The organism is Acinetobacter sp. P1(2023), assembly GCF_028367635.1.
Classification (GTDB): domain Bacteria; phylum Pseudomonadota; class Gammaproteobacteria; order Pseudomonadales; family Moraxellaceae; genus Acinetobacter; species Acinetobacter pittii_E.
This window is the reverse complement of record NZ_JAQNDD010000002.1, coordinates 1-57,671: the sequence shown is the minus strand read 5'-3', so window position 1 is coordinate 57,671 and position 57,671 is coordinate 1. Positions and strand designations below refer to the sequence as shown.

The window sequence follows — 57,671 nt, the reverse complement described above, 5'->3', positions numbered from 1 at the left end:
TGTGATGATTTTTAAAAATATTAAAAGCAAATAATGATTAAAAAAAGCCTCCATCGAGGCTTTTTTACTTTACTGATCACGCCAAGGTTTCAAAAAACGCTTTACATACTTTTTAAAAGGCCAAGTAAACTGTTTTATAAAACTATTTGGGATTTTATAACCCACTGTGCCATACACACTCGCCAAATGACTAGGCATATATACGCTTTTAAAAATAACATCGTATAGGGGAATAAAAGCGGCGTAATTTTTATCAATGGCAGGTTTTTCTGAAGAATGATGCCAATGATGGAATTCTGGCGTTGCGATAATCCAGCGCAAATATGGAAAACGAAAACGTACATTGGAATGAATGAAAATAGCGTGAAACGAAATGAAGACTAAATAGGCAAAAACAGCCGAAGTATGAAAACCCAGCAGGAAAATCGGTAAAGTAGCAATGAAGCGAGTCATGAGCACTTCAATGACATGCAAACGAGAAGATGCTAACCAATCCATATATTCAGTCGAATGATGAATTGCGTGAAAGCGCCATAAGAAATTAACCTCATGCATAGCTCGATGTAACCAGTACACCGTAAAATCGACCACAATGAGCAACTCAATAAATTGCAGCCAAATTGGTTGAGCTTGTACATAAGGAACAATTGGATTATCAGGCAGATGCGTAATCCAATATTGAATTGGCATGACGGTTAAAAAGCTAAATAATTGAATGCCAATATGGCTGACCATGAAATATTTCATATCGGTCACCCACCCTACTCTTAATATTTTTTGTTCAGGATTTTTAGCAAAAAAACCTTCAAGTGGAATAAAAATGAACGCTAAAATAAATAAGGTCAGTACAAAATAATCGATACCTGCATAAAACGGTACACTTGGTAAAACGGGTGCTTCAATTACACCACAACCCACAACCGCTGCCACAAGTGAAAAACATAACCCATAAAAACCATATCGGTTTTGACGAATAATTGCACTAAATGCACCAAAGCCAGCGCTAATAAGAATGCCTGTGATCAGCCCATAATAAAAAAGATTATAGTGTTTTGCGTAAATAGGACGGAGTTCTGGGGTGGTTAATACACTGGGAAATAAAAAACATAATGCACCAAATAGACAAAGTAAGCTGAGTGACATTGAAATAAAAGCGCTAATTTTCCCTAATCCTGCGTTAAGTTCTAAATTTTCAAATTTTGCTCTTAATTGATCGGTCATAATTCATATAAAGTTCTTATTGTGTATAACGCGAATGCTATCAAAATTTAATAATAAATTGGAAAGAACTTTAAATTCTCAAATATTCCCCATTCTACTGAAAATGAGATTTGAAATAGCGTTAACTAGTTTTATAAAACCTCAAATATTTGACCGACAGATTGAATCAACCATTTTCTGGCAATAATATCATCACTACGATTAAACCAGTTCAAGCTCACTTTAAAAGAATCCATGGCAAAAGGTAATTCAAACATTTGGACATTACCATGGGCTAAATAGTGCCGAGCTGCTCGCGATGGTAAGGTCACCAACATATCCGAACTCTGCACAACCCCTTGTAAAACACTAAAATGTGGAACCTCTAAACGAATTCGTCGCTTTAAATCCATTGTTTTTAAATATTGCTCAACTTGGATATGCCCTGTTGATGATTTGATAGCCACATGATCTTCTTGCAAATATTGCTCTAACGTCAGTTGCTGCTGTAGCCTTGGGTGGTCAGCTCTAGCAATGCATACATATCTTTCTTCAAATAAAGTACGCGTTTCTATTTTAGGCATTATGGTCTGCGTACTATTAAATACGGCTAGGTCTAAAAAGCCATCAATAAGCCACTGTTCAACCTTAGACGACTGAATCTCTTCAATCTCAATTTGAATATAGGGTGCTGTTTTCTGCAAAAAAGCCATAAGACTAGGCAAGAGACAAATTTCCCCTGCGTCAGAGAGTCCAATTCGAAAAGTTTTATTTGAATTTTCAGGACGAAATTCCTGTGCTTGAGCGATCGCTGATTCAATATTAAAAATTGCTTGATGAAAAATTGGATAAAGCTCATGCGCAACTTTTGTCGGTTCGACCCCACCTCGGCTTCGGGTAAACAACTCATCATTTAACTGACGGCGTAAACGATTCAAATTATAAGTCACAGAAGGCTGACTCAAATTTAATTTATCAGCAGCTTTACTAATATGCCGAGACTCATAAATACAGACAAAAACTTTAATCAAACCTAAATCCATGGTTCTGATCCTTCAAATACTCTAAACAAAGACTTTAACTTCTTTGTTTAGAGTTTAGTTCCTTTTATAGGAAAAAATGCTTCATTCTTATGGAGATATACTTGAATTTAGCATTACGCGTTTAGTTCGATTGCAAATACTTATGGCAATAACACTTAAGGTTGCCAGCACACAAGGGATGGCTAGAGCGATAAAATTATATTCAATGGGTAGATGCAAACTTAAAAGCCAGCCGCATAAAATCGGACCTAAAATCGCCCCGATACGGCCTACTCCTAAAGCCATACCAATGCCAGTACTGCGGATTGGTGAAGGATAAAACTGAGCCATATAAGCTAGCAATAAAATTTGCCCGCCAATAGATGCCGCTCCAGCAATGGCAACACAGAGATATAAAATGACCATAGGTAAAGCATAGCTCAACAAGTAGAGCGACACTGCACCTGCAAAGAAGAGTGAACAAATGACCTTGCCTAGGTGAAAACGATCAGCAAAGTAGCCTCCACCGATTGCACCCAGCATCCCACCCAAGTTTAGCGCCAGTAAAAAAACAAGACTGGTTGATAAATCATATCCAGCCTCGACCATGAGTTTGGGTATCCAGTTACCGAGCGCGTACACCATAAGTAAAGCCATAAATACACTCAGCCAGAAAAATACAGTGACTAAAGCACGGTTATCGGTAAATAGAGCAACCAAAGGTCGAGTGGCAGTTTGTTGGTTTTCTTGGTGTAATACAATGCTTGTATGATCAGCTATGTTTTGTTGTGGTGCTAATTGTTGAAGTAAACCACGTACCTCATTCCATTTTTTCTGGCGAACCAGATAATCGATTGATTCGGGTAAAAATTTCCAAATAATAGGTAATGAAATGAGTGGAATGCCCGCCAAAATAAACATGATTTGCCAACCAAATTTAGGAACCAACCACATGCCTAAAAGCGCTGAGCTCATCCCGCCAATCGCATAGCCGCTAAACATGAGTGATACTAAAGTTGATCGTAATTTCTTTGGGGCGAATTCGGTCATTAAAGCAATAACGTTCGGCATTACTCCGCCCAAACCAAGACCAGCAATAAAACGGTAAATAGCAAACTCTTTAGGACTGTTGGCAAAACCACATAACACCGTAAAACCACTAAAAATAAGGACACATAGCATAATTAAACGCTTACGGCTAAAGCCATAAGACTCTAATTTATCGGCTAAGCTACCGAAAATCATGGCACCAAACATCATGCCAAATAATGCAACACTGCCCAGCAATCCAGCAGTCATACTATCTAACTGCCAATGTTGCATAAGCTTAGGCAATGCAACACCATAAATGACTAAGTCGTAGCCATCAAAAATAATAATAAGCGCACTCAGCAAGATCACACGCCAATGTAATGGTGTTAATCTTGCGTCATCAATCAATTGATTTGCATTTAGTTTTTCCATAATTGCTTTCCTTAGCAAATTGCGTGTAAAACAAAAATTTATTTAAATCGTTGCCATTTTTAATTGATGTAATTGTTGCTTTGCTTCTGCAACATCCTGTTCTAGGTCGTGTTGCCATAACCAATCAAACCGATGTTCAAGATGTTCACCAATTTCGGCAAATGTTGGGTACTGAGTCGAATAACACTCATAAATTTCGCCAGATTCACGAGAAGTTTGCTGAACACGACAAGCACGTTTTAAACGGAGCTTTTCATATATTGAAGACACATCGGTTAACTGATCTGCGTGTAAGTTTTTTGTCGACAATAATGCTGCAAGGATTAATGCATCTTCAAGACCTTGTCCTGCTCCTGCACCTTGATGGGGTAACATCGCATGTGCCGCGTCACCCATAACAATCACATGACCAGAGGCACTTTGATAAGTTGAAAGTTCTTCAATTTCATGTAAAGCCCAAATGGTAGGTTGTTCAATTAAACCCAGTAATGTTTGGCAGCTTTCGCTCCAGTCTGAAAAATCAGAAAGCATTTGAGCTTTATCTACAGGTTTGGTCCACGGTGTATCAGCTGGGAGTACCGTATCTTCACGGTTTGAGCAGAAAGCAACGATATTAATTTGCTCCCCCTTACGAATGGGAAACGTTAAAATATGTTTGTCTTTGCCCAATAACATTTGGGGAATATCCGCTAAATCTGTATCGCTGTTTATTTGCTGCAAAGCTTCTTTAAATGAAGCGTGAGAAATAATGCCACGATAAGCCCAAGTTCCTGAGAAACGTGGATGAACAGGTAGTAAATCGTGAGTAGCTAAAACATATTGGCGAGCCACAGAGCGGATACCGTCAGCCCCGATTAAATAATCGCACTCATATTGACTACCATCATTAAAGTGCAAAATCACCTGATCATTTTGTTCTTCAATTGCTTCTAGGCGTTTTGAAAAATGAACATTTTGCGTAGGCATGTGAGGAATAATGGCATCTAGAAAATCAGCACGATGAACAGATGACTGCCCTACACCTGTCGCGATAGATGCAGATAAATATTCATCGGTATAACCATTGCGCCATTGAAACCAAACATCTTGAAATGGGGGCGATACTTTATCTGCAATTGCATGATATTCGTTGGCTAAACCTAACAGTTCAATGGCTTTGACTGCGTTAGCACCAAAGGAAATTCCTGCCCCAATTTCAGAAAACTGAGGTGCAGATTCAAACATTTGCACGTCTAAATGGGGGCGTTTACTTAAATTACTTGCTAAAGCCAGACCAGCAATACCACCACCAACCACGGCAATTCGAATATGTGTATTCATGTGTTTGTTCCTTAAACATCATTATCGTTTTCACATATTCATTTTTGAGAAGTTGGCTTATAAAGTCCAATTAGTATTTTTTTTGTTCAATTATTTAAAAATTAAATAATAGCCAATTGGACGGCCTCTATAAAGCTTAGAGACCGTCCATGCTAATCAATTATTTTTGATAGACTTTATGGTGTGCCTGGCGGGGTTCCAATAGCATGTTTCATTGGAGCTTCATAAGTCGTCTCAGCAACCGGTGAAACGCGCCAAATCGTATTGCCTACATCATCTGCAACTAATACGGCACCTGAAAAATCAATTGCTACACCCACAGGACGACCATACGCTTTGCCTTTATCACTCAGGAATCCGGTCAAGATATCTTGTGGTGGACCAGAGGGTTGACCACTTCTAAATGGTACAAAAACAACTTTATAACCACTGTGAGGCTTACGGTTCCAAGAGCCATGCTGGCCTATCAATGCGCCTCCTCTAAATTGTGGCATGAGTTCAGCTGTATAAAATGCAAGGCCCAAAGAAGCGGTATGGTTACCAAGTGCATAGTCGGGTTTAATTGCACGAGCAACCATTTTCGGATTTTGTGGTTTTACTCGCACATCTACATGCTGACCATAATAGCTATATGGCCATCCATAAAAACCACCGTCTTGGACTGACGTCATATAGTCAGGTACTAAGTCACTACCAATTTCATCGCGCTCATTAACAACAGTCCAGAGTTTTCCACTTTGAGGTTGCCAAGCCATACCATTTGGATTACGCAGGCCTGTGGCAAATGGACGTGACTGACCGCTTGCAATATCAAACTCTGTAATTTGTGCACGGCCTTTTTCTTGATCTAAACCATTTTCAGCAACGTTACTGTTAGAACCGACGGTAATGTAGAGCTTTGTACCTGCCGTGTTAGCAATGACATTCTTAGTCCAATGGTGATTTAAAGGACCGCCCGGTAAATCTAATACTTTGGTTCCACTGGCTGTAATTTGAGTTTCACCCTCTTGATAAGGGAAACGTACAAGCGCATCCGTATTGGCGATATATAGGTTATTACCTACCAATGCCATGCCAAATGGAGAATTTAAGTTTTGAAGAAATGCTGTTTTCTGATCGACAACTCCGTCTCCATTAGTATCACGAAGTAAGCTAATACGGTTTGCACTTGGATGAGATGAGCCTGCTCGCTTCATCACAAAAGACATAATTTTACCTTTAATGCCTTTGCTGTCTTCTGGTTTAGGCGGAGCATCCGTTTCAGCAACCAATACATCGCCATTCGGCAATACATAAAGCCAGCGCGGATGCTCAAGTCCTTTTGCAAATGCTTTTACCTTTAAACCTTCCGCGGGTTTTGGCATTACCCCACTCGGCCAGCCTTCTGCAGGTGCAATATTAACAGTGGGAAACAAACTTGATTTAGGTTCAGGTAATTTTGGATCTGGACCATAACTCTCAGTAATCGGATATTGTGAGGATGAAGCGCATCCAGCTAATGTAACTAAAACCGTAGTGCCTAAAACTGGCAGTAAAAAACGTTTAATCATGATTTATCACCATTTCTTTTTTGATGTCATAGAAATAGCGTAATTTATGTCTGCAATTAAACAAGCAACTTTAATGGAGTCTTTTGTTTATCGCTTGCAAAAAAGCTTCTTTATTTTTCGGTGAAATCATAACCGTTGCGATTTTTCCATTTTTCATATAATAAATTTTGAGTCGATCTAATGAGAGCGCTGGAGATGAAAGTGGATTATGAGTAGGTTCTATTTGGGTAATATCATTAATATTAATTTTCCATCGGAATACCAAGCTTTGAATCACTAGAGTACCGTTTTCTACCACATAGTAAGTATTAAAGATGGGAAGCCAAATAATAAAAATGACTAAACTATAAATGATAAGATGCGGAAAATTTGAAGCTAAAGAATAATGATGATTTGCTTCATAAATTTTTATAACAATATTGGCAGTGATAACAATAAATATTAACAAAAGCCACCAATCAATTTTTGATCTAAATTTCAAAATTTATCCTCCATTTTTAAATTAGTTCTTAGCAATTTATTCATTCTAATTTATTTAATTTATATATTCTTAAATTAAAGCAAAACTCACCGCCTCTTTGGCATGAATAGTGGTTGTATCAAATAAAGGAACCGAGAATTTAAGCTCACCAATCAACATACAAATTTCAGTACATCCCAAAACAATCCCTTCAGCTCCTTCAGCTATGAGCCTTTCTACAATAGCGATGTACTGTTGCTGTGAATCTGGGTTGATCACACCTAAACAAAGCTCTTCATAAATGATGCGATGGACGATCTTTCGGTCGGCTTCATTTGGAATAACGACATCAATTCCATAATCTTGTAATCGGGCTTTATAAAAATCTTGCTCCATTGTAAAAGCTGTCCCTAACAGTGCAACTTTACCAATGTTTTGACTCAAAATTTCTTTTGCAGTTGCATCAGCGATATGTAAGAAAGGAATCGTAATTGAATCTTCAATTTGTGCTGCAACTTTGTGCATGGTGTTAGTACACACCAAAATACAATCTGCCCCTGCTTTTTCTAAATTTTGTGCTTGCTCAGCTAAATATGCGCCAGCCTCTTGCCATAAACCCTTCGCTTGCAAGGCTGCTATTTCTTCAAAATCAACACTATTAATAATGACCTTAGCAGAATGCAATTTTCCTAATTTACGATGAATCATTTTATTGATTTGTTGATAATAAAGCGCTGTAGATTCCCAACTCATTCCACCTAATAAGCCGATTGTTTTCATTGTTTAACCTTTCTATTTATTCAAAACTTATCTATATCTCTTATGAGTAAAGCCCAGCTAGAATAAAATTGCTGTTTTGATACTAAAAACTTTAAATGAAGTTAAAATATTTTGAGTAAATTTATACTTGATAAAAAACACATGAATATAGATATATTTAATGATAATTATGAACACATTGGAGTTGCTGATAAAAAATTAGCTCATCAATTAGGTCTATGGCATAGAGTGTTTACTTGCCTTGTATACAACCCATCAACTCAATATGCTTATTTTCAGCTTAAAAATTCTGATAACTATACTTTTGATAGAAAAAATTTTCTTGATATTTCAATTGGTGGGCATTACGAGGCAGGTGAAACCATTGAACACGGAATAAGAGAGTGTGAGGAAGAGTTAGGAATTGAAATAGAATTCGATCAACTTATCCCTCTAGGAATTAGACAGACTGCTTGCCATATTGCAGAAAATTATATTGCAAATGAATTTCAACATATCTTCTTACTCCCTTTAAATATTAAATTATCTGAGCTAAAACCAAAAGATAATGAGGTAGTAGGATTTGTAGAAGTTCAAATATATGATTGTATTGATTTACTTCAACATAAAGTTAATACAATACAAATAAAACAGAGTATTAAAATCAAAGAAGACTTATGGGAAGTAAGTACTAGAACCATTACATTAAAAGACTTCCCTCCAAATTATTTAGCCATTGATAAAATAATAGAGAGATTGCTCATCGCAGCTACGAGACAAATTTCTGGTGAAAATAGAGACAATATTTATTGGTGAGTTAAGAGTCAATTTAATGGAAGTTTATTCATGCTTATACATCACAATGAGAACTCTATGTTAGAGACAGAACGTTTAATTTTAAAACCATTCATTGATAAAGATTCACCTACTATAATCGAGATGTTTCAAAATAAAGATTTTATGGCCTTTTCGCCTTACGGTGCTTTATCTATTGAAGCCGCTAAGAGACGATTTTTAGAAATTTTAGAGCACTATAAAAACTATAACTTTGGCAAAATGGCTATAGTTTCAAAAGATACACATAAAATTATTGGTTATTGTGGTTTTGAAATATGTGAAGTTGATGGTCAAACGGAAGCTGAGCTAGGTTTCAGACTTATTAAGAGTGAAAGAAATAAAGGCTATATTGTTGAAGCTTCACTTAAGTTACTAGAAGACATGAAAAGTCGAAATTTTAAGCATGTAATCGCTTTTTCAGAAAAAGATAATTTACCTGCCCACAACTTATTAAATAAACTTGGTTTTGAGAAAACAAACTCATCTAGTTACATGAATATGGATGTTATCTTTTTTAAAAAAGATCTGTAATTTCTTTGATAAAAATAAAGTATTACTATAAAAAACTTTAAGTTAGTGAAGATCTATTTGCCTCAAAGAAACCAGCATTAAACCCAAATCATATGACTGAAGAATTCACGCAAACTTCACGACCAGCTCTTTAATTTAATCTTATAAAGTTGACTTGGATATCGACATGAAAATTATAACTACAGCCCTAGGGCTGATTACCTTAATCGGTTTAACGGCGTGTAAAAGTGTACCTAGTTATTCAGGTGACTATGGCAAAGCTGAACAAAAAATTACTGGAATAAAATTAAATGACCAACAAGCGCTAGATATTGGCAATCGTTTTGTTGCCGCATTTAATACGCTTGGTACCCCTTCTTTTGTGAATAATGCCAGCAATCTTTACGCTGATCAGCTCTATATCAACGATACACTCTCGCAGTTTTCTCAAAAGCAAGATCTCATTAAGCATTTTGAAGGCATGAATGCCCGAGTGAGTAATGTCACTGTAAAACTCATTAGTGCAACCCATCACCAAGATACAGCCTACATCCATTGGTACATGACCTATGACTTTAAAATACTAGGCCGCTCAAAAACCATGGCTTCTTATGGAATTAGTGAAATTAAGATTAATGAGCAACAAAAAATTATTTTCCAGCAAGATTATTGGGATCCAGCGAATGGCCTTTACCGTTCTTTACCAATATTTGGAGGAGTATATAAATGGGTATTACCGTTCAAAAAAGTCGAGTCTTGATATTTCTAGGAATCTTAATTGTATCTCAGGTGAACGCGGCTGAACTAAAAAAATGCAGTTCAGCACCTTTATTGGTGACAAGTAAGAATGTAGGAAATGTGAGTTACTTTGCTGAAGATTGCTTCAAAAATTGGCAGAGCCAAAGCATCAAAATGGACTTTAGCTATAACCGCGATATTCCCGAGTGGGCATTTAAACGTGCAGCAAGCCACTTTTTAAAGAAAAATGTTAATGGCTTTGATGCTAAATCTCCACTGAATCATATTAATGAGCTATATAGGCCAATTAAGAGTGGAGATCTTTACAGTCTCTACTATCAACATGAGAACCAAAAACTAGAACTGAAATTAAACCAAAAACTACTCGGTTCTTTAAACAATCCGAATGCAAATCAATATTTTAAAATCTGGTTTGGTAGCGAACCATTTAATGCTAAATTAAAACAACAACTATTAAATTAATGGCTTAATAAAATCTCATGGGTAATCACTTTATCCTCATGGTTGAGGACCATTTTGAACTTGCAGCAACGGTCTGCGAATTTCTTGAAGTGCATGGTTATGTTGTCGATCATGCACGTAATTTAGATGCTGCACGGACTTTTCTCAAATCGCAGCATTATCATCTTTTGTTGCTAGATATAAATTTGCCCGATGGTTCGGGTTATGACCTATGCAACTGGCTACGCACTGAACAAGGCGTTGATATTCCTGTTCTTATGCTCACAGCAAGAGATACTTTAGATGACAAACTTAAAGGTTTTACTGCTGGCACAGATGATTATTTGGTAAAACCTTTTGATTTTAATGAACTAGTGATGCGGATTCGTGCATTAATAAAAAGAGCAGCTGGCGAAGTCACTCACCATAAAATTCAAATTCACGACTTAATTCTTGATAGCGCAACTCAAACCGTGGTTCGTGCTGGAAATAATATCGAGTTACCCCCTATTCAATTCAAACTATTAAAAATTTTGATGCGCCAGTCTCCAAAAGTGGTGACCAAGCAAGAACTGATGATGGAATTATGGGGCGACGAAGAGCCTGAAAGTGATGCGTTACGCAGTCATATCTATAACTTAAGAAAAATGGTTGATAAACCTTTTGACCCAAAGCTATTACATACAGTGGCAGGTGTCGGTTTAAAAATTGCTTTGGAAGATTCCGCGACTTAACTTAAATAGACCACAACAATTAAGCCTGTGGTTGGCTCCAAATCGAGTTCAGGATGAGTGGTTAAATAATATTGTCGATCAAACAGCTCCACTCTCCATCCTAATTGCTTGCAAAGCTTTTGTACCAATTGCAAACCAATGCCATGACCTTTAGCCTTTAAGGAAAGTTGTGAATCGCTGAGCTCTTGCACCTTTACATCGTTAGGTAAAGAAATTCCAATTCCATTATCTGCAATAATTAGGCTGTTTTTTTGTTGAATAATGTCGATTTGTGAGCCTTGAGAATAGTTCAGCGCATTACGTAAAATATTACCTAAAACCATTTGAGTAATGGAAGGATATAACCAGCGTGGCTGTTCAGAAACATCAGGTTGAATATTAATCTGTATCCCTTTACCTGCACTCACCGCTTCTAAACTTTCAACAAGATCCTTTACCGTTTTCGATAATAAATTTTTCTCAGACGGCAAGCTTTTTACCGTATTCCGAGCAATCGCCAGTAAGGTATCGACGAGCAACTGCATATCTTCAATTGTGTTATGAAGACGAACTAAAGATTTATCGTCTCCGTATTTCGCCTGACACAGTTGCACATTACCCTTTAAGATTGTGAGTGGAGTGCGTAACTCATGGCTCACATCTCCAGTAAATTCTCTTTCACGTCGAATAAAATCACTTAAAACTTGATGATATTTTTCTAAAGCTTGTTTGAGATATTCGGCTTCCATGTTGCCATTGGTATTAATATCTCTAAAAGGAGATGCCTGAGTATCTTGATGTGCCCAATCAATATTTTCTAAAGCATTCGCTAACCGTGTAATTGGAGAAAAATAGCGTCTTGCTCTTCGATTTGACCACCACAAAAAGCTATATAAAACCGACAAGCTGAACATCAGCGGTGCAAGGCCAAATAACCAGATCAGCTTATTAACATTGCTTTCGCCAAATACCAACAGAACATGCTGACCATTACGTTCACCGTATACCGTCATCCGCTCTTTACCATCAACGAATACTCGGTGCACGCCACTTTCTAAATGCATGCCGCGAAAAGGTTGAGGAGCGACCTGAGTATTCCATCGATATCCATATAAATTTTTGGTATCAGGTAAATCTGCATCCGGGTTACGTTCTATACGTGTCCAGTAATGTTCCATTTCCTGCTCTAAAGCAGTTTTAAGTAAGGAGCCTTTAATGACCCAAGCACTACAAGCCAACCCGACCACGATCGATAGTGCAATCAGACCAATCTGCAACCAATAATATCGATTGAACATTTGGGCTAATGGATGACTAGCTTTGCCATCATGTCGAGTTCTTATCATATCTTTATCGCCGGGATAGGCTATAGAAATTACAATGCTCTCTTTTTAAATAAAAAGTGACCAATGACCCATTCTTGTCCTTGCTCAAAACCGAATAGCTCAGCACAAGCCATGAAAAAAATACGCCAGCGTTGCCACCAAATATTGGCATCTTTTCCATAGATTTTTTTTAACAGTGGTTTCAGTTCGACTTCTTGGTTATCCATGTTATCAAGCCAAGCATTTGCCGTTCTCATATAGTGCTCACCCGACCATTGCCACTGTTGAGCCAACTCTAAATGCTCTTGAAAATGTAAAAAAGTTGAAGTCGACGGCATTAAACCGCCAGTAAAGAAATACTTGGACATCCAATCATAATCTGATTTCACTTCAAAAGGATAATGTAAAAAGCGATGGCAAAAAATATGGCACCAGAGTAAGCCATCTGCTTTCAACCATCCCTGAATTTTTTCAAAAAGACGTTGATAATTACGGACGTGTTCGAACATTTCAACCGACACAACACGATCAAACTGCGCTTGGTCTAATTCAAGTACATTTACATCACAGGTAAGCACTTCAATATTGGTTAAACCTCTCAATTGTGCTTGTCCCAGAATATGATTTTTCTGAGTTGCAGAATTTGAAACAGCGGTAATCTGTGAACGTGGATAGTTTTCTGCCATCCACAAAGTTAAAGACCCCCAACCACAGCCTAACTCTAAAACGTGTTGACCATTTTTAAGTTGCGCTCTTTCACAATAAATCTGAAGAGCGAGCTCTTCTGCTTGATCTAAAGTTGTAGTTTTAGTCGGGAAATAGCAAGCACTATATTTGAGTCTTTTTCCAAGCACCGTCTGAAAAAACTCGGTCGGCAATTCATAGTGCTGCTCGTTTGCCTTATCCGTTTCAACTGCAATTTCGCTCCGTTTTAGCATATTAAGCACATCCATATAGCGCTGTGCCCCTTGCTCAGGGTCATAACGGCCTTCTTGGATTAAGCGCTTTTTACTTAAAGCACGAATTGCAGCTCGAATTGCATGATCTGGAACTACACCACTTTCAACAATTCTCAAAGACTGATGAACAATAAAATCCATATGCGCACCTATTTTTTGGGTTTTCGCGGAATAAATATTGATGTTTTTTGTTGATAATCAAGATAATTTTGACCGCGGCTTTTAATTGCTTGTTTTTCACTAAATGGAATACCCGTGACGTAATATAAAAATAGCCACATCAGTAACGGATAAATCCACAATAAATATTGGCCTGCCGCTAAACCAATGATTGGATAGGCAAACCAATGTAACCATTCAAAAAAATAATTTGGGTGACGTGAGTAACGCCATAAACCCTGATCCATAGTTTTGCCATGATGTTCTGGATTTAATTTAAATCGATATAACTGCTGATCAGCGAGCTGCTCTCCAATGAAAGCAATCGCCATAATTACAGCTGCAATCACTAAAGTGACTTTATATCCACTACTCCATTCAGTTGCTTCTACATTGAGGAGTGTCCACATTGGTAAAAAGAACAAACACACTAAAAGTGTTTGAAAGATAAAAAATAAAAAGAAGCCAACATGCTGAAACTTTCCCATGGCTTGACGCATGTTTGCATAACGACTATCTTCTTTTTGTTCAGATTGATAACGTCTTAACAGATGCCAAAATAATCTTAGAAACCATAAGCCGCTAAAAATACCAATAAACAGACGTACTTCAACAGGAGCAACTGAAATGAGTAAAGAAGACACAATAATGTTTAATGCCAGACAGAAACTCCATGCGGCATCTACAATTCCAGCTCGGCCATTTGTGGTAGCAAGTAACCAACTTATCAACATGATAAATAAGTCTAGAATCAGTAAATTCAAAAACATCAGCAGTCTCCTTACTTGAGCTGTTTGAGTTAGTAACTGCTACTTTCAAACAACAAGTGAACATTGCTTATCACGCCTTCTTTAAAACCACCCTCGCAATAACATAAATAGAAATCCCACATGCGAATGAAGTTTTCATCGAAACCCAGAGCCAATACTTCTTCTCGTGCGGTTAAAAACCGTGCTCGCCAGTGATGAATTGTTTGTGCATAACTTAAACCGATATCATTTAAATGCTTTAGCCTTAAACCACTTTCAGAGGCGGTTTGAGTTAATACACTCACGCTAGGAATAAAGCTACCAGGGAAAATATAGCGCTTAATATAATCAACTGTATTTAATGCTTTTTTATATCGAAAATCTTCAATGGTAATGGCTTGAATAAAGGCTAGACCTTTTGGTTTTAACAGTGTTTTACATTGATCAAAATATGTCGGCAAATATTGCGCTCCAACAGCCTCAACCATTTCAATTGAAACAAGCTTGTCGAACTTTCCTTCAAGTAAGCGGTAGTCTTTGAGTTGCACATCAATTCGATGTGCCAAACCCGCTTCATTTACACGGATAACGGCTTCATCATATTGAGCTTGTGAAATGGTAATGGTGGTCACTCTACAGCCGTAATGCTCAGCCGCATAAATTGCAAAACCGCCCCAACCGCTTCCAATTTCAACCAAATGATCCATTGGTTTTAAATCTAACTTTTTACAAATGATCTCTTTTTTTAGATCTGATGCTTCTTCGAGTGTCATATTTTCATTTTCAAAAACTGCACTCGAGTACATTAAAGATGGATCTAAAAATAATTTAAAAAAGTCGTTGCTTAAGTCGTAGTGCTCAGCAATATTTTTACGGCTGCCACTTATAGAATTCTTTCGATTTTGATACCAAGCCTTAAGAAAAAACTGGCTCGCTTGAGCAATAACATTTTGATTAAGTTGGTCTAGTACATCTCGATTACGTGCCAATATCTGAATCAACTCTACAAGTTGCTCGCTGCTCCAGTCACCACGGATATAGCCTTCCGCAGCCCCTAAAACACCATTTTTCAAAATGAGATCCATAAGCAAAGGATTGTGAACTTCAATTACAGCATGCAAGTCTGATACTTCACCAACCGTACCACTCCACGCGCCCTGAAAAGTAATCTGTCCATGACGTAATTTAAGAAGACTTTTGAGCAGTAACGGTAGTGAGTCATCTTCACCATAAAGAAATGTTTTTATCATGTCTTATCTACCTTTATCTTTTTAGGATGACGATAAAATGGAACTTTTTTTCGCCACAACTTAAATGCCTCTACATATATTGAAAACAGCATTTTAAAAGGCGCTAGGCTGTTATTAAGAGCATATCGATATTGCTGTGAAGGAAATGTGATGGGCACAAGTTCAAAGCGCATAGTGGCATCAAAGAGTTGTTTTTGATCTTCAAAGAGCTGCATGTGAATGACATTTTGCTGATCTGAAAAACTAAACCGCCATTGATAAGTCAACTGCATGGGCATGAACGGCGAAACATGAAATGATTTTTCAAAATGAAAATCAAAACTCTGATAATCATCCATATTTCTTTGTTGTTTTGAGCAGTCGTGTATATAAACTTTTCGTTCATTCCACGGGGTATTGGTAATTTCACTGACAATAAATATGGGTTTTCCAGTTTTATTTAAAACAAAATAAAATACGACCGAATTAAACCTAAAACCCAAACAACGAGGCAAAGCCAAGACTCTGATTTGCCAGTCTGGCCGAAGATGTGAGTTGTTATTTTGCAGTATCGCTTTCTCGACTCTATCTCTTATAGAACCGCGATACATATTTAAAAAATCTTTTTCAGATAGTGTTAGTACATTCCAATGATCAGTCGACCAAAGTGAGCAATCTTTTGTAATATCATCTAATTGATCTGGATCGAACCATAAATAATTCAAGGTCGATGTGAATTGATGCGGTTTCGGGCTATAGCGTCTGTGACGAATAAGTGCAGGAGCGATAGCTAGTTTATTTAATAACATTTGAAAGCTCCTTACCTATTTTTATAACGCTAAAAGTTGCTCTACAACACGTGCTGCACTGCGGGCACCATCTTCATGGAACCCCCAGCCCCAATACGCTCCACAGAACGAAGTCCGATTTTGTCCATTAATTTCTTGCCAACGAGATTGAGCTTGAATCGCTCTTGCATCAAACACAGGATGACGATATTTACGCTCAACCAAGATGTCTTCAGTTTTAATTTTCATATTCGGATTTAACGTAGAAAAAATCTGAGTAGCACAGGATAAATTCTGTAAATTGTTCATCCAGTAGGTAAAACCATAATGTATGTCGGATACTTCGTTTTGGACTTGAGATGTAGGAGTTACATGTACATGCCAGCTTGCCCACTGCAAACGGCTTTTAGGCATAATTGAAAGATCACGGTGAACCACCATTCGATTATCTTGATAACCAAATTGGCTTAAGATTTCCTGTTCAAGCGAAGAACTATCTTTTATTAGGGTTAGGCTATCGTCAGCATGGCTTGCAAAAATCACCCAGTCGTATTGGGCTTGCCCCTCAACGGTTTCAATCAAAACTGTTTCGTGCGAACGGCTTACAGCTTTTACTTCTGCAAATTTCCACTCAATGGATGGACAATTCTTTTGAATAGCACGAATATAACTTGCTGAACCGTGTTTAACCGTTTGCCATTGCGGCCGCTCTTTTAGCTGTAACATGCGGTGATGTTGAAAAAAGCTCACCACAAATCGATATGGAATTTGTCCTACTTGCTCAACCGGAGCCGACCATAAGGCACCGCACATCGGATAAAGATGCTCATAACGGAACTCATGACTATATTTATGGAGGTCCAAATACTCTTCAATCGATAAATTAGGATCAATATCTGTAACATCTATATCTTTATTATCATCATAAAAACGCAGCAAATCTGAGAGCATTTGCAGGAATTTACGGTTTAAAAAGTTCTGCGGACGGGCAAAGAGCGACCACTTTTTTGAAGGATTGTATTGAAGTCCACTGACCAGATTATTCACTGAAAAACTCATATCGCTACTTTGAGTCTCTACACCTAATTTTTTAAGCATGTCGGTAAATAACGGATAGTTGTAGTCATTAAAAACGATAAAACCACTATCTACCGCGACTTTAGCACCTTCTATCTCTAGCTCGTGAGTGTCAGTATGACCACCAAAATAGTTATTTTTTTCAAACACAGTGACCTGATGTTGTTTTGATAATCTCCAAGCTGCGTAAAGTCCAGATATACCTGAACCAATAATGGCAATTTTCATAACACTTCACCGTTTTCAATTTTTTCTATCGATAAATTTTTAATCTTTTTATATTGATAAACCTTGTCTGGTACTGGCTTTAATCCCCATACCAAACCAAATAAAGACATCAGTTTGAGCACATAAAACGTAATATCAATCTGCCACCAATGAAAACCTTGTCGTACACTTCCCGCATAAAAGTGATGGTTGTTATGCCAGCCTTCGCCCAAGGTAATTAAAGAAAGTAGGAAGTTATTACGACTGTCATCTGGAGTATTAAACTCACGTGAGCCATAACGATGAGCGAGTGAATTAATACACAAGGTTGCATGCGTTAATAGAACAGTGGAAATCACAAATCCCCACACTAAAAGCTGTAAGCCATTGGTACCCAACTCAGGAAAATGTTGTGCAAGCCATGAACCTAGGCCATAAATTGCTAAGGCCGTCAAAATCACAATAGGCAAACTAAATCGGTCCAGCCAAATCAGCTCAGGATATTTCAACCAGTCTTTAATGACTTTTTTTCGAGTGGCAAAATTTTGCTCATTTAAAAACCAACCAACATGGGAATACCAAAAACCTGCTTTCGCTGAATGTGGGTCCTGATCGGTGTCGGTAAAGTGATGGTGATAACGGTGATGTGCTGCCCACCATAATGGTCCGCGCTGTGCACTCATGGTTCCAATGAGTACAAATATGAATTGAACAATACGTGATGTCTGAAAAGTTTTATGCGAAAGATAGCGGTGGAAAAAAGCAGTAATTGCAAACATGCGAAGAAAATAAAACCCCAGCATGAAGAACACAGCGAACCAAGATACGCCCACCCAAAACGCTGCTAAACAAGCGATATGTAATAAAATAAAAGGAATAATTCTTAACCATTGAATTTTCTTTTCAATGACATATTCGCTAGAAGCACCCACTTGCGCATTTCCTGAATCTGACCAGCTATCGATCCAGCGCAGAAAAAATTTAGACATTGATTCTTCCTGATCTAAAGCATTTCTTTTGGTTCTAATTTAGAGAATGCGCAATGAATTTTATGTGAAGTTCACTCGGTTACGAGATAAATATAAGCATCTACGCAACTAGCATTCACTATTTAGACTGTGTTGTCTTAACGAGTTTAGAAACGTCGTAGCCATAGCTTTTTGCGGTTTGCAGATAAGATTGATATGTCGCCTCATCAAGTTGAGGGCTACGAGAAAGAATCCATAAATATTTATGGCTTGGACCACCCACTAAAGCGACCTGATAATTTGGGTCAACTCTTAAAACCCAGTAATCCCCTTTTGTAAAAGGAATCCATCTAAGACCAGAAGGTAAAAAGCTCACCTTCAATTTACTGTTGCCTTCATTTTGCGGATAGGCAATCCCTTCAGATGAAATCATTTCGCCTTTTTTAGTCGTACAAGTATTTAAAACACCAACGCTTTTGTGCGCGTTAATAGAATAGTTTGCAGTTGTATTGGCTACGCAATTACGCTGAAAAAACATGGGTAAATGCGCAATCTCATACCACTTACCTGCATATTTATTAATATCGATAGATTCAACAGCGACAGGTTTCGTATTTGTGTCGGCGTAAGTGCTCAAAGGAAGCATTAAGCTCACCGCTGCAAGGCTGCTGCTGATGACAAGTGACTTAAATAATAATTTCATGATTGCCCTCTTTTGTTTGTTTCATATGTTTAAACATACTTTAGAGGGCTGTGAACAAAGTGTGAATTTTACAAATTAAGGAATATTAATAAAGATTTAATTATATTTCTTTACAGCATCTGCAACTGGAAAATCAAGCTCAAAACACACCCCCTCGACCGTGTTATAAACTCGATAGAGGCCATGATGTAGATCCATAATAGAAGCAACAATCGACAAACCTAATCCACCTGTTTGATTCTCATCACTTCGACTTGAGTGACATTGGTAGAATCTTTCAAAAAGATGCTCAAGTTGATGATCAGCAATTGAAACACCACCCGTTACCACAGTCAGGCTGACCCATTGCTTATGCTCAATCATCTTATGTTTAGTTGCGATATAAATAGTCCGCTTGTCACCACCGTGAACCAGCGCATTTAAAATCAGGTTATAAACTGCTCTTTGAAATAGCTCAGGATCTGCAAATAAATTTTTAGCCTCTAAGTTAAAACTAAAATGACACTCTTGTTCTTCAGCTTGATATTCAAAAATCTGACATAGGCCATCTATGACGTCTTGAACGTTTATTTCTTGTTTGTTTACAAGAACCATTTTCTGATCGGCTCTTGCCAAGAAAAGCATGCTATCAATCATGCGTTTTAATCTGTGGTAATCATCTAAATGAGACACCAGTAAATCTTGATATTGCTCAACCGAGCGTTCGCCAGTTAAAGCAATCTCGGTTTGCCCAATCAGATTATTTAAAGGCGTACGGAACTCATGAGCGATATCTTCAGAAAAACGGTTGAGCTGCGTATAGCCCTTTTCGATACGCTCAAGCATGTGGTTTATATCTTTTGAAAGTAGCTCAACTTCTAAAGGAGAATTTGATAGGTTTAATCTTTTCTGGAGCTGATTTACGTTAATAGAATGAGTTTGCTTGCGAAGCTGTTGCAGCGACCGTAAACCTAAATGACACGCTAAAATGCAAAGCACAAAGATTGCAAACACGCCCCCGACCACATACATCAAGAGACTTTCTTGAAAAGGTAAAATAATATTGATGCGTTCCAACCACTGTTTACCTGCAATGAGCAGATAAGGCTCGTTATTAATCTTTATGGTTTTCCAAGCAATTCGTGTTGAATATGAGTTGTTGGCTAAATCTTGAAATTGAAGACTGTTGCGCTGTGCAAGTTCAGGTAACTGAATATGCAGTGGATTGATATTAATTAAAGTTTTGTCTTTATGAATGAGCAGAAACAAATTGTCTTGGTTGCCGAGCATGTTTTGATACAGTTTAGGGCGCGCAATGATTTGCTCTACATTTTCGCTATCTTGCAGCAAAATTTCCAAACGGTTAATTCTGTCTGCTAAAGCTTTATCTTGCTGCTTTAATAAAATCTGGTTAATGCCCAAATAGGTCATAAAGCCGACTGAACATAAAATTAAGGCAGAACAAAGCGTGACCAATAATGTAATACGGACTTCCAGAGAACGCAGAAATTTAAATTTCATAAGCTAACCGAAATTTTATAGCCCAAACCACGTATGGTATGAATGAGTTTTAATTCATATCCCTCATCAATTTTGCTTCGTAAACGGCGTACAGCGACATCAATAAAGTTGGTATCTGTGTCAAAGTTAATATTCCAAACTTCGGAGCCAATTTGTCTGCGCGTCACGATTTGCTCTTTGTTGAGCAACAGGTAACGCAACAAATTAAATTCGGTCTTACTCAGCTCAATTAAATTTCCGTTACGCCATACTTTATGGCTGACCACATCCATTTTTAAATCACTAATAGACAGCTCATTTTGTTGTAGATATAGCTGTCGTCTTAACAGGCTTTTAATACGTGCCAACAGTTCAATATAAGAAAATGGTTTAGCCAAGTAATCATCTGCACCCAACTCCAAACCTTTAACTCTATCTATTACCTGATCTTTTGCTGTTAAGAAAATCACCGGAATTTTTGAAAACTGGCGTAAGACCTGTAATACGCTCCAACCATCTATGTCCGGCAACATGACATCAAGAATAAGTAAGTCATATTGATCTCTCTTTAGCATTTCCAAACCTTGCAGCCCTAAGTGAACACACTCCGCTTGATATCCAGACTCTTTCAATCCTTTGACCAAATATGTGGCGATCTTGATCTCGTCTTCAATAATAAGGATACGCATTTTGTAGAGACTCATTAGAAAGATGACAACTTTGTAATGTGATTGTCATGCTTGAAATTAAGCAATTTGTTTAAGATTTTCAAAGCGACATAGAGGCAATCATCATGAAAAAATTGAACTGGCTGATGTTAACAGCCTTGCTATTCGGTAATAGTACTTTTGCACAGCCCCCTGCTTTGAATCAAGTTTATTCGTTAGATCTTAAAACTGCGCATCTGCTAGCCGACAGTGCGAAAGAGGCCTGCAAAAAACTAAATCAAAATATTGCGGTCGTTGTTGTAGATCGTGGCGGTAATCCTTTAACTGCCGAACGGCATGAGCTGGTGGGCCCGCATAATTTAATGGCTGCCGAGAAAAAAGCCTATACAGCTTTATCTACCAAAACCTCGACCTTGGTTTTAAGCCAAAACAGTAACCAAAACCCTGATGCAAAAAATTTAACCACCGTAGCAAATTTACTTTTGTTAGGCGGCGGCGTACCTGTCCGTTTTGAGAATCAAGTGATCGGCGCAATTGGCGTTGCGGGTGCTGGCGGTGCACAAAATGACAATCAATGCGCAAGCAAAGCCATTGAAACTATTTTTCATTCATAAGGAGCTTTACCATGCCTAAATCATTTATTGCTTTATCTTCGTTATTTATTGCTTCAGCTACATTTGCACAAACTAATCCGCTAAGTGTGCATGTGTTAAACCTAGAAACGGGTTTGCCCTCTTCAAAAGTTGAAGTTGTTTTAGAAAAAAACAGCAATAACCAGTGGGTTAAACTCAACCAGCAAGTGACCGATTCAAATGGTCGTATTACTGCTCTCTATCCAGAAAATAAAAAATTAGAGCAAGGTGTCTATAAAGTTACCTTTAAAACTGAAGACTGGTTTAAAAAGAACAAACAACAAACTTTTTTTGCCGAAGTACCTGTAATTTTTAAAGTGGATGGAAGCGTAAACCACTACCATATTCCGTTATTACTCAGCCCTTACGGTTATTCAACCTATCGAGGCAATTAAAATAGAAAACCCCTTTATCTGTTATGCACAAATAAAGGGGTTGATTAAAAGCGATTGATTTTACGAACAAACACCATTGCTAATAACCGATTTTTTATTTGAATCCAGCGCCACAATTGAAGAAGAAACCGTATTAATAATTTGAGTCATGGCCTCATTTGAAGCACTCACAATCGCATCCATTTTTTTAGCTTTTTGATCAATCGGCTGCTTAAACGCAATTCGACAATTCAACTGCGAGCCTGCATTAGTGATGACTTTTGCATTATTTGACTCTAATTGAGTTGGCGGTATTTGACGCTTCACCACCCAAGACACCGCAATATTAATATAACTTTTATCTACAATATCAAAATGAGAAAAGTCTGTAGAAACTCGATATAAAGGTTGGTTGTTTCCAGCAAGACCACTGCTATAACTATCAATTGCCCCTAATTTTTGCTGTAAACCCGCCGACAAGGTATCGCGTAATTGCGTACCCATAGTCGATGTCCAGCGTTCATTATTTAACACCGTAGACTTACCACTACTGTCTTGTAGCACTAAAGGCGCACGGTCCAATCGGTCTGGAATCCCGACGGGTAATACTTCAATCACCTGCACAGTTGTTTTTGTAGCCGCAGTGATTTTAGGAGACATCGTATAATAGTTTGGTGTTGGCGAACTCGAGCAGGCCGTCATGGTAACTGCCGTTAAAAACAGGCCACTCCCAAGCAGCCATTTGGCTGCTTTAGGATGCTGAAAAGATAGAGTGTTTTTATTTTTCATCATCGGTCTCTGGTGTTTTACCACGAATAATTGATTCAGGGTGTTGTTCAATATAATCTGCCATTAACTGTAATGAAGCTGCCGCACGTGTCATTTGCTGCAATGCTTTACGTACATCTTGTTGTAACGGCGCATCACTCGACAAAATAGACTCAGATGATCTTACCGTTTTACGGACATCGTCTAGCGTTGCTTGTAAACCAGGTGCAACTTTTCCATCTAACTGTTTAACCAGTTTATCGGTAGAGGCAATGGCTGTGTTCATATTGTTGAGCGTTTTACGTACATCTTGCCCAATCTCAACTAACGGGAATTTCGTTAACTTGTCAGCAATCTGAGAAACTTGTGCTTGTAAGCCACTGAGTTCGGTCTGTGTAGTTGGAATCACTACGCGATCATCACTCAAAATTTGTAATTTGGCTGGTTTAGCTTTAGGGAACTTATCTAGGGCAATATAGTTTTGACCCGTGAGTAAGTTGCCTGTTCTCATTTGAGCACGCCATCCATGTTCAACAAAGTCTTTGAAGATTTCACTATTCGGATTAAGTGCCAAACCTTTTTCAACACGTGAAGGATAAAAGACAGCATCAACACGCATACGCATCTGTTTATAGTCGTTAGTAAATTCGGCATTAATCGCTTTAACATTACCAACTTCAATGCCCATGAAGTCAATTGGCGCACCGACTGCCAATCCACGCAATGAATGATCAAAATACATAATCACACCACGAGGTTGTCCATCCGGATCTTTCAATGCATCAGATTTTGAATCCCAAAGATTAAAGCGGCTATGATTTGCTGCTGTGGTCGCATGTGAGTTTTCAGGGTATCCAAAAGCAATACCACCCGCAACAATACTTGCAAGCGACTGAGTATCTAAATTAAAGCCAGAAGCATTTAAGGTCACATCAATCCCACTTGCCTGCCAGAAACGTGCATCGGTGGTTACAAACTTGTCATACGGCGCGCGGATAAATGTTTGCAGCTCTACAGTTTTACCATCATCAGATAATTTATAGGCCGTAATTTGTCCCACATTAATTCGACGATAATAAATTGGAGAACCAACATCTAAAGATCCCAAATCGTCTGCATTTAAGAAAAATATTTTTCCGGGCACATCTGAAGATATAACTGGCGGTATCTCTAACCCAGTAAATTCAAGTTTTTTCTCCTCAGACTTGCCCCCATCCACTTCAATATATGAACCTGACAATAAAGTATCGATGCCCGAGACCCCACTCGTCCCAATACGTGGTCGCACGACCCAAAACCGTGAATCTTTTGCTGCAAAGTTACTCGCGTCTTTACGCAAATCAATTCTGGCAATCACGTGTGAGCGGTCTTCTGAAAGATCAATCTGTCGTACTAAACCAATATCCACCTGTTTATAACGGACCGTTGTTTTACCAGCAACCAGTCCCTCAGCCGTCCTAAAAGAGACGTCAATTGTAGGGCCGTGAGACAAGAGCGCTTTTATCGCTAATGAAAGCGCGATTAAAAGAGCTACTAATGGAATAAGCCAAATTAAAAGAGGCTTCCACCGACTTTTCTTTTCTTGAGGTTCTGGTAAATCATTCATGCTATCCAGTTCAATATCGGTATCACGACGATCTGAGTTACCAGGGGTTATTTCATTTTCAGACATACTCATTGTTCTTTTATTGACTTGGATTAATGGAATCATTATTCAACGGCGGGTGTTCTGCCTGAATAATCGTTGGTTTTTCTGAAGCAAAAGAAGAAGGTTTATTTGTATTTTGAGATGCGTAAAAGTTATCCCAAATAAGTCGTGGGTCAAAACTTAACGATGCAAACATGGTTAACACTACAACCGCACCGAAAGCAATCGAACCCGGCCCTGCTAAAATAGTAGCAAGTGATTGAATCTGAATAAGCGCTGTTAAGAGTGCTACCACAAACACATCAATCATTGACCAACGACCGATAAATTCAACAATTCGATATAATTTAACGCATTGCTCAGGTAAAAACTTCCAAGCTGCTGATTGTTGAAGATATACCGCTACCAATAAAAAATACAAAATCAGTAGCTTTAGCATGGGAATAAAAATACTGGCCATGAAAATGACCACAGATACCAGATAGTCTCCGCTTTTCCAAAAGTAAATGACACCACTCATGATGGTATCTTGCTGACTACCTAAAAGTGAGTCAGTTACTGTCATTGGAAGTACATTGGCTGGAATATAGAGAATAGTTGCAGCCACAACTAGGGCAAAAGTTCGATTTAAACTCGCTGGCTTACGTGAATGCAGTACGCTATTACAGCGAATACAACGTAACTCCTGATGGCTTTGGCCTAGACGTCTTTTTTCATTTTGAGCAGAATTTACGACACCACAGCAGTGACACACAATTAATGACAGGTCTTTAGCTCTTGGATATTGCTTAATTATCGAACCTTGTTGCGAGCTTTTTGTTGGGGTCACGTTTTTTATCGTTTTCATGGCAGTGACCTATCAATTTCATTCCATATATCACTCACCTTTATGGAAGTAATATAAACCAACAATACACTCAAGATCGCAAATGCCCATAAAGCAATCTCGGGAATGACTAACACCATTCCTATTAACTTTACGAGCGTGACCAAAATCCCGATTAAAAATACCTCAACCATTCCCCACACTCTCATAAAAAAAAGTGTACGTAAGGCAATCACCAAAAATACGGGTCTTCTCTTCAATATACTCACTGTACCTAACACATAGGAAAGTAATAAAAGATAGGAAAGCGGCACAATAAAAGTAGTAATTAAAATAAGTATGCCAACGAAAGCCCGATCATAATGAAACATTACCCAAACCGCACCAAGTAAGGTAGTTTCAGAGATATTTCCCTGTAATTCAATTTTTACGATAGGAAAGCTATTGGCAAGAATAAATACAATTAATGCCGTTAAGATTAAAGCCAATAATGTCGAAAAAGGCTTGGTGTGCCGATAGAGTTCAGCGCCGCAACATACGCAATAAGCTCTTTTTCCATAAGCAAGCGGGGTTCTACGATAGACTGTATCGCACTCCTCACAACCTGCTAATTCTTTAAGCCGCATAGTTATACTCTGAAATTTATAATTTTTACTGTGTCAGAACTGCTTGCTACAACGCTTGCATAAAATTCTACGTCTAAGCAATGTGCCAAACTAATCTCATTTCTTCAAGAGAAAATTGAATAACGACTCTACGGTCTAGTTTATTAAATTATATAAATAACAGAAAAGTATATAAGAAACCCCTTTCTTAAAAAGGGGCCTTAATTGATTTAAACCAAAGAAATCATCAGTAAAAAGTAATCCCAAAGCTTATCTCGATCATCTATCTGATTCTTCCCTGCAAGCTGAACCATTGCCCCATCAATCAAAAATAAAAACATATAGGCATCTTGGACTGAGGCAGTCGATTTTAGCGTTAAAAGTAGCTTATGAATTTCATTAATTAACCAGTTACGATAATCAATTACCACCTTATAGGCATTAGGATAGAGCTTTTCAATTTCAAAAATGGCTTTAAATGGCAAATGGTAAAATCCCTCTAGATGGGCATGCAGAAAATAAATCTCCTTGAGTTTATCGAGCACCATTTGCTCACGATAAGAATTGAAAATTGAAAGTACTTTTACTTTGAGTGCATCTGTTTGAAAAGTAAGGCTCATCTCGATGAGTCGTGCTTTTGAATGAAAGATGTTATAGAAAGTGGCTTTGGGAATTTTGGCCTCAGCAATAATGCGGTCAATACCCACCTTATTAAATCCATATAAATTAAATAAGTCTTTTGCTGTGTGAAGCACTCTGAGTGCTCTAAATGAAGATTCTAAATTTTTCATGTATACCGCTTAAAATAATTTTTTGTTGTATATAAAAGAGAGAAAAATGCCGTCACTCTTAAAATGAGTGCTAAATACAGGCATGCAAAAGCCGCACAATAATAGTGTGCTCGCCTATCTCTGGCTTATTGTTGCTATGTTTTAGTCGTACTGATTCTTAAGGTATCGAAACCTAAAGTCGGTTAAAACGTTTTAAAGACCAGTTGGGTATAGATGTAAAGATTTTGGCAAAGGTTGCCAACGAGAGAGAAGAAATAGTACGCATAACGGCGGACTCCTTTGTTAGTACAAGAAATCCTACCAATCACTGCTAAATGATGGTGGCAGGACGAAAGAGGGTTAGCAGACTGGCAACAAAGAAACCAGCACACCCGAAGGTGTCCCCCTTCCGCCCTACCATAGAGAAAAAGGGGGCGAACGAGTTCACGATACACAAAACTAGGTTTCGTATATCGTCTTTGTTAAATAGGGTCTGCTAAAACCCGCTGGCGATGTAGGCCAGCAGGCAAAGGATAATCGGCAAGGTTTAGAGTGTCAATGTAAGGTTGAATAGAAAATAGTTAAATAATTATTGTTTTTCATTCAATTAGATATTGAATCTTAATAATAACCAAGTTCAACTTTAAAGAAGCTAAACATTTCAACTAACAATAATATTTGCAGATAAAAATTGATTAAAACAAAAAAGCCAACTCTTTCGAATTAGCCCTAATTACCTCACGACCACGTCTGTGAAAATTGCTTTTGATTTTATTGTTCGCAACAATCTTCATCAATTTTTGTTATGAGTTTAAATTAGCCTTTCTTTATGACAATTCAATTAAAAAATACCGTAATTTTCCCAAAAATAAACTTGCTGCATAAAATGTAATTTTTGGAGCACTGCATCACAATTTAAAGAAGTGTGTATTATAAACATCTACACTGCGCAAGGTTTAAATCTACTATGCTTAAGTTATCTAATTGTATAGGGCTTATGCAAGGTTGATGCAGTGCCCGCCTTTTGCTGATGAAGTAATGAACTCAGCACTAGATCCAAATAAGCGAAAATATAAGAAATTAAAAATTAAAATCACCAAAGATGATAATCAATTGGAACTTGAGTAAGTTTATAAAAATTAAGTATTTCTTTTAAAGAGAAAAGCCCATGAACTGAGCTTTTATCCTTAGTAAAACAAACAAAATCTAAAACTCGACTTGTACTGTCACCGTGTCTTGATAGGTTCCCGCTGGAGTGGTGTCTGCATTTTCATCGACAATTTTTGTGGTAAACACATAGCTCTGCTGGGTCACTCCGTTATGTACACCCGGATTGATAGTCGCATTTAAACTCGACCAACGCTCGTTACCACTTCCCCATCGATCATTCGATGAGTTTTTAAAAATATCGTATTTTAAAAAGGTATTTCCCGTTTCTGACTTCATGGCACGCTGGTTACCATTTTGCGGGGAAAGCCCATTATTTAAACTCACATAATAAGGGGTATTTACAGAGCACCGAATTCCCATAGACGACTGAACAGGTTCAAGTTTGGAAGCAAATGCTGCCGTACCGAAGTTTACGTCTTGAGTTAAAATTCGACAGTCTGGAAGTACGGTAATTGAAAGTGAGCCAGTCGAGTCTGCTCCACTTCCCCAGTTAAAACCAATTCCCAAAGCACCACGTCTAAACCCCGGACTTTCAAAGAAAACCCCAATCCCCGCAATCGCAACTGCAGGTACAGAATAAAACCATTTTACTTGTAATGGCGAATCAGCTTGATAAACACCTGGTGAGACACTTTGCCCTGCCGGAAGTCGTATATAGAAAGGTAAATTACCATCTGGGCCACTAAAAAGATTGACTAGTGTAAAGCTACTCATGTCTTTTTCTTGACCTAAGCTAATAATTTCATTGTTACTGTCTAAAATAATGGCATTGAGCTTTTCTCCGGTTTGAGCATTGGTAAATGTATTAGACATTTGCTCAACCCGATATTTTAAATATGTCATGTTAGCCAAAGCTAAGCTAAAACCACTACACGATAATCCCGAATTAAACTGTGAAGAGTTTTCACCGTTTTCCATTAAGTAGATAGACGGAACTGAAATAGAAGATGAACCAGAAGCACTCACGCTACATGCAGCATGAGCCCAATTTCCAGTCAGCATAAGTCCAGAAAACAGACATAAATGGCTGAGTAATTTTTTTGTTTTTATATTCATGGTAAAGATACCTCATGACACGTAACAGGCTTAACCACCACAATCTGTTGCTTGGCCTGTTCTACATCTACAGAAAAATCTGCTTTACAAATACTTTGATCCGAATGTTGAACCGTTACGGTATTGTTCGGTTTTAAATTTTCTAAATAGACAATGCCATCCATTCCCACATAAGACGACTCTTGGTCCGCTCTATGCACCACAGAACCGACAGGTATAGGTTTGCCATCTGCTTGAGTCAAATAAACGTTGGCAGCAATAGACTGATGAACCGGGAACTTAATCACCACACCCGAGCCGCGTTTAGCGGAAATACGTTGTTCCACTTGGGTAATGGTAAAGTTTGAAGGTAAGTCAATTGGGTCAACACTGTATTTACCCGAATAATAAGGTGTCACGGATGGTACAAAAATATGGCCTTTTTTATTACTTCGACCAATTAAACTGTTTTCGTATCTGACCAAAACATCTGGCACTTGGTTGGTATCAACCAATGCAAAAGACTCACCCAAGCGATTCGAAGCAAATACTTCGCCTGACATATAAATGAGGGAACCAGATAAACCGAACCAGTAGTTATAGTCATGATTTCCAGACATACCAAAGTCAGTATTGATATAACCGTTGCGGTAGTTGACCCGTGCCTGATTTAGATCTTCATTATTTTCGTTATAGCGTCGGGTTAAATCGACACCGAAACCACCTTCGGATGGCACAGAACGGTTGAAGTTAATATAGCCAGTATCGCCCTGTTTATTAAATGCATAACCTGAGTTTACAGTAGCGTTTCGCTGGAACAATGGAATTGAAACTTGAAATGCAGCACTCCACTCTTTTTCAATAAAATCACGGTTTGCACTGAGTGAAACGGTTACGCCATTCATATAAGTCGGTAAAACAGGCGCCCATGACAAGTTCAAGAAACGGTTTTTAAAGTCATTTGCTTTGGTATCAATATATCCGACACCAAAAGTTCCTGAATTTTTGGTCGCAAAGTAAGTATTAGCCGTTAAACTTTCATTACTATTGACCGAAATTAAATTGCTATATTGCAGTCGTGAAAGGTCAGTGTATTCATCATCACGCTGGTTATGGTTAATGCTAAAACCAAACCGATTACGGTTATAGCTGTACCCGATCGTATATTGCTTACCCTGTAAGTCTTTCGTCCGATCATCAAACATAGACTTATCGGCTTTACTTTGGGTAAAAGAAGCACTGAGCACACCTAAGTTTGCAAGTTTGAGTACAGACCCTGCACCGAATAACTGTAGGTCTGAAGAAAGCTCGGTTCGTCCTTCTATAGTTAACCAGTCATTTACTCCATATCGGGCATCGGCAGCACTTGCAAATTTCCCATAAGAAAAATTCTTCAATCCGTAGTCTTCACGGATTTTCCCTAACGACAATGAATAGTCGAATAGTCCCGGCTTTAACAATGTATTTGCAATATAAAATGGAACGGCCGTAGTAACCTGACGCCCGACCGCATCGGTCGTGACCACAACAGCTTCCCCTTTACCATTAATAAAGGGAACATTGTTTAATATAAATGGGCCAGATTGTACTTCAGTTGAGCTGGTCTTTTGACCATTAATAATTAAGTCGACTGTGCTTGGCAATGCAGCTTGCCCAATAAACTGTGGTAATGGATAGGTAATTAAATCGGGTCGGGTTGAATAGTTTCTTTGTACCTGAAAACCACCTAGGCGAACCGAACTCCCCCACGTGGTTTTACTTCCGGTAATAATATCACCCAGCAAGAAAGAGGTAGCGTTCTTTTGATTATCAAACTGCCAAGATGTGTCATAACGACGATAGCCGTCATTGTCTAAAGACTCAGCGTTACCTTCATTTTTATACTGATTTTTGACGTAGACACCAGAGTTTTTAATTACCCCTAACGGTGAGAAAAAACGCTGCTCGGTAAATAGACTGCTGGTTGACCCACCTTGATACGGTCTATAAGTATAAAAATCATAGTTATTGAGTAGTCCTATACCCGATTGAGCAACAACTGGCTTATACCATGAGTCTTTACCCAAAACTTGAGTCGGCATCCAAGCAGGTGGAAAGTTAAGCTTAAAATATTGGTTTGATGAATTATATTCATAGCTTACATCTTTTAATTTATCTAAAGATATCCAGTCACTCGCATCGCCACTAAACCCCAAAGTTAAGATATCTTGATTGGTTAAGGCAGTCTCAGTATTGGTTAATAATTCTTGAGGAATCTGAATTTCCAACTCATCAATGAGCTTGTTTTTTTGTATAAAGTACTCATCATTTTTAACAATAACAGGGACAACTTGTTGCACTGAATATTGGTTTACAACCAAGTCAAGATACAATTTAAATAGTTGATTAATATCATTAATGTCTTTTGGTGGTGGAGGCAATTCGCCAGCAAGAACAATATTTGGAATATTTAAGCATCCACCCGACAACAAAATTAGCAAAATACTTTTGCATAAATTATTATGCCGAAGGATCATTTTGGATCCTCCATTTTGGTTATATCGATCAACTCTTGTTTTATGCCTGAGCTATCAACGCCATAAATTTTAGAAGTTTTTAATAATTCATTTGCAGTCGACTTATCAATGGCAAACTTCATGGTGCTATTTGATAAAACATAGCCAAATGCAGCCTTTCCTAAAGAAATATCATTGCCAGTTTTTGACGTTTTGAGTGCTGAAAGACGTGCAAATTTTTGACCATTGTTTTTAAGATATAACTCAGTTTGACCCTGTTCATTGTTGCGAATTGACCATTGTAATATAGGCTTAGCTAAAGGATTTTTTGCATTCGCTTTTTGGCTTTCTTCATTTAATCCACTACCTATACCTTTTCCATAAGCAAAAAGTGGAATGGAGTAACGCATTTGGAAGCTCACTTTAGAAGCATCCTGCTCGTTTCCATCAGAAAGACGAATCGGTAACTCATCTACAATTAGGCGATATGACTGTTCTTTGCCATCTGGCAAATTGGCACTTTTGGTTAAGCGAAGCATGTGCTTCTCACCTGCTTTAATCTTAGCTACAGGTGGGCTTGGTATAACATCAGATTGCTCGCTATAGTTATCTTTTGAACTATCTTGATTCCATTTAAATACACGAATTTGAACCATCGCATCGGTCTTGCCCGTATTTTGGAGCCAAACTGCAGTCGCTTTTTCGTTGGCTTCAATTTTTGGATAAATTGGCCAAATTAAAAAAGTCGCTTGAGCCATCACAGGCGTCACAAGTGATAATGTACTTGCAAATAAAAAAGTTTTTAAAATGCCATTTTTAATAAATGCAGAATTGTTCATACAAATCACCATGAAATCATTATTGAAACAGTATCTTTATAAATTCCGGCGGTATGTGATTCATTGTTATTTCCTAAATCAACGACACCATATATTTGAAAATTTGCCAGATGGTTTGTAGGTGTTGTAGCAAGAAGTAAATATGCACTCCCTACAATATATTCATTTGTTAAACTACTCGAGTTATATAACTTATAAGACAAATAATCAGACGATGAATTATTTTTCATGCGTCTAATATTATTCTCGAGGTTTTGACCACCATCTATAGATATATTTACAGGCAAGCTTTCGGTACACCGAATATTCCAAGAAGTTGCACTATTTATAATATTCGCTATTACTTTATCTTTGGATAAAGCCGAGTATTGACCAAAATCCATTTTCTGCTCAACATTATCGATCGAGCATCCATTTTCAATTTTGGCTTGAACTTTAAAACTCGAATTTAATTGAGAATCTGCTGCATATATAAATGGACTAACCGACAATAAAAATATTGCTTTAAAACAAAATTCTTTCATTTTCTTAAAACTCAATCGTAATCGGCACTATATCCGTATACTCACCCTTAGATATACGATTACCATCATGGGTTGCCTGACCAAAAACATCGATATTCTTTTTAATGTTCATATCATTAAGAATAAATACATCATTTGCTTTAATGACTTGCTTACTTAAACCATAGAGCAAGTTATAAGCAACAAAGTCTCTACCATTACTCAAAGCATGATAATAATTTTGTGAAAATGAAGCAGGAACTTTACTATCATTACTTCCAGAACCAAAGGTTATTTTTATAGTTGAAATACCAGAACATTCAATCTGCAAACCTGAATTCCCACCATTAACTAAACTTGCCTCTAATACTCCATTAAATGCAGTTGTCGTTTCACCAAAGTCAATAGTTCCTAAACTTAAATTTGCCGTATTATTTTCAACAACTTTATTATTAATAGAACAAGAAGGTAATAATTCAATTTGTGTATTTAATTTAGCTCCTATTTCTCCAGCATTCACTGAGGATATTAAAAAATATAAGAACATAAATGCTGAACCGCGCTTAAATATCATCACCCCTCCATTTAAAACAGGTTCATTCAACCTCGAACAAACCTGCTACTCAATTAATTATTTCTTTTTATATTTAGAAATTTACTGTTACTAAGAGAGTATCTTTATAATCGCCTTGTGCTTTTGGTGTACCCGTATTTGGCGCGATTGTACCGAAAATTGGTACAGCCGTAGCTTGACCACTCACCGTACTGAACTGTTGAGGTTGATTCACAACATATAGGTTTGTACGCGCAGCATCACGGTAAACGTTATATGCAACTACATCAGCAGATGCGGTATTTTTTAAAGTACGGTCTGTACGTTCACCACCATCAATTGCAACTGTGAAATCAACAGGATCTGTTCCGTCACACGTTACAGAAATATTGCCACCTGTTGCTGCAGAAGCAACTTCAGCAGTTAATACGTTGTTCCAAGTACCAGAAGTTTTACCGAAATCTAAAGTACCAAACTTGTTCATATTTCCTTCAGTTTGACTACCCCCTACAGTACAGCCTGTTGAGACATTTAATTTAACGTCAACTTGTCCTGTAACAGCTGCTTGAGTATTTACCGCATAACCAGCAACTATTAATGCTGCAAGAAGTGATTTCTGAATGTTTTTCATATTCATAACCTACATATATAATGATTAGATTTATAGAACAAAATGAATCAGACTTAATAAATAAAATATGACCAATTTGTTTTATATATAAAACAAATTAGTATTTACTATTATGTGATTCTTTTCACAATTTAATAACAATTATTTAACTTGTATACATATATTACAAAAAGACTATGTTGAGTTATTTAAAATCTTTTTTTGAACTCTTAAAAAAACACTTAACTAAATACCCACCCCTACTTTAAAAAAATGGTTAAAATTTATAAAAAATAAATATCTTTTTTTTAATCAAAAAACTTAAATTATCATTCAAATACAATTATTTATAGAATCCATAAAACTTAATATTATTTATCCACATTAAAATAGGCAGTTTGACCTATTTTAACCAACACTACACAAACAAAATTAAGTCAGTTGACCTATTTTTTTGTTTTTAATTGAGTCATATGACCTATATTAGAGAACTATCGGTCATATGACCTATATTTAGTTTAATAGAATTTAAATATTTTATTTATATTTTTTTAATTTCATGGTTTAGAATGCCTTTTTTTAAATAGTACTTACAGGCTGGATAATGATCAAAATTGATACCTTTGATACTATGCAAATAAAGAAGTCCTTTACCACATTAAAAGGACAAGAAAGAATAAAGCAAATCTTAAAAAATGCTGAACTCGTTTTTCTTACTAAGGGTTATTCAGGCTTTAGTATGAGAGGAGTGGCTAATCAATCAAATATTAGTTTAAGTACACTACAGCATTATTTCCCCAATAAAGATATTTTATTAAAGGCACTGCTTAATAAATTAATTTGTGACTACATAAAGCGAATTGAAATCTTAATCAATTTAAATGCAAATGAAGCACCTTTACATCGCTTTATGAATATTATTACTAATATAATCTATGAAATAGAAAAACCGATCATTACCAATACATTTAAAGAGTTTTTTTCAATTTCAGATCATTTACCCTATGTATATGAGGCTTTGTCAATCATACAAAAGTATAATCTTGAGCTTATATATAAAATTATTTTACCCATTCATAATGAAATATCATCAGAAGAATATAAAGAAAGAGCAATTATTATAATCACACAACTTAATGGTTATTTAGTTCAACATTCGAACAAAAATACAGATGAATCATATAAAGAATTTCTAAGAAATATACTTTTAAAAAATATATCAAGATTAGTCAGTGAACCATAAGTTTGAAAACATAGGAGTTGTTCTCCTATGTTTTCAATAAAAATCGACGTACTCTGGTCGGGTGAAATACTGACCTTATTTTTAACCATGAGAAAATAATAAAAATAATCATTAACTGACTTTCTTCAGCGTTAATGGCTTTAAAAGGCATACTAAAACACGTTTATGGTCAAATCTTTAACATGGAAGGTTGAGGAAACAACGGCGAATGGAGCGTAGGAATGACTCTCTACGTAATCATCAAAAGAGCGTAAGTTATTTTAGTAAAGCACTTTATAAAAGACAAAACCCACTTCTATTTTAACAGTTACGCTCAGCCCCGATATAGTCGCAACCGACTTATGAGTTTCGTCTTGGACCAATGGCAACATATAAAAAACTGACCGACGCATCGCGTGGATCATGCCTTAGCTTATTACTGGCGTAGAAACCCAGTTAAAGATACAGAGCATTGATAGTCATTCTGTAAAAGCTCTTCTAAACAGAACTTTTACAGATATTTTTATGCTAATTCAGGCTTTCATTATCTGAGGCGCCTTCCTTATTTAAAATCCGCCCTTCTTGTTTCGGTCGAATTAACGGCGCAGTTGGTCGTGGATGATGAGCATGTGTATATTGCAAACCAACTCCGGCATATACATCATCTGCCGCAATTTCAGTTTCAAATCGCTCATTATCAAGATCTCGAATTTCCTCGCTAATTCTTACGACTTCGTCTTCATCTACGCCAAGTTCTTGTAAAATCACTTCGCCAAACTTAATTGCAGATTCAAACGTTTCACGAATCATAAAGTCTACTTTTTGTTTGACTAAATGCAGTGAATGCTCGCGGTCATATGAACGGACTAATAATTTCGCTAAAGGAAATTCATGGCTAACGAGTTCAACAATTCGATTGGTCGTTTCCTTACTGTCTACACACACCACAATTGCCTGCGCTGTTGCAGCGCCAGAAGCATGTAAAATATCTAAGCGACACCCATCGCCATAATAAATTTTAAAACCAAATTTTTCAGCGTTTTGAATCATGTCAGTATTATTATCAATAATGGTGACATCTACGCCTCTTGCCAATAAGAGTTGACTGGTTACTTGCCCAAAGCGTCCAAATCCAATCATTAAAACACTGCCGCTTAACCCATCAGCAACATTCACGTTTTCGAGTGAAACATTGGCTTTCGTCTGAGTAAAACGTTTAAAAATAATTCCTATAATTGGCGTCAACACCATTGAAAGTACAACAATAGCGGTGAGATTAGATTTAACCGTACTATCGATGACTTGTGCACTGAGTGCGGCAGAGAAAAGTACAAAGGCAAACTCGCCTCCTTGGGCCATGAGCAAAGCGCGATCTAAGGCTTCTGTGTGAGGACTTTTAGTTATACGGGCTACTATATAAATCATGAGCGCTTTGACAAACATTAGAGCAATTACGCCACTCACAATAAGCTGCCAGTTTTGAGCGACAACTGATAAATCCAATGACATACCCACGCCAAGGAAAAATAGGCCTAACAAGATTCCTCGGAATGGTTCAATATCCGCTTCAATTTGATGTCTAAACGTTGATTCAGATAAAAGTACACCCGCTAAAAAAGCACCCATCGCCATGGACAAACCGCTGACTTGCATGAGTAACGCTGCGCCCAACACCACCAATAATGCGGCGGCAGTCATGACTTCTCGGGCTTTGGCAGCAGCCAAGAGCCTAAATAACGGATTAAGTAACCAATACCCTGCCGCAATAAGACCTGCAATTGCGATTAAACCAATTCCTATATTTTCCAAACGTACCGATGTGCTTTCGACTACATGATTCGGTGCCATAAAAGCGACAATAGCCAGCAATGGCACAATTAATAAATCTTCAAATAGTAAGATGGCTACAATCTTTTGCCCACGTGGCTGAGTCAAATCACCGCGGTCACCCAACAACTGCATTACAATCGCAGTCGACGTTAAGACGAAACCTGCCGCACCAATAAATGCTACTTGCCACGCAAAACCAAATAATAGCCCTACGCCAGTCAAAGCCAGCGCACAAATAATGATCTGCAGTGTACCTAGACCAAAAATTTCGCGTCTAAGACTCCACAAATGTGATGGTTGCATTTCCAAACCAATCACAAATAGGTACATCACAATGCCCAACTCGGCAATATGCAAAATTGCGGCAGAATCTTGAAAAAAAGCAAAACCGAATGGGCCAATAATCAGCCCTGCAATTAAGTAACCTAATACTGAACCCAAACCAATACGTTTAAAAATAGGAACTGCAATGACAGCCGCTGCCAATAAAACCACTGGAGCAACCAAGCTAATTGAATGTGCTTCTGAGCTCATACATTTCTCATTTTATTTATCTGCAAATTATTCTAAGTGAAACTTGGTGTAAGGGCGATTATTAGTTTTGAGAAAAAGCATCCTAAAAATAAAATGGCTTAAACCATTAGAAAATAAAAATTAAGCCTAGAGATACAAATCAAATATTCATAAATAAGCACCCATAAAAAAAGCCCTTACGGGCTTTTTTTAATTAAGCAATAAATTTCAACATGAGCTGAATAACCGTTGCATTAATTAAGTCGACAAAGAATGCCCCACAAAGTGGAACAATCAAAAAGGCCTTATGCGATGGACCATACATGTTGGTAATGGCTTGCATATTGGCAACGGCGGTTGGTGTCGCCCCCATACCGAAACCACAATGACCTGCTGATAACACTGCTGCATCATAGTTTTTGCCCATAACACGGAATGTCACAAATGCTGCATATAGCGCCATCGTAATTGTTTGAGCACCCAAAATTACAACTAACGGGCCAGCTAAGTCGGCAAGTTGCCAAAGCTTTAATGAAAGCAATGCCATTGCTAAATAGAGTGATAACGATGCATTACCAAATACATCAATCGCACGGTCGAAAATATCAATTTTCAGCACGCTCTCTAAAATATTTCTTAAGATGACGCCGCCACCGAGAGCCCAAACGAAAGTTGGTAACTCAAACCACGTTCCCTTACTAAAGCCCGTCATAAATTCAGCAAATGCTAAACAGGCTGCAAACATACCCAGCGTAGTAATCGCATTGTCTGCTGTGATTAAACGAACTTGATGCGGGTTTTCAAACGGTGCAAGATCATCTGAGTTTTGTTCAAGATGCGTATCACGATTTTGGATTTCAGCATTGGTTTTTGCTTGAGCAAGGCCATACCGATTGATAAGCAATTTTGCTAAAGGACCACCAATCACACCACCAATAATCAAACCAAAAGTAGCACTCGCCATCCCTAATGCTAAAGCACCTTGAATACCATGTTGGGTTTCTAAAATTTCCCCCCATGCACCAGCTGTACCATGACCACCTGTTAAGGTAATTGAACCCGCAATTAAACCAATGAGTGGATCAAGACCGAGTAAAGTCGCAAGACTCATACCTACAGCATTTTGCACAACAATAAATGAAGCTACACAAACCAAGAAGATGACTAAAGCCATACCACCTTCTTTCAGCTTCATAAAATTGGCACTTAAACCAATAGAAGCGAAGAACACGAGCATAAAGCTGGTTTGTAGTTCACTACTAAAAACAATGCTGTACCCCCACAAAGTGTGGATGACTAAAGAAACTACAGCAGCCACCAAACCACCGGCTACAGGTTCGGGAATATTGTAGCGTTTTAAAAAATCAATCCGATTAACAAGAAAGCGGCCCAACAATAAAACGATAACCGCCGAAATTAGTGTATAAAAACCATTAAAAACAAATTCCATATATACTACTTTCTAATTACATTCCTAACGGATTGTAAAATAATTATATTTTATTTTTGAATATTTAAAAAAAACACAAACAAACTTTACAAAAACTCTCTTTATTTAATTATATCTAAATAAATCAAAATATTATTTTGAGTATTTGGTAAAAATCATGATGTACTTTCTCTTAAATTTCGATATTGTTTTGGAGTTTGATTCGTCCACCGCTTAAATGCTCGAGTAAAATGAGTGACCTCGGAATAGCCCAACTTTTCCGAAATATAAGAAATACTATTCTCATGATTATTCAATAATTTTTTTGCATGACGTTCTCTCACTTGGTCCAGCAAAGCCTGAAACGTAATTCCTTCTTTAGCCAACTGGCGTTGTAAAGTTCTTTCAGTTAAATGCAACTTGTCGGCAACATCTTTCATTTTAAAGAAGCCTTCTACTTCATCAAAAAGTAACTCACGGACTAAAGCTGTCAGTGGATGTTTTTCTCCGCGTTTAGCAACTAACTTATTTAAATCATGTTTACACTGTTCACGGGCTAAACGGGCCGCTAATGGGTCAGCCATAATTAACGGCAGAGCCAAGAAAGTTTCAGAAAAGACCAAGCGGTTAAATGGTTGATTAAAACTAATTTCACATGGTAGCAATTCTTTAACTTGCTCTAAAAAAGCTGGTTCTTGGTAATTTAATTCGGCTTTTATTTCTAATTTTTGTCCAGTAATGGCATTCGACATTTGGGCAAAGCCCACCATCAAAAATGTCATCCCTACAATTCCCATTTTAAAATTTGTCATGGGTTGATCTAAATATAACAAAGCTAAATCGTTTTCGATTTCAAGTCTTGGTTTTAGAGCTGGACAGCGTAGCCCAATAAATTGCTCCATGACATTTAAAGCTTCACCTAAGTTTTGTGAAACCATTGCAGCAAGCCCAACCGAGCCATGACAAGATACGGTCATTTGTAGACCAAGATAAACTCCTAATGCAGGCTCATCTGTAAGCTCAACTGCCCTATTTAGTAGATTATTAAAAATATCGAAATCTAAATACCAAAAAGGCTCTGAGAGCTGCTCTACGGATACTCCACTTCCTTCTAAAAGTTCTTCAGGAGATATATTTAACTTTTGGACGACATCAGCCATAAGGCTGACATAAGTTCCAGGTAAAGACGGATTCACAATACGCTCTCTTTATTTTTCTCTATAAAATGTCGTGAAATGGTCAAAACTGTCATTTCCAGAACTATGACACATATTTCAGATTCGGCATAGTAGCCCTTACTAAGTTGCCGCATTTTTATCCACTTTGTACAGGATAAAAATCTAATAAAGATTGGTGAAATATGAAAGCTCTGGTTACTGGTGGTGCTGGTTTTATTGGTTCCCACATTGTACGTACTTTACTCAACGAAAATTATGAAGTACGTGTATTACATTTACCTCAAGAAAAATTAACCAATTTAGAAGGGTTAGATGTTGAGTTAATTGCGGGCGATATTACCGACTCGGCAAAAATGGATGAAGCAGTCGCAGGTTGTGATTTGGTTTTCCATACTGCCGCAATTTATGCCTTATGGCTTCCGAAGCCTGAGCTTATGCGTAAAGTCAATGTTGAAGGAACACGAACCGTACTCAATGCTGCAAAAAAAGCAGGTGTTAAACGTGTTGTTTACACCAGTACAGGCGCATGTTTTGCAGGTCAACCAAAAGGCATTCAGGCTACCGAATCAAGTCCATTTGCTTTAGGCGCGACTGGAGATGCATACGTTTTAACAAAATTTGAAGCACATCAAGTTGCCTTACAGTTTGCTGCGGGCGGTTTAGACATTGTAATTGTCTGCCCGACAGGTCCAATTGGCCCTCAAGATATTGCCCCAACTCCGACCGGCAAACTTTTACTCACCATCGCTACCATGCCTGCACTTGCAGTACCGGGTGCAATTAACAACATGGTTGATGTACGCGATGTAGCAAAAGGCCATTTTTTGGCCGCGCAAAAAGGTAAAAGTGGTGAAACTTATATTTTAGGTAATCGAGATCTTGATGGCGTAGCGATGGCAAAAACGGTCCATCAGCTCTTAGGCATCTGGCGCCCAGTAATGACCATTCCAAGTGTAGTTGAAGGCGTCTCATCTCAACTTGCAGGTCATGCAGCTTTGTGGGTAACCGAGCATATTACTCATAAAGCTCCCCTTGTGACGCCTTCAGCAGCCAAAATTGGTCAGCTCGGCACCTCTTTTAATTGTACAAAAGCCATTCAAGAACTTGGACTTCCTCAAACGCCCGTTGAAATTGCAGTACGTGATGCATTGCAGTGGTTTGCAGCCAATGGTTACGTCAAATCTCATAGCTTGATCAAAAAAATTGAGTCAATTTCGATCTGATTTAAGTAGGCAGGATTCTACTATGAGCACATTTATTGATCATCACATTGTTGCACGGAAAGTACAGTTTGATTTTTCTCAAACGCCTCGGCATTGGGTTCCAAACGATGTGTTAACGACACATGTGCTGAACAGCATGCACGTTCTTTTACCTGCTGTTGAGCACTGGTTTTGTCGTCTTGCAAATAAAACTTTGCCTTATGTTGAAGATAAAAACCTAAAAGCAGATATCCGTGGTTTTATTGCCCAAGAAGCGGCCCATGCCAATGCCCATAAAGGTGCAGAGATTTATTTTCAGACTCACGGCATAGATCCCACACCCTTTAAAGATTTTTTAAACTGGTTCTTTAAAGATGGTTTTATGGGCGACACGCCATTTGGAATTTATGGCCCTTTTAAGCGCTATCCAAAACAGTGGCTTGCCTTTCGTATGGGTATTATTGCTGGGCTTGAACACTATTTTTGTTTCTTTGGTACATGGGCTTTAGATGCAGAAGGTCTAGAAGGTGCAGATCCAGCCATGCTAGATATTGTACGCTGGCATGGTGCCGAAGAAGTTGAGCATCGTACTGTTGGCTATGATGCTTATCGCGCTTTAGCTGGAGACGGCGTTAAAGGCTATTTAGGCAGACAGCTCAGCATGGGTTTTGCTTTTGCTGCAATGGTTGGGTTCTGGCTAGGCTCAACAGTTTATCTTTGTCATCTCGATGGAACCAAAGAAGCCCAAAAAATTGCAAAAAAAAATCCATTGGCTTTAGTTTGGCTATTTCAAAAAACTGCAAAGAAAAAGAAAAGTTTACCTGATCTCGGCATGATTTTGACTGCTTTAAAAGGATGGAGCAAATTGAGTTATCACCCTGAACATGATGGTGATGTCGAAAAAGCTTTAGCTTATTTAGCTCAGTCGCCAGCAGCTCAATTAGCCGCAGAGGCTTACGCCAAAGTGCTTTCTTCAAAATTGAAAAGCTGAGCATTGCCATGATTCAAGTCGAGCAATTAACCTTAAGCCGTGATGGACTCACTTTGCATGGGACTCTATATGGTGAAGCTCATGCCTCTTTGGTGGTACTTATACATGGTTTCCCCGATACGCCGCATAGCTGGGACCACATATACCCTTTACTCGTGAAAGCAGGCTATCAAGTTTTTGTCCCTTGGTTGCGTGGTTACACCCAAGATTCTGTAAATCGACAGGCACATTACGGCCTCGCCTCTGCTCTAGCGGATTTAGCCGCTTGGTTAGAACTTTTAAAAGCAAAAGGACGCTTAAAAAATAAAGCTCACCTCGTAGGACATGACTGGGGAGCGGCAATTGCAATGAGCTTTGCAAGTGGGCAACCCGAAGCTTTACATAGCATTAGTTTGTTGGCCGTTCCACCAATCCCAAATTTTAAGGATATGTTTAAAGCCATACCTAATTTCCCGCGTCAGCTCTACATGTCTTCTTATATGTTGCTCATGCAATCAAGATTTGCTGAACAGGTGCTATCTCGTAATAACGCAATTTTTGTAGAAAAAATTTGGCGTAAATGGTCACCTACTTGGAAATTTACTGAGTCGAATTTTTCACCTACTCGCGCGGCTTTTCAAAATCCAAATATTGCTTGGGCGGCTACCCGCTATTACCACAACTTATTTGCAGTTTTAAATTCGGACAATCTCAGAGCAAACCGGCATTTATTAAGTCCAGTCACCATACCCACACTGGCTTTAGCGGGTTTAGACGATGGCTGTATGAATATACGGCTACATCAAGCTTTAGCCCAGACATCTTATTTCCCACAAGGAATTGAGAGTGTCTATGTTCCCGGCTGCGGTCATTTTTTACAAGCCGAACAACCCAACATTATCGCTCAGTACTTAATTCAACATTTTCAGAAGACTGATCGCTCCACTTAAGACTGCACGTAACTCTATCAGCCAAGTCATTTATACTTTATTTCAGGATTTTTCTATGAATAAATTAGTCAAACCCTCTACCCCAACTCAACTTGTAGATGTACTTATTATTGGAGCTGGTCCCTCGGGTTTAAGTACTTGCATCAAGTTAAAAGAGCAAGGAATTAAAAACGTCGTCATTTTAGATATGGCTAGCCGTATTGGTGGCACATGGGCTTTAAATGATTACCCAGGCCTATTTTGTGATGTACCGAGTGAAATGTACTCTCTGGGGTATGCTCCAAATCCAAACTGGTCGCGAACCTATGCGCCTCAAGCCGAAATTCGACAATATTTAGAAGATGTGGCTCATAAGTTTGAGATTGTGAACCAGATTAAACTTAACACCGAAGTCACTCATGCCGAATGGAATAATGACCTAAATCGCTGGCTCATTAGCACACGTGATGGCAAAAAATTCAGTGCAAAAATCTTTGTCCCTGCGACAGGTTTTATTGGCGAAGCAAAAATGCCGGGCTTCCCGGGTCAAGAAAAGTTTAAAGGCACTATGTTTCACTCAGGTAAGTGGAATCATGAGCATGATTTAACAGGTGAAAAAGTAGCTGTGATCGGTAGCGGCGCTTCAGCTATTCAGTTTTTACCAGCCATTCAGCCTAAAGTTGGCCATCTCTATTCTTTCCAACGTACGCCGTCATGGGTTTTACCAAAACCGGATTTCGCGGTTCCCAACATCGTAAAAGTTACCTTTAAAAAAGCACCACTTTTAGAAAAAATTATCCGAGAAAGTGCATTGTGGAGTCTAGAACCTTCACTTCCTATTTTCATGAATGAAAATATCATGCGAAAACTGCATGCCCTAGGAAAGTTAAATATCTTTTTAGGTGTTAAAGATCCTCAAATGCGTAAGGCATTAACACCAACGCATACCTTAGGTTGTAAGCGCCCAATGTTTTCTAATAATTGGTATAGCGCTTTAGCCAAACCGAATGTAACTGTCCTCTTTCAGGGCTTATCTCATATCACTGAAAATGGTGTAGTCGGTGAGGACGGCAAAGAAATTAAAGTAGATACTATTATTTTCGGGACTGGCTATGCGGTTGCAGAACCCGCGATTTATAAAATTATTAAAGGTGCAGAAGGTCGCAGTTTAAGCGATGTATGGCAGCGTCAACCACGTGCATATATGGGCATGTCAATTCACGGTTTCCCTAACATGTTTATGATGCTAGGGCCGAACTCCCAAAACACCGTGGGTTCAGTGATGTGGACCGCTGAGCAACAATCCGTTTATATTGCAAAAATGGTGAAGCTAATACAGGAACAACGTTTTGACCGTATTGAAGTCAAAGTAGATGTTCAGAAACGATTTAATGACCGTATAGATAAACGACTGACTAAAATGCCGGTAAGACCCGATGTATGTAAAAGCTATTATCTAGATGATGCAGGCCGTAACCATATTATTTGGCCCGAGTTTGGTTTCGTCATTAAACATAAGCTGCATCACATCAATTTGAAAGACTACGATGCCACAACCAAAATAATTAAAGTGGTCGCTTAATAAATCCATTCAATCTAAGTAAAAAAGATCAAGATACCGAAGTATCTTGATCTTTTAATAAGTACGAATTAAAAACCAAATAATGAAGCAAGCCAGTTAAAGAAACTAAAAACAACATTATCGGTAGTTTTAGGTTCAGTTGACGGCTGTGAAGGTGTTGGTGGGTTTATTACCGGCGGTTGAGTCGTTGGGTCTACTGACGGCGGTGTAGTTGGTGATATTACTGCTCCAGTTTGGTTTCCGGCAGCTGACCATTTCACCAATACATCATTGATTTGATGAGTATACTGACAGATTACGGCGCCATATTTGTCAGTACCCGCAATACCGTTATTAATACCAATTAAAGTATTATCATCTGACAGCCAAGGCCCACCTGAATCCCCTGCATTCATAGACGCGGTTGCTTTGTAGTAAATCCCTCGTGCTAACGGTGAAGGACCTACATCTCGAATATTGACATATGAAGTACCATATAAATTTTCAGGTAAAGCCGCACCCGTACTACTACGGCCTAAATAAGCCGTTACATCACCACGCCCAATATTTTGTCTTGCTTCAGTTTGATTACATGCTGCTGGAATTTTGGCTACGGTTGCACCGCTATTATTATCAATAGGATGAGATAGACGTATTAAAGCGATATCTACATCAGGAATCTCAACCCAGCCTTCATTTTTCTTAAAAGATGCTGCTTGAACTTGAGATAAAAAACTCGCCCCATATTTCACCGTCCCGCCAAGCGTATAGCCTTGATTCGCACTATCACCCCAAACTGCCGCCGTACAATGTGCCGCCGTTAAAACTACATCATTACGAATTAATACTCCTCCACAAGTATTACCTGATGTCTGTGAGAAAAAAAGCAAAGGTTTGGTGACGGTAAATTCCAGTTTTACAAAAGAACTTGTGTTATCTGCTGCCATGGCTGAAGAACTGTATATAACTAATGCTAGAGCATTAATTAGTCCCCCAATATTCTTTTTATACATATTTATCTCCTTCAAATCTTTAGAAGTATTTAGGGTGTTATGACTGTTTTTTGATAAATATTTTCATGATACTGTGATGATTTATCAGCCAGAGAGTAACCACTTAACTTCTTGAGGAGAACTTCATTTCACGACATAACTGACCATTTCACGACAATATAAAATCATATTAATTTTTATTTATTTTTCATAAAGTTAATCTATAAAAAATAATCAAAATTTAAGTTTTTTACTGCTTTTAATTTAGTTATCGATAACCTAACAAGTCTTTATCGAGTTGATTAAACTGCTCTTCTAAAAAATCCAACAACCTTTTGATGGCAGGTAATAATCCTTTTCTAGAAGCATAAGCCGCATGGACAATACCGCTTGTAGGTTTCCATTCAGGTAAAACCACAATCAGTTCCTTACGCAAAATATATTCGTGAGCCATCATAATCGGTAAAGGAGCAATACCTAAGCCATGAATAATGGCCTGTAATACCCCAGTCATGTCATTCACAATTAAATCAGGGTCATGCTGGAAATGAGTTGTTCCATGCTCCTGATGATGAAGTACCCACACACTTTGTTGCTCTGCATTACCAAGCCCAATAGTTCTGAACTGATGCAATTCATCTAAAGTTTGAGGTATCGGCTGCTTAGACAAAACCCGAGGGTGCGCGACTAAACACTGATCACTGGTCACAAATTTTTTCATGACCAAACCACTATCTTTGAGTGGCGGATAGCGAACACGAAAAGCAATATCAATTCCTTCATTTAAGACATCAACATTTCGGTTGGTCACATCAATATAGATTTTTATTTTTGGGAATTGCAGCATAAATTTAGTCAGAAACTCACCCATGTGATGATGCAATAAAGCAGGCGGACAAGACACTCGAATCGTTCCGCGTGGCTCTGACTGGTTTAAATCAATAAATTCTTGTGCATTTTCAGCATCGATCAAAATAGCATGACAATATTGATAATACTGTTGACCAAGTTCTGTCACGCTAAATTGTCTCGTGGAACGATGCAATAAACGTACACCGAGTCTTTCTTCTAAAAGAGCAACTCTTCGGCTGAGTTTAGATTTTGGAATATCGAGCGCTCTAGCGGCAGCAGAATAACCACCATATTCAACAATTTTTGCAAAGTAATATAGATCGTTTAAATCCTGCATTTCCTACCTCTTATTGTTCAAATAATAGAACACTAAAATCAAATTTCGGCGGCTTCTAAGCTCATATTTTCGTTATATCTTAATTAAACAAGAAGTGAATAACTATACAAAAACAGCTATCCCCCTGTTTTATTTAGTCATCCTTCCAGCTTTAAATTTATCGAAATAAAGTGGAGCATAAAATGAGTACACCAGCAAATTTTAACGGTCAAGCACCCGTAATCGACCCAAATAATGTTGCAATGCTACTAATCGACCATCAAAGTGGCTTATTTCAAACTGTAAAAGATCTTACTGTTCCTGAGTTACGTGCAAATGTGGTTACTCTGGCTAAAGTTGCAACGCTATGTAATGTGCCAGTGATTACCACTGCTTCTGTTCCTCAAGGTCCAAATGGTCCTTTAATTCCAGAAATTCACCAGTTTGCTCCTCATGCACAATATGTTGCCCGTAAAGGTCAAATTAATGCTTGGGATAACCCTGACTTTGTTGAAGCGGTCAAAGCAACAGGTAAAAAACAACTCATTATTGCAGGTACTATTACCAGCGTATGTATGGCTTTCCCAAGTATCAGTGCAGTTGCTGAAGGTTTCCAAGTCTTTGCAGTCATTGACGCATCTGGAACATATTCAAAAATGGCTCAAGAAATTACATTAGCTCGAGTTGTACAAGCTGGTGTGGTGCCAATTGATACAGCGGCTGTGTGTTCGGAGCTACAAAAAACATGGCATCGTAGTGATGCAGCAGACTTTGCAGCTGCCTATAGTGCAATTTTCCCACCATACCAAATGCTCATCGAAAGCTATCAAAAAGCGCAAGATGTTGTTAAAAACAATGAAATGCTAGATTCTGAAAGAACCTAATTCATCAGTTTTTCAGCTTAAATGTCCAATCTCTTACGATTGGACATTTAAAATAAATCTATTAAAACCCAAGCTGTGCTTTAGTGCGCTCTTCCAAAGCTTTTGAGTCGTGTTGTTCTGGATGAAAATCTAATTTGTAATAGTCCAAATAATCTTTCCATAAAGTACTTAAAAAACCATTCTTTCCAAGAATTAATGCATTAAAGTCTTTTAGGTGGAGTAACTTCCATGCGGAAAAGTGAGTTATGCCCAAATACACCGTACCTGCTGCCATTATTCCTGCCATATATAAAGTCACAAACGGCATTACAAGAAGCCGAATGAAATTGCCCCCAGAGACATCTTGATATAAATCGAAGGCCACACTTTTATGTTCACTTTCTTCTACCGCATGCCATAACCAGATATTTTTTAAAGTTTCATTACTCGATAAACGCTCCTGCAAATCGGAACGTCTCATAATCTGCCGTGCAATAATGGCCGTAAAATGTTCAGCAGCCGAAGTAATTGCTAATTGCTGGGTGGGTGTGAAATATTTTTTCAACCTAGCCATTAACCATTCCACATTGGCTGAAACAGGTTCGGTATCGAATCCAGATGACTGTATAAGTTGGTTCAGATGTTCATGTTCTTTGGCATGCATCGCCTCTTGTCCAATAAAGGCTGCAATATCTTTTTGAAGTCTTTCTGTTTTAGCCTGATTTTGTAAGTTTCTTACACTATGCACAAAAAATCGCTCACCCGCAGGAAACATAGCAGACAAGGTTGCCAGCCAGTACTCTCCCCAAGGGTTATCCTTAAATAAAGTAGCTTGAGATTGATTAAAATTAAAACTCATATGGCGCACAGGAAAGTGAGCACCTCGATCAAAGACTTTAGCTAGAATTCCCATTTTTTATTCCTTCATTCTTTCATTGAATACAATTCAATGGATTTATTTTTCTGAGGTTTGACCAGTGATCTGACAGTTCAAGGAAGTTTATTTCTATTAAAAAAAGATGCTTAAGCCATCTCACCTAAGCATCTTTTTAAAGTTAGTTAGCGAGACTTATACTTCCTTTACTTAGACAAGGATCTGATGGTTGTCCCATAAAGTATTTAAAGTAGTGTTGATATTATTTAAGGTTAAAAATGAGGTACTGTTATAAGCAGTTCCTGCACCATCTCGGTCAATACTCAAAATACTGTTATTTCCATTGAGGTCTAATGAGAGATAAGAAAAAATAGAGTTTACAGTGCTGCCATTGGCATAATTGATGAGCAGTTCACTAATATCAATTTTGTCAGCTTCACTATCGATTAAGGTATTGCCTACCTTAAAGTCTTTCCAGATATCAGCTCCGTTACCCCCCATTAGATCGTTTGTATTTAATAGTTTATATAAAGCAGTGTCAGAGCCTAAACCACCAATCAAGGTATCGTTATCTTTTCCACCATTTAAAATATCATTACCCGCACCGCCATTTAGAACGTCATTGTTGGTACCACCGCTTAAAATGTTATTACCACTGTTCCCAACAATCGTATTTCCATTTCCATTCCCAGTCCCATCAATATTATCTGTCCCTAACAGATTCAAATTATTAAGCGCATTGCCGCTATCTAACGCATAGCTCACGGTTGAGTTGACGGTCTCAAACCCTTCGTTAATCTTCTCGATAATGACATCATTTACGTTATCAACATAATAGATGTCATCACCCAAACCTCCAATCAGCGTATCTGCTCCACTTCCGCCATCTAAAGTGTCATTGCCAGCCCCACCATCTAAGGTGTCGTTTCCGGCCCCACCATTCAATGTGTCATTTCCGGCATATCCATTTAAAATGTTATTACCTGCATTACCAATGAGTAAGTTATTCAGCGCATTTCCATTGCCGTTTAAATTATCTGTGCCATTTAAAGTGAGGTTTTCTAGGTTATCTCCTAAGGTATAATTTATATCCGAGATTACTTTATCGTTACCCTCAGCAGTATTCTCTACAATGCTATCGCCTACATTATCTACATAATAAGTATCGTCACCCGTTCCACCAATCAGGCTATCCGCATCTTTTCCTCCATCAAGTGTGTCATTTCCGGCACCGCCCAATAGAACATCTTCTCCCCAATTTCCTTTTAAGGTATCGTTTCCAGCTCCGCCTTCGAGTCGATTAGATAAATTGTTCCCAACTAAAATATCATCGTAAGCACCGCCAATTGCATTTTCAATCTGGGTTCCAAGATTGATGCTTAGTTGGTTTGCACTCGATATATGAGGAGATTTTTCACCAATATAGCTCCAGCCACCCTGATTAAGATCGATAGTAGCGGCTTGTGTAGCGTTACTTGCATTGATTGTATCTACGCCTGCACCATCCCATATTAAAACGCCTTTAGTGCTATCAAACACATAGCTATCATTACCTGCACGCGCGGAACTATTCACCCCATATATCGCTTGCAAAGCAGCAATATCAAATGGCGCAAAAGAGCCATCATATGACATACCAGTACGGTCATACGACATGACTGACCATTTACGCGTATCTTCTTCTTTTGAGAAACTATCAATAGTGGAACCTTCAAAAGTATGACGTAACCCTAAAGCATGCCCCAACTCATGCGGATAACTCGCAGTTACCCAAGTACCCGCTGGGTCAAACCAAAAATCAGGGCCAAACGCCACATCTGAACCAACAAAAGCTCCGCTTGGATACTGTGCATAAGCCGTAGCCGCAGTGCTATTGCGGTATGCAGCAACAGTATTAAGCTGCGATGCATTGTCCGTTAAAGTAAAAGTTAATGCTGAAAACTCAGAAGCTTTCTGATAAACCTGAGTCATAAAGTCTTGCTGAGCTTGGCTAAAAGGACTCCACCATGCAGGTGCTTGACCATTTGCATCGAGTAGGTAATCAGGTGCGGTTGAAGGGAAAATATACTTAAAGTCTGGATTACTATTTGTTGTGGCAACAAGCGCGCGTACCCAGTAATTCACTCCAACCGTCGTATCTAGTTGGGCATGATCAATCGTCACGCCATCGGCAAACTGAATACTGAAGTTTTTATTATTGCTGGCAAGATAGCCAGTTAACTTAACAATATCACTATCGCTGTACTGGATATTTAAAGTTGTTTTATCAAAACTGTATTGAACATCGGTAGATTTCACATCTGTAAACACAATTGTGTTATTGCCTGAGTAATCTCCATTAATTGTGTCTATCCCATCTCCTAAAGAAAAACGGTAGGTGTCATCACCTTCGCGCCCATTTAACGTGTCATTACCTTTGCCTCCAGTAATCACATCATTTGGAAGAGTACCCGAAAAGTTATCGGCATTATCTGTCCCATTCCATGTTGCAGTTTTTCCTGTTAGAAACTGTTGATAGGTTTGGACTACACCATCTGAAAGAATGTAGTTGTTAATATAGGCTTTTAAAGTGATGCTATCCGTTGCGGAATAATTAATGACTAACTCATTATTAGCGTTAGTTGTGAATGTAATATCTTTTGCAGAAACATCGGTAATTTGGATAGTATTTTTACCCGAATAATCATTAATGGTATCGTTACCATCTCCTTTGCTAAATTGATAAGTATCGTCACCACTTCCTGAAGCTAACCAATCGTTTCCAGTTCCACCTATAGTTAAGTCATTACCGGTTCCACCATATAACTTATCATCGCCAGCGCCACCATTTAACGTATCGTTCCCCGCGTTTCCGTTTAAGGTATCGTTCCCTTCAAGACCATTGATAATGTCATTGGATGCAAAGCCATTAATCGTTTCGTTACCTTTGGTGCCAGTGAGTGCAATAGTTTTATTTATGAGTAATTGATCGAGTGTGGCAGTTGTCCCATCTAAAAATTTAAAGCTACTTATATTCCCTTCAATTAATACTGCGTCACTATCCGAATATTTGACCTCTAAATTACTTCCACTGCCTTGTATAGATAGATCTGCCAAATTACTGGCCGTGAATTGGATCGTGTTATTTCCACTATAGTCAGTGACCTTGTCTATTCCATCCCCTTTGCTGAATTGATAAATATCGTCTCCTACTCCACCAAAGAGACGATCGTTTCCAGTCCCACTAGCGATTTGATCGGCTGAGTTTGTCCCTACAATCCATTCGCTATTTGCAGTAGAAATATTTAGACCGTTGCCCCCACTTGTAAATAAAACCTGCTTTTCAACCCCATCACTAAAAATCATGCGGGCTTTAGCAAGAGAATTAAAATTAAGTGAATAGTAAGTTCCTGAATAATTAGTGACGTATAAAACACTATTTATGTATTCAATTTGCCTAATATCATTTGAAGTAAAATTATTGAACTTTAGCCATAAACCATTTTGATCATTGCCATAAGTTACCATTCAAGTTTCCTTTTTTTTGTTATTGGAAAAGGAAATATTATTTAATTCTTCTTAATAGAAGAACCTCTTTTGGCGACAAAAATTACCATTTGACGACATATTTTTTATTTTTTTAAATTTTGCTAAAGATTAAATTTGAATAGAGTTTTAAAAATTTTTTATTTTTAATTATATATAACAGTTTTATAAATTTAAGATAATTACCTCTCAAACTTATTTAAAAATAATTCTTTTTGATACATTTAAAGAAAAATCCTGTCTTTTGGGTCACTGAACTCATCTTTTATTCCATTTAATATCCGTAAAAGACCAGCTCGTCACTGCTCTGGGCAACATCTTTATAGGTTTTATATTCAATGAGTTTATTGCTTAAAGTTCGTCAGAACGTTCCACAACTACAATCTATTAAAAAATCTCTTCAGACACGTGCTGGTCAAAAAATACCTCACATGCTGATCAATGCATCAGATCTATTTTTCCGAGGCCCTCAAATTGCCTTGTCAGGAAAAACACCTTTTGATGTGATTTACAACCATGAAATTATTAGCTTACGCCATTATAGAAATGAGACTGACACATCTACACCTAAACACCGCGTACCGTTAGTAATCGTTCCACCGCTAGCAGTGAACATGCTCATTTATGATTTGTTTCCTACGCGTAGTTTTGTACGCTATTTTTTAGCGCAAGGTTTTGATGTCTATTTAATCGACTGGGGTATCCCAACTCGGCACCAAGCAAAATATAACTTCGGCACTTACATTAAAGTTTTTATGCCTGAGATGTTAAAGCAAGTTCGTGCCCACAGTGGTCAACAACAGCTTTCTTTACATGGTTGGAGTTTAGGCGGTGCACTTTCACTCTGCTATACCGCATTGTTTAAAGATAAAGATATTAAAAATCTGATTATTCTTGCTTCCCCTATCGACACACATAAAGCGGGTTATATGGGGAAACTCTACGGTAGTCTTACCAAACCTGCCGAATGGGTTCGTAACCATACGCCGTTTCGTATTCGCCATCATGTACCAAGTGAAGCATTTCATATCCACGGCTGGCAAAATACCCTTGGTTTCAAATTAACCGACCCAATTGGAAATCTGAAAACATATTGGGAACTTTTTAAAAATCTTGATAACCGAGAGTTTATTGTCGACCATGCAACTTCAAGTTCATTTATCGATAATATGCTAGCTTACCCAGGTGGAGTCATGCGCGATATTATTCTCCGCTTCTGGATTGATAATGAACTGTCTAAAGGCGTCGTTAAGTTTGGTGAGCTTACAGCCTATCTAAAAGATATTGAATGTTCAGTACTCGCAGTAGGTGGCAGCACAGATATTATCGTGACCGCTGAGGCTGTTAAGCCGCTTATAGATTTGATTAGTAGCGAAGACAAAACCTTTAAAGTTGTACCGGGTGGCCATATGGGTGTTGTTTCGGGTAGCCAAGCACCCACTACAGTCTGGCCAGAAATGAGTCAATGGTTAGTTGAGCGCTCAGATTAATCCATTAAAATATTAGCGAAAACCAGTCTAATCAACTTAGATTGGCTTTAATTCTCACTAAATTTTTAAAGTTTTGCACAAATCTTCTAGAACTACGTTGATCTCTTTTGTAACGTTCTAGAGGAAAAAGTTAAAAATTTATGGGTCAAAGATTATGGGTAACTGGGTGGATATTTCAAAAGATACCAATACTGGTATCGAAACAATCCGTGCCCATTTTACGGGTCATGCCTATGACCCTCATTGGCATTCAAGTTATTTAATTGGCGTAACCGAATCTGGTGTTCAGCAATTTCATTGTCGTAAAAAACAAATTAATAGTCATGCTGGACAAGTCTTTATGCTTGAACCAGAAGAAATTCATGATGGAAATGCCCCTGCCTCTGATGGGTTTATCTATCAAATGCTTTATCTGCACCCAGAATGGTTGAAACAACGTATTCAGGGCTTATTTCATAACAGTCCTGATCATTACGAGTTAGTCATTGATGCACCATTAAAGTCCGATGAGCAACTTGCAATTATTACGTCACAAGCATTTCAGTATTTGCATTATAAAGAAATGAATATTGTGAAAGACAATAGTCTGGACTTGCTTATTCAATATATTGCCCAAGGGAAATGGTTAAAAAGAGCTCAACAAACATCGTCTATGCATGGTCCTCGGGTCGCCCACCAAATCCGAGATATTCTGCATAACCATTTACTTGATGATATTGGATTAGAAGAGATTTCAAATATGATCGGCCTAGACCGATATCATATTCACCGTATTTTTAAAGCTGCCTTTCACTTGGCTCCTCACCAATATCTGATTCAACTCAGACTTACACGAGCAAGAGAGCTACTTTCCAGAAGCATCTCACCTGCACAAGTTGCTTCAGATTTATGTTTTACCGATCAAAGCCATTTGAGCCGCTGGTTTAAGCGTTGTTATGGTTTAACTCCCGCCGCCTATAGAAAAATCTGCACAAATCTTTAAGATTAATAGTTTAAATTAACTCATCTTATAGTTGCTCTTTAGTGAAGCCGATAAAATAAGAAATCTCACTATATTTTCATTAATTACGATTATTAATGTAATTATTCAAATAAACAAACTTCATAATTATAAATTCAAGTATTCATCACAATTGTTTTTTAATAACAATATTTTTTTATTAAAAAGAACTTAAAAGACCGATGTTACTTTTTGTTATTTATGTAAAGTTTGGCTTACTCCTTAAATCAATATAACCTTATGAAAAATATATATTTAATATAAAATAAGCTTTGTAAATTTTGCTTATTTTTTGAACAAATGTAGGTATTCTCTCACAACTATGTAAGCTAAAACTTACAATACAACTCATTGTTTTTCTTATAATTAATTTCAGTACATATAAGCACTCTTTCCTATTAAATAGAAAGCTTAATATTAATAAAGAGATCTGGAGAAAATGATAAAGTCATCTTTATTAATAGAAAAACTCTTAATAATAGAAAAAGAATCTCAAAAAATTAATATGTACTATCTTTCCTCTGGAAACAGAGGAAAGATAATTTTTTAATCATCAGATAGGGTATAGAAAATGTTTATTGCAAAAAATATATTTGTATATTTACTATCAATGTTAGCTTTATGCTTACTGATTATTCTTTTTAACTATATAGGAATGAACGAGACGATTAATCTCCTTCTCTCTTCCACGCTTTTTGGGATATTTATTACTTGGTATTTCAAAGGTAGTGGACTGTGCCTTGCTTTATTTGGCTTTTTTTATTGGGCAATGTTTGTCATTAGTCAAAGCCTAGAAGTGATATGGATGCTTGCAACTACAGTTATTGTATATTTAGTGATGACTAGAATACTACCTAAACTCAAGACCATCCATATCGGTGTAATAGCCAAATAGCTAAAATGGGTTCACACCCCGATTCACCATACCTACTCTCTTAACTGTCTTAATTTTGGTTTGCTCAGCAGTCACTAATTCTTTGATGAAAGCTTTTAAATTTTGCTCATCAAGACGAATCGGATTAAAAGTAGTTTCTCCCATTTTTAGAAAGAAAGATTCAATATTCGTATTGCGTTGCACATATTTCATTGACCATTTTTTAAAAGAGTTTTGTTCAATGGAATATGTGCACAACCATTTAACACTGTGGTGTCTTTCATCATTTGCAATTTTTTCAAATAATGTTTCAACTATCTCTTGTTCTCCTTCTAAACATTGAAAGAAAGCATTATCAGCATAATAGAGTACGCCACAAATTTGATTCAAATCATTGAAATCTCTAGCTTCTGTCAAAATATCACGTAGATCTTGCAACAAATCTTCATTTTTTTCGTTTCGTTGACTGGCATAACACAGGCGAACGTTCATTAGCAATTCCGTGAAATATAAAATTTCTTTATTTAAAGATTTTTTAATCTAACATACATCTGTTACTAATAATTTATATTTCATATATATTTTAAAGTTTACATTGAAATTAAATGAGTAATTACATGTGCTTATAATTAAATATTAATTTTTATATAAAAATAAAAAGCCCTCTTATTTAGGGCTTTAATGCTTTAAAAAACATCAATCAATTACTTTAAAGCCAAAATAAAAAAAAGCACTAAAAAGTGCTTTTTTTGTTTGCTGTATATTATTGTGGAATAATATTTACAGCATTTGGGCCTTTTTGCCCTTGAGTAACAGTAAACGTTACACGTTGACCTTCGTGCAAAGTTTTGAAACCTGAACCAGAAATTTCTTTGAAGTGAGCAAACACATCTGGACCATTATCTTGTTGAATGAAACCGAAACCTTTAGTTTCGTTAAACCACTTAACTGTACCACTTACTGTATTAGACATGATATATCCTACTGATTTCTAATATTTTAGAATCATTAAACAAATAATGACCCTATCATAACTTTGAAAAAAGAATAACAAATTGAGCTTAATATCTTAAAAAACGAAGGATTATGACTAAAACTACGATACTTAAAAGAAGATTTACTAACAAGACTTTTTTCTAGTTAACTAAATCATACAGGAAATAAATTTGTATTCAAGGCTTTTATTTAAATAATTTCCAAAACGTAACTTAAATAAATAGAAAACAATAGCTTAAAAAAATATTAAGAAATTCAGCATATTGTCTAAGTAAAGAATAATCTATTATTTAATATACAACCATGCAAAACAGAGATCGAAATATCTATTTATAAAATTACCTTAATCCCCAATAAAAATTTATCTCTAAAAATTATAGATAATAAAAAAACTCCTAAATAGGAGCTTCATCTTTTATTCAATGGCAGAGGATCAAGGACTCGAACCTTGACGAACGGTTTTGGAGACCGTCATGCTACCATTACATCAATCCTCTATATTCATGACTAAACCCATTAGATTTAATCATAAAAAAAGCAAGATCATTGTCTTGCTTCTTTCAATGGTGGGGGCGAAGAGACTCGAACTCTTACACCTTGCGGCGCTGGAACCTAAATCCAGTGCGTCTACCAATTTCGCCACGCCCCCATCTGGGACATTTATTTAAAATAAATGTGGCAGAGGATCAAGGACTCGAACCTTGACGAACGGTTTTGGAGACCGTCATGCTACCATTACACCAATCCTCTTCCAAGATCTAGATGACTTAACATCTACATCAACCTTAAGTTTCTAACTTAAAGTGGTGGGGGCGAAGAGACTCGAACTCTTACACCTTGCGGCGCTGGAACCTAAATCCAGTGCGTCTACCAATTTCGCC

54 protein-coding genes and 3 tRNA genes (1 of these 57 running past the window's edge) are annotated in these 57,671 nt (G+C 37.6%); 17 read left to right on the top strand and 40 right to left on the bottom strand.

Annotated elements, in window-relative coordinates; genetic code table 11:
* Positions 1-34, top strand: the final stretch of a protein-coding gene (locus tag POD11_RS03385; protein WP_262456352.1) for an MFS transporter. The gene continues 1,169 nt to the left of window position 1, outside the view; only the last 34 of its 1,203 coding nucleotides appear in the window; its start codon lies beyond the left edge, outside the window; its stop codon occupies positions 32-34.
* A 35-nt stretch (positions 35-69) separates the two neighbouring features.
* Here the strand turns inward: POD11_RS03385 and POD11_RS03380 are convergent, their stop codons facing one another.
* The 7 genes from POD11_RS03380 to POD11_RS03350 form a co-directional block, all read right to left on the bottom strand.
* Positions 70-1,221 (bottom strand): sterol desaturase family protein, encoded by a 1,152-nt coding sequence (locus tag POD11_RS03380; protein ID WP_262456350.1) that lies wholly within the window; start codon positions 1,219-1,221, stop codon positions 70-72.
* Positions 1,222-1,352: 131 nt separating this feature from the next.
* The gene (locus tag POD11_RS03375) at positions 1,353-2,243 is read right to left on the bottom strand and encodes a LysR family transcriptional regulator (protein WP_016140540.1); all 891 of its coding nucleotides are present in this window, start codon (positions 2,241-2,243) and stop codon (positions 1,353-1,355) included.
* An 87-nt stretch (positions 2,244-2,330) separates the two neighbouring features.
* A complete protein-coding gene (locus POD11_RS03370) occupies positions 2,331-3,686 on the bottom strand; it encodes an MFS transporter (protein ID WP_262456348.1) in 1,356 nt (451 codons plus the stop codon).
* Between the two features lie 42 nt (positions 3,687-3,728).
* Positions 3,729-5,006, bottom strand: a complete 1,278-nt coding sequence (salA, locus tag POD11_RS03365) for a salicylate 1-monooxygenase (RefSeq protein WP_262456346.1) — start codon at positions 5,004-5,006, stop codon at positions 3,729-3,731.
* A gap of 176 nt (positions 5,007-5,182) precedes the next feature.
* Complete coding sequence (locus tag POD11_RS03360) at positions 5,183-6,556, bottom strand: PQQ-dependent sugar dehydrogenase (protein WP_262456345.1); 1,374 nt, start codon at positions 6,554-6,556, stop codon at positions 5,183-5,185.
* Between the two features lie 70 nt (positions 6,557-6,626).
* Positions 6,627-7,037 (bottom strand): PH domain-containing protein, encoded by a 411-nt coding sequence (locus tag POD11_RS03355; protein ID WP_262456343.1) that lies wholly within the window; start codon positions 7,035-7,037, stop codon positions 6,627-6,629.
* A gap of 69 nt (positions 7,038-7,106) precedes the next feature.
* The gene (locus POD11_RS03350) at positions 7,107-7,796 is read right to left on the bottom strand and encodes an aspartate/glutamate racemase family protein (RefSeq protein ID WP_262456342.1); all 690 of its coding nucleotides are present in this window, start codon (positions 7,794-7,796) and stop codon (positions 7,107-7,109) included.
* 141 nt (positions 7,797-7,937) lie between these two features.
* Here POD11_RS03350 and POD11_RS03345 point away from each other — a divergent pair, with 141 nt between their 5' ends.
* The 5 genes from POD11_RS03345 to POD11_RS03325 all read left to right on the top strand — a co-directional run bounded on the left by POD11_RS03345 (position 7,938) and on the right by POD11_RS03325 (position 11,056).
* A complete protein-coding gene (locus tag POD11_RS03345; protein ID WP_262456341.1) occupies positions 7,938-8,591 on the top strand; it encodes an NUDIX hydrolase in 654 nt (217 codons plus the stop codon).
* A gap of 57 nt (positions 8,592-8,648) precedes the next feature.
* A complete protein-coding gene (locus POD11_RS03340) occupies positions 8,649-9,143 on the top strand; it encodes a GNAT family N-acetyltransferase (protein WP_262456340.1) in 495 nt (164 codons plus the stop codon).
* A gap of 166 nt (positions 9,144-9,309) precedes the next feature.
* Positions 9,310-9,882 carry a nuclear transport factor 2 family protein gene (locus POD11_RS03335; protein ID WP_262456339.1) on the top strand — a complete coding sequence of 191 codons (573 nt, stop codon included), beginning with the start codon at positions 9,310-9,312 and terminating at the stop codon, positions 9,880-9,882.
* On the top strand, positions 9,849-10,343 hold the full coding sequence (locus POD11_RS03330) for a chalcone isomerase family protein (protein WP_262456338.1): 495 nt from the start codon (positions 9,849-9,851) through the stop codon (positions 10,341-10,343). Before POD11_RS03335 ends, POD11_RS03330 begins: the two co-directional genes overlap by 34 nt.
* Positions 10,344-10,360: 17 nt before the next feature.
* Positions 10,361-11,056: a response regulator transcription factor gene (locus POD11_RS03325; RefSeq protein WP_000526530.1), complete on the top strand. Its 696-nt coding sequence runs from the start codon at positions 10,361-10,363 to the stop codon at positions 11,054-11,056.
* Here the strand turns inward: POD11_RS03325 and POD11_RS03320 are convergent.
* The 10 genes from POD11_RS03320 to POD11_RS03275 all read right to left on the bottom strand — a co-directional run bounded on the left by POD11_RS03320 (position 11,053) and on the right by POD11_RS03275 (position 21,367).
* A complete protein-coding gene (locus tag POD11_RS03320; RefSeq protein WP_262456337.1) occupies positions 11,053-12,381 on the bottom strand; it encodes a sensor histidine kinase in 1,329 nt (442 codons plus the stop codon). The two genes, POD11_RS03325 and POD11_RS03320, sit on opposite strands and share 4 nt — an antisense overlap.
* Positions 12,382-12,410: 29 nt before the next feature.
* The gene (locus tag POD11_RS03315; RefSeq protein WP_262456336.1) at positions 12,411-13,460 is read right to left on the bottom strand and encodes an SAM-dependent methyltransferase; all 1,050 of its coding nucleotides are present in this window, start codon (positions 13,458-13,460) and stop codon (positions 12,411-12,413) included.
* A gap of 8 nt (positions 13,461-13,468) precedes the next feature.
* Positions 13,469-14,248: a DUF1295 domain-containing protein gene (locus tag POD11_RS03310; protein ID WP_262456335.1), complete on the bottom strand. Its 780-nt coding sequence runs from the start codon at positions 14,246-14,248 to the stop codon at positions 13,469-13,471.
* Positions 14,249-14,277: 29 nt separating this feature from the next.
* Positions 14,278-15,477 (bottom strand): SAM-dependent methyltransferase, encoded by a 1,200-nt coding sequence (locus POD11_RS03305; RefSeq protein WP_262456334.1) that lies wholly within the window; start codon positions 15,475-15,477, stop codon positions 14,278-14,280.
* Positions 15,474-16,265 (bottom strand): DUF1365 domain-containing protein, encoded by a 792-nt coding sequence (locus POD11_RS03300; RefSeq protein WP_262456332.1) that lies wholly within the window; start codon positions 16,263-16,265, stop codon positions 15,474-15,476. The genes POD11_RS03305 and POD11_RS03300 overlap by 4 nt, the downstream gene beginning before the upstream one ends.
* A gap of 21 nt (positions 16,266-16,286) precedes the next feature.
* Positions 16,287-17,549 (bottom strand): NAD(P)/FAD-dependent oxidoreductase, encoded by a 1,263-nt coding sequence (locus POD11_RS03295; protein ID WP_262456331.1) that lies wholly within the window; start codon positions 17,547-17,549, stop codon positions 16,287-16,289.
* Complete coding sequence (locus tag POD11_RS03290; protein ID WP_262456330.1) at positions 17,546-18,517, bottom strand: acyl-CoA desaturase; 972 nt, start codon at positions 18,515-18,517, stop codon at positions 17,546-17,548. Before POD11_RS03290 ends, POD11_RS03295 begins: the two co-directional genes overlap by 4 nt.
* Before the next feature lie 118 nt (positions 18,518-18,635).
* Positions 18,636-19,199, bottom strand: coding sequence for a lipocalin family protein (locus POD11_RS03285; RefSeq protein ID WP_262456328.1), 564 nt, complete (start codon positions 19,197-19,199; stop codon positions 18,636-18,638).
* Between the two features lie 96 nt (positions 19,200-19,295).
* Complete coding sequence (locus POD11_RS03280; RefSeq protein ID WP_262456327.1) at positions 19,296-20,699, bottom strand: heavy metal sensor histidine kinase; 1,404 nt, start codon at positions 20,697-20,699, stop codon at positions 19,296-19,298.
* Positions 20,696-21,367, bottom strand: a complete 672-nt coding sequence (locus POD11_RS03275) for a heavy metal response regulator transcription factor (protein ID WP_262456325.1) — start codon at positions 21,365-21,367, stop codon at positions 20,696-20,698. Before POD11_RS03275 ends, POD11_RS03280 begins: the two co-directional genes overlap by 4 nt.
* Before the next feature lie 125 nt (positions 21,368-21,492).
* Between POD11_RS03275 and POD11_RS03270 the strand changes: the two genes are divergently transcribed.
* Together POD11_RS03270 and uraH are read left to right on the top strand one after the other, a co-directional pair.
* Positions 21,493-21,960, top strand: coding sequence for a GlcG/HbpS family heme-binding protein (locus tag POD11_RS03270; protein ID WP_080649582.1), 468 nt, complete (start codon positions 21,493-21,495; stop codon positions 21,958-21,960).
* 11 nt (positions 21,961-21,971) lie between these two features.
* Positions 21,972-22,373, top strand: a complete 402-nt coding sequence (gene uraH, locus POD11_RS03265; protein WP_239977060.1) for a hydroxyisourate hydrolase — start codon at positions 21,972-21,974, stop codon at positions 22,371-22,373.
* A 60-nt stretch (positions 22,374-22,433) separates the two neighbouring features.
* Here uraH and POD11_RS03260 read toward each other — a convergent pair whose 3' ends face one another.
* From POD11_RS03260 to csuAB, 11 genes are all read right to left on the bottom strand, one after another.
* Positions 22,434-23,141 carry a PqiC family protein gene (locus POD11_RS03260; protein ID WP_262456323.1) on the bottom strand — a complete coding sequence of 236 codons (708 nt, stop codon included), beginning with the start codon at positions 23,139-23,141 and terminating at the stop codon, positions 22,434-22,436.
* Complete coding sequence (locus POD11_RS03255; RefSeq protein ID WP_262456321.1) at positions 23,131-24,798, bottom strand: PqiB family protein; 1,668 nt, start codon at positions 24,796-24,798, stop codon at positions 23,131-23,133. The genes POD11_RS03260 and POD11_RS03255 overlap by 11 nt, the downstream gene beginning before the upstream one ends.
* 7 nt (positions 24,799-24,805) lie before the next feature.
* A complete protein-coding gene (locus tag POD11_RS03250; protein ID WP_016140529.1) occupies positions 24,806-25,615 on the bottom strand; it encodes a paraquat-inducible protein A in 810 nt (269 codons plus the stop codon).
* Complete coding sequence (locus POD11_RS03245) at positions 25,612-26,220, bottom strand: paraquat-inducible protein A (RefSeq protein WP_016140528.1); 609 nt, start codon at positions 26,218-26,220, stop codon at positions 25,612-25,614. Before POD11_RS03245 ends, POD11_RS03250 begins: the two co-directional genes overlap by 4 nt.
* 209 nt (positions 26,221-26,429) lie before the next feature.
* On the bottom strand, positions 26,430-26,990 hold the full coding sequence (locus POD11_RS03240) for a TetR/AcrR family transcriptional regulator (RefSeq protein ID WP_016140527.1): 561 nt from the start codon (positions 26,988-26,990) through the stop codon (positions 26,430-26,432).
* A 1,185-nt stretch (positions 26,991-28,175) separates the two neighbouring features.
* On the bottom strand, positions 28,176-29,195 hold the full coding sequence (gene csuE / locus POD11_RS03235; RefSeq protein WP_262456319.1) for a Csu fimbrial tip adhesin CsuE: 1,020 nt from the start codon (positions 29,193-29,195) through the stop codon (positions 28,176-28,178).
* Complete coding sequence (gene csuD / locus POD11_RS03230; RefSeq protein WP_262456318.1) at positions 29,192-31,690, bottom strand: Csu fimbrial usher CsuD; 2,499 nt, start codon at positions 31,688-31,690, stop codon at positions 29,192-29,194. Before csuD ends, csuE begins: the two co-directional genes overlap by 4 nt.
* Complete coding sequence (locus POD11_RS03225) at positions 31,687-32,520, bottom strand: fimbrial biogenesis chaperone (RefSeq protein WP_262456317.1); 834 nt, start codon at positions 32,518-32,520, stop codon at positions 31,687-31,689. The genes csuD and POD11_RS03225 overlap by 4 nt, the downstream gene beginning before the upstream one ends.
* Positions 32,514-33,032: a Csu type fimbrial protein gene (locus POD11_RS03220; protein ID WP_262456314.1), complete on the bottom strand. Its 519-nt coding sequence runs from the start codon at positions 33,030-33,032 to the stop codon at positions 32,514-32,516. The genes POD11_RS03225 and POD11_RS03220 overlap by 7 nt, the downstream gene beginning before the upstream one ends.
* 4 nt (positions 33,033-33,036) lie before the next feature.
* On the bottom strand, positions 33,037-33,585 hold the full coding sequence (locus POD11_RS03215; RefSeq protein WP_262456611.1) for a spore coat U domain-containing protein: 549 nt from the start codon (positions 33,583-33,585) through the stop codon (positions 33,037-33,039).
* A gap of 73 nt (positions 33,586-33,658) precedes the next feature.
* Positions 33,659-34,195: a Csu fimbrial major subunit CsuAB gene (gene csuAB, locus POD11_RS03210; RefSeq protein WP_262456313.1), complete on the bottom strand. Its 537-nt coding sequence runs from the start codon at positions 34,193-34,195 to the stop codon at positions 33,659-33,661.
* A 583-nt stretch (positions 34,196-34,778) separates the two neighbouring features.
* On the opposite strand from csuAB, the gene POD11_RS03205 reads away from it, so the two are divergent.
* Positions 34,779-35,417: a TetR/AcrR family transcriptional regulator gene (locus tag POD11_RS03205; protein WP_262456312.1), complete on the top strand. Its 639-nt coding sequence runs from the start codon at positions 34,779-34,781 to the stop codon at positions 35,415-35,417.
* A 507-nt stretch (positions 35,418-35,924) separates the two neighbouring features.
* On the opposite strand, the gene POD11_RS03200 is transcribed toward POD11_RS03205, so the two are convergent.
* The 3 genes from POD11_RS03200 to POD11_RS03190 all read right to left on the bottom strand — a co-directional run bounded on the left by POD11_RS03200 (position 35,925) and on the right by POD11_RS03190 (position 40,364).
* A complete protein-coding gene (locus POD11_RS03200) occupies positions 35,925-37,760 on the bottom strand; it encodes a monovalent cation:proton antiporter-2 (CPA2) family protein (protein WP_262456310.1) in 1,836 nt (611 codons plus the stop codon).
* Positions 37,761-37,953: 193 nt separating this feature from the next.
* On the bottom strand, positions 37,954-39,189 hold the full coding sequence (gene gltS / locus POD11_RS03195) for a sodium/glutamate symporter (RefSeq protein ID WP_262456309.1): 1,236 nt from the start codon (positions 39,187-39,189) through the stop codon (positions 37,954-37,956).
* Between the two features lie 155 nt (positions 39,190-39,344).
* On the bottom strand, positions 39,345-40,364 hold the full coding sequence (locus tag POD11_RS03190; protein WP_262456307.1) for an AraC family transcriptional regulator: 1,020 nt from the start codon (positions 40,362-40,364) through the stop codon (positions 39,345-39,347).
* Positions 40,365-40,528: 164 nt separating this feature from the next.
* On the opposite strand from POD11_RS03190, the gene POD11_RS03185 reads away from it, so the two are divergent.
* From POD11_RS03185 to POD11_RS03170, 4 genes are read left to right on the top strand one after another with little or no spacing between them, the layout of a single operon-like run.
* Positions 40,529-41,569, top strand: coding sequence for an NAD-dependent epimerase/dehydratase family protein (locus POD11_RS03185; RefSeq protein ID WP_262456305.1), 1,041 nt, complete (start codon positions 40,529-40,531; stop codon positions 41,567-41,569).
* A gap of 22 nt (positions 41,570-41,591) precedes the next feature.
* Complete coding sequence (locus tag POD11_RS03180; protein ID WP_262456304.1) at positions 41,592-42,539, top strand: metal-dependent hydrolase; 948 nt, start codon at positions 41,592-41,594, stop codon at positions 42,537-42,539.
* An 8-nt stretch (positions 42,540-42,547) separates the two neighbouring features.
* The gene (locus tag POD11_RS03175) at positions 42,548-43,468 is read left to right on the top strand and encodes an alpha/beta fold hydrolase (RefSeq protein ID WP_262456303.1); all 921 of its coding nucleotides are present in this window, start codon (positions 42,548-42,550) and stop codon (positions 43,466-43,468) included.
* 55 nt (positions 43,469-43,523) lie between these two features.
* Positions 43,524-45,029 (top strand): flavin-containing monooxygenase, encoded by a 1,506-nt coding sequence (locus POD11_RS03170; protein WP_262456302.1) that lies wholly within the window; start codon positions 43,524-43,526, stop codon positions 45,027-45,029.
* Between the two features lie 68 nt (positions 45,030-45,097).
* Here POD11_RS03170 and POD11_RS03165 read toward each other — a convergent pair whose 3' ends face one another.
* Positions 45,098-46,021 carry a trypsin-like serine protease gene (locus POD11_RS03165; protein WP_262456301.1) on the bottom strand — a complete coding sequence of 308 codons (924 nt, stop codon included), beginning with the start codon at positions 46,019-46,021 and terminating at the stop codon, positions 45,098-45,100.
* 247 nt (positions 46,022-46,268) lie between these two features.
* Positions 46,269-47,189 carry a LysR substrate-binding domain-containing protein gene (locus POD11_RS03160; protein ID WP_206260267.1) on the bottom strand — a complete coding sequence of 307 codons (921 nt, stop codon included), beginning with the start codon at positions 47,187-47,189 and terminating at the stop codon, positions 46,269-46,271.
* 182 nt (positions 47,190-47,371) lie between these two features.
* Between POD11_RS03160 and POD11_RS03155 the strand changes: the two genes are divergently transcribed.
* Positions 47,372-48,052 carry a hydrolase gene (locus POD11_RS03155; protein ID WP_032033394.1) on the top strand — a complete coding sequence of 227 codons (681 nt, stop codon included), beginning with the start codon at positions 47,372-47,374 and terminating at the stop codon, positions 48,050-48,052.
* A gap of 61 nt (positions 48,053-48,113) precedes the next feature.
* On the opposite strand, the gene POD11_RS03150 is transcribed toward POD11_RS03155, so the two are convergent.
* Positions 48,114-48,944, bottom strand: coding sequence for a metal-dependent hydrolase (locus POD11_RS03150; protein WP_262456299.1), 831 nt, complete (start codon positions 48,942-48,944; stop codon positions 48,114-48,116).
* 171 nt (positions 48,945-49,115) lie between these two features.
* Positions 49,116-52,412, bottom strand: a complete 3,297-nt coding sequence (locus POD11_RS03145) for a M10 family metallopeptidase C-terminal domain-containing protein (RefSeq protein WP_262456298.1) — start codon at positions 52,410-52,412, stop codon at positions 49,116-49,118.
* A 356-nt stretch (positions 52,413-52,768) separates the two neighbouring features.
* Between POD11_RS03145 and POD11_RS03140 the strand changes: the two genes are divergently transcribed.
* The 3 genes from POD11_RS03140 to POD11_RS03130 all read left to right on the top strand — a co-directional run bounded on the left by POD11_RS03140 (position 52,769) and on the right by POD11_RS03130 (position 55,815).
* Positions 52,769-53,920: an alpha/beta fold hydrolase gene (locus tag POD11_RS03140; RefSeq protein ID WP_262456296.1), complete on the top strand. Its 1,152-nt coding sequence runs from the start codon at positions 52,769-52,771 to the stop codon at positions 53,918-53,920.
* Positions 53,921-54,074: 154 nt separating this feature from the next.
* Positions 54,075-54,902, top strand: coding sequence for an AraC family transcriptional regulator (locus POD11_RS03135; protein ID WP_262456295.1), 828 nt, complete (start codon positions 54,075-54,077; stop codon positions 54,900-54,902).
* Positions 54,903-55,491: 589 nt separating this feature from the next.
* Positions 55,492-55,815, top strand: coding sequence for a hypothetical protein (locus POD11_RS03130; RefSeq protein WP_016140522.1), 324 nt, complete (start codon positions 55,492-55,494; stop codon positions 55,813-55,815).
* Here the strand turns inward: POD11_RS03130 and POD11_RS03125 are convergent, their stop codons facing one another.
* The 5 genes from POD11_RS03125 to POD11_RS03105 all read right to left on the bottom strand — a co-directional run bounded on the left by POD11_RS03125 (position 55,816) and on the right by POD11_RS03105 (position 57,540).
* A complete protein-coding gene (locus POD11_RS03125; RefSeq protein ID WP_262456293.1) occupies positions 55,816-56,286 on the bottom strand; it encodes an AnBLUF65 family BLUF photoreceptors in 471 nt (156 codons plus the stop codon). It abuts the gene before it with no gap.
* A 271-nt stretch (positions 56,287-56,557) separates the two neighbouring features.
* Positions 56,558-56,767: a cold-shock protein gene (locus POD11_RS03120; RefSeq protein ID WP_003650775.1), complete on the bottom strand. Its 210-nt coding sequence runs from the start codon at positions 56,765-56,767 to the stop codon at positions 56,558-56,560.
* Positions 56,768-57,213: 446 nt separating this feature from the next.
* Positions 57,214-57,287: transfer RNA gene (locus tag POD11_RS03115), tRNA-Trp, on the bottom strand.
* Between the two features lie 67 nt (positions 57,288-57,354).
* Positions 57,355-57,439, bottom strand: a tRNA-Leu gene (locus POD11_RS03110).
* A gap of 27 nt (positions 57,440-57,466) precedes the next feature.
* A tRNA-Trp gene (locus POD11_RS03105) sits at positions 57,467-57,540 on the bottom strand.
* Positions 57,541-57,671 lie beyond the last annotated feature (131 nt).

Excerpts from the sequence above, each read along its gene's own strand:
- POD11_RS03185 (WP_262456305.1), top strand. The coding sequence starts at position 40,529 with ATGAAAGCTCTGGTTACTGGTGGTGCTGGTTTTATTGGTTCCCACATT.
- POD11_RS03340 (WP_262456340.1), top strand. The coding sequence starts at position 8,649 with ATGTTAGAGACAGAACGTTTAATTTTAAAACCATTCATTGATAAAGAT.
- csuAB (WP_262456313.1), bottom strand. The coding sequence starts at position 34,195 with ATGAAAAACATTCAGAAATCACTTCTTGCAGCATTAATAGTTGCTGGT.
- POD11_RS03165 (WP_262456301.1), bottom strand. The coding sequence starts at position 46,021 with ATGTATAAAAAGAATATTGGGGGACTAATTAATGCTCTAGCATTAGTT.
- POD11_RS03250 (WP_016140529.1), bottom strand. The coding sequence starts at position 25,615 with ATGAAAACGATAAAAAACGTGACCCCAACAAAAAGCTCGCAACAAGGT.
- csuD (WP_262456318.1), bottom strand. The coding sequence starts at position 31,690 with ATGATCCTTCGGCATAATAATTTATGCAAAAGTATTTTGCTAATTTTG.
- POD11_RS03350 (WP_262456342.1), bottom strand. The coding sequence starts at position 7,796 with ATGAAAACAATCGGCTTATTAGGTGGAATGAGTTGGGAATCTACAGCG.
- csuE (WP_262456319.1), bottom strand. The coding sequence starts at position 29,195 with ATGAATATAAAAACAAAAAAATTACTCAGCCATTTATGTCTGTTTTCT.
- POD11_RS03280 (WP_262456327.1), bottom strand. The coding sequence starts at position 20,699 with ATGAAATTTAAATTTCTGCGTTCTCTGGAAGTCCGTATTACATTATTG.
- POD11_RS03285 (WP_262456328.1), bottom strand. The coding sequence starts at position 19,199 with ATGAAATTATTATTTAAGTCACTTGTCATCAGCAGCAGCCTTGCAGCG.
- POD11_RS03180 (WP_262456304.1), top strand. The coding sequence starts at position 41,592 with ATGAGCACATTTATTGATCATCACATTGTTGCACGGAAAGTACAGTTT.
- POD11_RS03140 (WP_262456296.1), top strand. The coding sequence starts at position 52,769 with ATGAGTTTATTGCTTAAAGTTCGTCAGAACGTTCCACAACTACAATCT.
- POD11_RS03270 (WP_080649582.1), top strand. The coding sequence starts at position 21,493 with ATGTTAACAGCCTTGCTATTCGGTAATAGTACTTTTGCACAGCCCCCT.
- POD11_RS03360 (WP_262456345.1), bottom strand. The coding sequence starts at position 6,556 with ATGATTAAACGTTTTTTACTGCCAGTTTTAGGCACTACGGTTTTAGTT.
- POD11_RS03175 (WP_262456303.1), top strand. The coding sequence starts at position 42,548 with ATGATTCAAGTCGAGCAATTAACCTTAAGCCGTGATGGACTCACTTTG.
- gltS (WP_262456309.1), bottom strand. The coding sequence starts at position 39,189 with ATGGAATTTGTTTTTAATGGTTTTTATACACTAATTTCGGCGGTTATC.
- POD11_RS03335 (WP_262456339.1), top strand. The coding sequence starts at position 9,310 with ATGAAAATTATAACTACAGCCCTAGGGCTGATTACCTTAATCGGTTTA.
- POD11_RS03290 (WP_262456330.1), bottom strand. The coding sequence starts at position 18,517 with ATGTCTAAATTTTTTCTGCGCTGGATCGATAGCTGGTCAGATTCAGGA.
- POD11_RS03300 (WP_262456332.1), bottom strand. The coding sequence starts at position 16,265 with ATGTTATTAAATAAACTAGCTATCGCTCCTGCACTTATTCGTCACAGA.
- POD11_RS03260 (WP_262456323.1), bottom strand. The coding sequence starts at position 23,141 with ATGAAAAATAAAAACACTCTATCTTTTCAGCATCCTAAAGCAGCCAAA.
- POD11_RS03330 (WP_262456338.1), top strand. The coding sequence starts at position 9,849 with ATGGGTATTACCGTTCAAAAAAGTCGAGTCTTGATATTTCTAGGAATC.
- POD11_RS03200 (WP_262456310.1), bottom strand. The coding sequence starts at position 37,760 with ATGAGCTCAGAAGCACATTCAATTAGCTTGGTTGCTCCAGTGGTTTTA.
- POD11_RS03370 (WP_262456348.1), bottom strand. The coding sequence starts at position 3,686 with ATGGAAAAACTAAATGCAAATCAATTGATTGATGACGCAAGATTAACA.
- POD11_RS03380 (WP_262456350.1), bottom strand. The coding sequence starts at position 1,221 with ATGACCGATCAATTAAGAGCAAAATTTGAAAATTTAGAACTTAACGCA.
- POD11_RS03275 (WP_262456325.1), bottom strand. The coding sequence starts at position 21,367 with ATGCGTATCCTTATTATTGAAGACGAGATCAAGATCGCCACATATTTG.
- POD11_RS03255 (WP_262456321.1), bottom strand. The coding sequence starts at position 24,798 with ATGAGTATGTCTGAAAATGAAATAACCCCTGGTAACTCAGATCGTCGT.
- salA (WP_262456346.1), bottom strand. The coding sequence starts at position 5,006 with ATGAATACACATATTCGAATTGCCGTGGTTGGTGGTGGTATTGCTGGT.
- POD11_RS03220 (WP_262456314.1), bottom strand. The coding sequence starts at position 33,032 with ATGAAAGAATTTTGTTTTAAAGCAATATTTTTATTGTCGGTTAGTCCA.
- uraH (WP_239977060.1), top strand. The coding sequence starts at position 21,972 with ATGCCTAAATCATTTATTGCTTTATCTTCGTTATTTATTGCTTCAGCT.
- POD11_RS03325 (WP_000526530.1), top strand. The coding sequence starts at position 10,361 with ATGGGTAATCACTTTATCCTCATGGTTGAGGACCATTTTGAACTTGCA.
- POD11_RS03310 (WP_262456335.1), bottom strand. The coding sequence starts at position 14,248 with ATGTTTTTGAATTTACTGATTCTAGACTTATTTATCATGTTGATAAGT.
- POD11_RS03345 (WP_262456341.1), top strand. The coding sequence starts at position 7,938 with ATGAATATAGATATATTTAATGATAATTATGAACACATTGGAGTTGCT.
- POD11_RS03315 (WP_262456336.1), bottom strand. The coding sequence starts at position 13,460 with ATGGATTTTATTGTTCATCAGTCTTTGAGAATTGTTGAAAGTGGTGTA.
- POD11_RS03375 (WP_016140540.1), bottom strand. The coding sequence starts at position 2,243 with ATGGATTTAGGTTTGATTAAAGTTTTTGTCTGTATTTATGAGTCTCGG.
- POD11_RS03320 (WP_262456337.1), bottom strand. The coding sequence starts at position 12,381 with ATGATAAGAACTCGACATGATGGCAAAGCTAGTCATCCATTAGCCCAA.
- POD11_RS03155 (WP_032033394.1), top strand. The coding sequence starts at position 47,372 with ATGAGTACACCAGCAAATTTTAACGGTCAAGCACCCGTAATCGACCCA.
- POD11_RS03160 (WP_206260267.1), bottom strand. The coding sequence starts at position 47,189 with ATGCAGGATTTAAACGATCTATATTACTTTGCAAAAATTGTTGAATAT.
- POD11_RS03135 (WP_262456295.1), top strand. The coding sequence starts at position 54,075 with ATGGGTAACTGGGTGGATATTTCAAAAGATACCAATACTGGTATCGAA.
- POD11_RS03130 (WP_016140522.1), top strand. The coding sequence starts at position 55,492 with ATGTTTATTGCAAAAAATATATTTGTATATTTACTATCAATGTTAGCT.
- POD11_RS03305 (WP_262456334.1), bottom strand. The coding sequence starts at position 15,477 with ATGATAAAAACATTTCTTTATGGTGAAGATGACTCACTACCGTTACTG.
- POD11_RS03240 (WP_016140527.1), bottom strand. The coding sequence starts at position 26,990 with ATGAAAAATTTAGAATCTTCATTTAGAGCACTCAGAGTGCTTCACACA.
- POD11_RS03225 (WP_262456317.1), bottom strand. The coding sequence starts at position 32,520 with ATGGTGATTTGTATGAACAATTCTGCATTTATTAAAAATGGCATTTTA.
- POD11_RS03245 (WP_016140528.1), bottom strand. The coding sequence starts at position 26,220 with ATGCGGCTTAAAGAATTAGCAGGTTGTGAGGAGTGCGATACAGTCTAT.
- POD11_RS03295 (WP_262456331.1), bottom strand. The coding sequence starts at position 17,549 with ATGAAAATTGCCATTATTGGTTCAGGTATATCTGGACTTTACGCAGCT.
- POD11_RS03125 (WP_262456293.1), bottom strand. The coding sequence starts at position 56,286 with ATGAACGTTCGCCTGTGTTATGCCAGTCAACGAAACGAAAAAAATGAA.
- POD11_RS03145 (WP_262456298.1), bottom strand. The coding sequence starts at position 52,412 with ATGGTAACTTATGGCAATGATCAAAATGGTTTATGGCTAAAGTTCAAT.
- POD11_RS03170 (WP_262456302.1), top strand. The coding sequence starts at position 43,524 with ATGAATAAATTAGTCAAACCCTCTACCCCAACTCAACTTGTAGATGTA.
- POD11_RS03150 (WP_262456299.1), bottom strand. The coding sequence starts at position 48,944 with ATGGGAATTCTAGCTAAAGTCTTTGATCGAGGTGCTCACTTTCCTGTG.
- POD11_RS03205 (WP_262456312.1), top strand. The coding sequence starts at position 34,779 with ATGATCAAAATTGATACCTTTGATACTATGCAAATAAAGAAGTCCTTT.
- POD11_RS03215 (WP_262456611.1), bottom strand. The coding sequence starts at position 33,585 with ATGATATTTAAGCGCGGTTCAGCATTTATGTTCTTATATTTTTTAATA.
- POD11_RS03120 (WP_003650775.1), bottom strand. The coding sequence starts at position 56,767 with ATGTCTAATACAGTAAGTGGTACAGTTAAGTGGTTTAACGAAACTAAA.